This is a genomic window from Kribbella sp. NPDC104740 (genome assembly GCF_055583505.1).
Map to the genome: position 1 here is coordinate 236,551 of NZ_JBVJNV010000009.1, position 56,508 is coordinate 293,058.

General features: G+C 69.4%; 52 protein-coding genes (2 of these 52 cut by a window edge). 30 read left to right on the forward strand and 22 right to left on the reverse strand.

Annotated features, from left to right (window positions below; translation table 11 throughout):
- Positions 1–494, forward strand: the 3' portion of a protein-coding gene (gene pdxY, locus ACZ6Z4_RS35210) for a pyridoxal kinase PdxY (protein ID WP_465575163.1). The gene continues 358 nt to the left of window position 1, outside the view; the window shows 494 of its 852 coding nt (coding positions 359–852); its start codon lies off the left edge, out of view; it ends in the stop codon at positions 492–494.
- On the opposite strand, the gene ACZ6Z4_RS35215 is transcribed toward pdxY, so the two are convergent.
- Entirely contained in the window at positions 491–1,585 is a 1,095-nt protein-coding gene (locus ACZ6Z4_RS35215) for an LOG family protein (RefSeq protein WP_465575166.1), read from the reverse strand. The two genes, pdxY and ACZ6Z4_RS35215, sit on opposite strands and share 4 nt — an antisense overlap.
- 54 nt (positions 1,586–1,639) lie before the next feature.
- Here ACZ6Z4_RS35215 and ACZ6Z4_RS35220 point away from each other — a divergent pair, with 54 nt between their 5' ends.
- A complete protein-coding gene (locus tag ACZ6Z4_RS35220; RefSeq protein WP_465575169.1) occupies positions 1,640–2,929 on the forward strand; it encodes an aspartate aminotransferase family protein in 1,290 nt (429 codons plus the stop codon).
- Here ACZ6Z4_RS35220 and ACZ6Z4_RS35225 read toward each other — a convergent pair.
- Positions 2,926–3,810, reverse strand: coding sequence for an aminoglycoside phosphotransferase family protein (locus ACZ6Z4_RS35225; protein WP_465575172.1), 885 nt, complete (start codon positions 3,808–3,810; stop codon positions 2,926–2,928). The two genes, ACZ6Z4_RS35220 and ACZ6Z4_RS35225, sit on opposite strands and share 4 nt — an antisense overlap.
- Before the next feature lie 42 nt (positions 3,811–3,852).
- On the reverse strand, positions 3,853–5,634 hold the full coding sequence (locus tag ACZ6Z4_RS35230; protein ID WP_465575175.1) for a sigma-54-dependent Fis family transcriptional regulator: 1,782 nt from the start codon (positions 5,632–5,634) through the stop codon (positions 3,853–3,855).
- Positions 5,635–5,793: 159 nt separating this feature from the next.
- Here ACZ6Z4_RS35230 and ACZ6Z4_RS35235 point away from each other — a divergent pair, with 159 nt between their 5' ends.
- From ACZ6Z4_RS35235 to groL, 6 genes are all read left to right on the forward strand, one after another.
- Entirely contained in the window at positions 5,794–7,440 is a 1,647-nt protein-coding gene (locus ACZ6Z4_RS35235) for a ferritin family protein (protein WP_465575178.1), read from the forward strand.
- A gap of 84 nt (positions 7,441–7,524) precedes the next feature.
- Positions 7,525–8,547 (forward strand): 2Fe-2S iron-sulfur cluster-binding protein, encoded by a 1,023-nt coding sequence (locus tag ACZ6Z4_RS35240; RefSeq protein ID WP_465575181.1) that lies wholly within the window; start codon positions 7,525–7,527, stop codon positions 8,545–8,547.
- Positions 8,548–8,555: 8 nt separating this feature from the next.
- Positions 8,556–9,653 carry an aromatic/alkene monooxygenase hydroxylase subunit beta gene (locus ACZ6Z4_RS35245; protein WP_465575183.1) on the forward strand — a complete coding sequence of 366 codons (1,098 nt, stop codon included), beginning with the start codon at positions 8,556–8,558 and terminating at the stop codon, positions 9,651–9,653.
- Positions 9,650–10,006 (forward strand): propane 2-monooxygenase effector subunit MimD, encoded by a 357-nt coding sequence (mimD, locus tag ACZ6Z4_RS35250; protein ID WP_465575185.1) that lies wholly within the window; start codon positions 9,650–9,652, stop codon positions 10,004–10,006. The genes ACZ6Z4_RS35245 and mimD overlap by 4 nt, the downstream gene beginning before the upstream one ends.
- Positions 10,007–10,063: 57 nt before the next feature.
- Complete coding sequence (locus ACZ6Z4_RS35255; RefSeq protein ID WP_465575187.1) at positions 10,064–11,098, forward strand: amidohydrolase family protein; 1,035 nt, start codon at positions 10,064–10,066, stop codon at positions 11,096–11,098.
- Positions 11,099–11,113: 15 nt separating this feature from the next.
- The gene (groL, locus tag ACZ6Z4_RS35260; protein WP_465575191.1) at positions 11,114–12,763 is read left to right on the forward strand and encodes a chaperonin GroEL; all 1,650 of its coding nucleotides are present in this window, start codon (positions 11,114–11,116) and stop codon (positions 12,761–12,763) included.
- 90 nt (positions 12,764–12,853) lie between these two features.
- Here groL and ACZ6Z4_RS35265 read toward each other — a convergent pair whose 3' ends face one another.
- The 3 genes from ACZ6Z4_RS35265 to ACZ6Z4_RS35275 all read right to left on the reverse strand — a co-directional run bounded on the left by ACZ6Z4_RS35265 (position 12,854) and on the right by ACZ6Z4_RS35275 (position 13,909).
- Complete coding sequence (locus ACZ6Z4_RS35265) at positions 12,854–13,273, reverse strand: hypothetical protein (RefSeq protein ID WP_465575194.1); 420 nt, start codon at positions 13,271–13,273, stop codon at positions 12,854–12,856.
- Between the two features lie 18 nt (positions 13,274–13,291).
- Positions 13,292–13,672 (reverse strand): hypothetical protein, encoded by a 381-nt coding sequence (locus ACZ6Z4_RS35270; RefSeq protein ID WP_465575199.1) that lies wholly within the window; start codon positions 13,670–13,672, stop codon positions 13,292–13,294.
- A gap of 105 nt (positions 13,673–13,777) precedes the next feature.
- Positions 13,778–13,909, reverse strand: coding sequence for a hypothetical protein (locus tag ACZ6Z4_RS35275; RefSeq protein WP_465575202.1), 132 nt, complete (start codon positions 13,907–13,909; stop codon positions 13,778–13,780).
- 44 nt (positions 13,910–13,953) lie between these two features.
- Here ACZ6Z4_RS35275 and ACZ6Z4_RS35280 point away from each other — a divergent pair, with 44 nt between their 5' ends.
- Complete coding sequence (locus ACZ6Z4_RS35280) at positions 13,954–14,253, forward strand: hypothetical protein (RefSeq protein WP_465575205.1); 300 nt, start codon at positions 13,954–13,956, stop codon at positions 14,251–14,253.
- A gap of 62 nt (positions 14,254–14,315) precedes the next feature.
- Here the strand turns inward: ACZ6Z4_RS35280 and ACZ6Z4_RS35285 are convergent, their stop codons facing one another.
- The 5 genes from ACZ6Z4_RS35285 to ACZ6Z4_RS35305 form a co-directional block, all read right to left on the reverse strand.
- A complete protein-coding gene (locus ACZ6Z4_RS35285) occupies positions 14,316–15,173 on the reverse strand; it encodes an amino acid ABC transporter permease (RefSeq protein WP_465575211.1) in 858 nt (285 codons plus the stop codon).
- Positions 15,173–15,820: an amino acid ABC transporter permease gene (locus ACZ6Z4_RS35290; RefSeq protein ID WP_465575214.1), complete on the reverse strand. Its 648-nt coding sequence runs from the start codon at positions 15,818–15,820 to the stop codon at positions 15,173–15,175. The genes ACZ6Z4_RS35285 and ACZ6Z4_RS35290 overlap by 1 nt, the downstream gene beginning before the upstream one ends.
- A 78-nt stretch (positions 15,821–15,898) precedes the next feature.
- Positions 15,899–16,822, reverse strand: coding sequence for a glutamate ABC transporter substrate-binding protein (locus ACZ6Z4_RS35295; RefSeq protein ID WP_465575220.1), 924 nt, complete (start codon positions 16,820–16,822; stop codon positions 15,899–15,901).
- A 57-nt stretch (positions 16,823–16,879) separates the two neighbouring features.
- On the reverse strand, positions 16,880–17,656 hold the full coding sequence (locus ACZ6Z4_RS35300) for an amino acid ABC transporter ATP-binding protein (RefSeq protein WP_363677333.1): 777 nt from the start codon (positions 17,654–17,656) through the stop codon (positions 16,880–16,882).
- A gap of 112 nt (positions 17,657–17,768) precedes the next feature.
- A complete protein-coding gene (locus ACZ6Z4_RS35305) occupies positions 17,769–19,292 on the reverse strand; it encodes an amidohydrolase family protein (RefSeq protein ID WP_465575229.1) in 1,524 nt (507 codons plus the stop codon).
- 100 nt (positions 19,293–19,392) lie between these two features.
- Here ACZ6Z4_RS35305 and miaB point away from each other — a divergent pair, with 100 nt between their 5' ends.
- The gene (miaB, locus tag ACZ6Z4_RS35310) at positions 19,393–20,868 is read left to right on the forward strand and encodes a tRNA (N6-isopentenyl adenosine(37)-C2)-methylthiotransferase MiaB (RefSeq protein WP_465575233.1); all 1,476 of its coding nucleotides are present in this window, start codon (positions 19,393–19,395) and stop codon (positions 20,866–20,868) included.
- 81 nt (positions 20,869–20,949) lie between these two features.
- A complete protein-coding gene (locus ACZ6Z4_RS35315; RefSeq protein ID WP_465575238.1) occupies positions 20,950–21,609 on the forward strand; it encodes a phosphotransferase in 660 nt (219 codons plus the stop codon).
- A gap of 84 nt (positions 21,610–21,693) precedes the next feature.
- On the opposite strand, the gene ACZ6Z4_RS35320 is transcribed toward ACZ6Z4_RS35315, so the two are convergent.
- The 4 genes from ACZ6Z4_RS35320 to ACZ6Z4_RS35335 form a co-directional block, all read right to left on the reverse strand.
- Positions 21,694–23,502, reverse strand: a complete 1,809-nt coding sequence (locus tag ACZ6Z4_RS35320; RefSeq protein WP_465575241.1) for a LamG-like jellyroll fold domain-containing protein — start codon at positions 23,500–23,502, stop codon at positions 21,694–21,696.
- A gap of 65 nt (positions 23,503–23,567) precedes the next feature.
- Complete coding sequence (locus ACZ6Z4_RS35325; RefSeq protein WP_465575245.1) at positions 23,568–24,023, reverse strand: NUDIX hydrolase; 456 nt, start codon at positions 24,021–24,023, stop codon at positions 23,568–23,570.
- Positions 24,024–24,106: 83 nt separating this feature from the next.
- On the reverse strand, positions 24,107–24,349 hold the full coding sequence (locus ACZ6Z4_RS35330; protein ID WP_363677322.1) for an antitoxin: 243 nt from the start codon (positions 24,347–24,349) through the stop codon (positions 24,107–24,109).
- An 88-nt stretch (positions 24,350–24,437) separates the two neighbouring features.
- A complete protein-coding gene (locus tag ACZ6Z4_RS35335; protein ID WP_465575250.1) occupies positions 24,438–24,644 on the reverse strand; it encodes a hypothetical protein in 207 nt (68 codons plus the stop codon).
- A gap of 139 nt (positions 24,645–24,783) precedes the next feature.
- Here ACZ6Z4_RS35335 and miaA point away from each other — a divergent pair, with 139 nt between their 5' ends.
- The 4 genes from miaA (at position 24,784) to ggt (ending at position 29,063) form a co-directional block, all read left to right on the forward strand.
- The gene (gene miaA, locus ACZ6Z4_RS35340) at positions 24,784–25,746 is read left to right on the forward strand and encodes a tRNA (adenosine(37)-N6)-dimethylallyltransferase MiaA (RefSeq protein ID WP_465575253.1); all 963 of its coding nucleotides are present in this window, start codon (positions 24,784–24,786) and stop codon (positions 25,744–25,746) included.
- Between the two features lie 164 nt (positions 25,747–25,910).
- Positions 25,911–26,432: a SigE family RNA polymerase sigma factor gene (locus ACZ6Z4_RS35345; RefSeq protein WP_465575256.1), complete on the forward strand. Its 522-nt coding sequence runs from the start codon at positions 25,911–25,913 to the stop codon at positions 26,430–26,432.
- Between the two features lies 1 nt (position 26,433).
- Positions 26,434–27,132 carry a hypothetical protein gene (locus tag ACZ6Z4_RS35350; protein WP_465575259.1) on the forward strand — a complete coding sequence of 233 codons (699 nt, stop codon included), beginning with the start codon at positions 26,434–26,436 and terminating at the stop codon, positions 27,130–27,132.
- A gap of 80 nt (positions 27,133–27,212) precedes the next feature.
- Complete coding sequence (gene ggt / locus ACZ6Z4_RS35355; protein WP_465575262.1) at positions 27,213–29,063, forward strand: gamma-glutamyltransferase; 1,851 nt, start codon at positions 27,213–27,215, stop codon at positions 29,061–29,063.
- Here ggt and ACZ6Z4_RS35360 read toward each other — a convergent pair.
- Positions 29,060–29,311: a hypothetical protein gene (locus ACZ6Z4_RS35360; protein WP_465575266.1), complete on the reverse strand. Its 252-nt coding sequence runs from the start codon at positions 29,309–29,311 to the stop codon at positions 29,060–29,062. The two genes, ggt and ACZ6Z4_RS35360, sit on opposite strands and share 4 nt — an antisense overlap.
- A gap of 75 nt (positions 29,312–29,386) precedes the next feature.
- Here ACZ6Z4_RS35360 and ACZ6Z4_RS35365 point away from each other — a divergent pair, with 75 nt between their 5' ends.
- From ACZ6Z4_RS35365 to hflX, 4 genes are all read left to right on the forward strand, one after another.
- A complete protein-coding gene (locus ACZ6Z4_RS35365) occupies positions 29,387–29,896 on the forward strand; it encodes a SigE family RNA polymerase sigma factor (protein WP_465575269.1) in 510 nt (169 codons plus the stop codon).
- Entirely contained in the window at positions 29,893–30,423 is a 531-nt protein-coding gene (locus ACZ6Z4_RS35370; protein ID WP_465575272.1) for a hypothetical protein, read from the forward strand. The genes ACZ6Z4_RS35365 and ACZ6Z4_RS35370 overlap by 4 nt, the downstream gene beginning before the upstream one ends.
- A gap of 9 nt (positions 30,424–30,432) precedes the next feature.
- A complete protein-coding gene (gene dapF / locus ACZ6Z4_RS35375) occupies positions 30,433–31,272 on the forward strand; it encodes a diaminopimelate epimerase (RefSeq protein ID WP_465575277.1) in 840 nt (279 codons plus the stop codon).
- An 83-nt stretch (positions 31,273–31,355) separates the two neighbouring features.
- On the forward strand, positions 31,356–32,846 hold the full coding sequence (gene hflX / locus ACZ6Z4_RS35380; RefSeq protein WP_465575280.1) for a GTPase HflX: 1,491 nt from the start codon (positions 31,356–31,358) through the stop codon (positions 32,844–32,846).
- A gap of 60 nt (positions 32,847–32,906) precedes the next feature.
- Here the strand turns inward: hflX and ACZ6Z4_RS35385 are convergent, their stop codons facing one another.
- Complete coding sequence (locus ACZ6Z4_RS35385) at positions 32,907–35,282, reverse strand: immune inhibitor A domain-containing protein (protein WP_465575284.1); 2,376 nt, start codon at positions 35,280–35,282, stop codon at positions 32,907–32,909.
- Positions 35,283–35,530: 248 nt separating this feature from the next.
- On the opposite strand from ACZ6Z4_RS35385, the gene macS reads away from it, so the two are divergent.
- Together macS and ACZ6Z4_RS35395 are read left to right on the forward strand one after the other, a co-directional pair.
- Positions 35,531–36,643 (forward strand): MacS family sensor histidine kinase, encoded by a 1,113-nt coding sequence (macS, locus tag ACZ6Z4_RS35390; RefSeq protein WP_465575288.1) that lies wholly within the window; start codon positions 35,531–35,533, stop codon positions 36,641–36,643.
- Positions 36,640–37,275: a response regulator transcription factor gene (locus ACZ6Z4_RS35395; RefSeq protein ID WP_363677309.1), complete on the forward strand. Its 636-nt coding sequence runs from the start codon at positions 36,640–36,642 to the stop codon at positions 37,273–37,275. Before macS ends, ACZ6Z4_RS35395 begins: the two co-directional genes overlap by 4 nt.
- Before the next feature lie 58 nt (positions 37,276–37,333).
- Here ACZ6Z4_RS35395 and ACZ6Z4_RS35400 read toward each other — a convergent pair whose 3' ends face one another.
- Positions 37,334–38,515 (reverse strand): S8 family peptidase, encoded by a 1,182-nt coding sequence (locus ACZ6Z4_RS35400; protein WP_465575292.1) that lies wholly within the window; start codon positions 38,513–38,515, stop codon positions 37,334–37,336.
- A gap of 308 nt (positions 38,516–38,823) precedes the next feature.
- Between ACZ6Z4_RS35400 and secD the strand changes: the two genes are divergently transcribed.
- The 3 genes from secD (at position 38,824) to ligD (ending at position 45,696) form a co-directional block, all read left to right on the forward strand.
- Complete coding sequence (gene secD / locus ACZ6Z4_RS35405) at positions 38,824–41,127, forward strand: protein translocase subunit SecD (RefSeq protein WP_465575296.1); 2,304 nt, start codon at positions 38,824–38,826, stop codon at positions 41,125–41,127.
- A 545-nt stretch (positions 41,128–41,672) separates the two neighbouring features.
- Entirely contained in the window at positions 41,673–43,586 is a 1,914-nt protein-coding gene (locus ACZ6Z4_RS35410; RefSeq protein WP_465575420.1) for an ATP-dependent DNA helicase, read from the forward strand.
- Positions 43,587–44,724: 1,138 nt separating this feature from the next.
- Positions 44,725–45,696 carry a non-homologous end-joining DNA ligase gene (gene ligD, locus ACZ6Z4_RS35415; protein WP_465575300.1) on the forward strand — a complete coding sequence of 324 codons (972 nt, stop codon included), beginning with the start codon at positions 44,725–44,727 and terminating at the stop codon, positions 45,694–45,696.
- A 570-nt stretch (positions 45,697–46,266) separates the two neighbouring features.
- Here the strand turns inward: ligD and ACZ6Z4_RS35420 are convergent.
- Together ACZ6Z4_RS35420 and lexA are read right to left on the reverse strand one after the other, a co-directional pair.
- Positions 46,267–46,782, reverse strand: a complete 516-nt coding sequence (locus ACZ6Z4_RS35420; protein ID WP_363677302.1) for a glutathione peroxidase — start codon at positions 46,780–46,782, stop codon at positions 46,267–46,269.
- Between the two features lie 48 nt (positions 46,783–46,830).
- A complete protein-coding gene (gene lexA / locus ACZ6Z4_RS35425) occupies positions 46,831–47,619 on the reverse strand; it encodes a transcriptional repressor LexA (protein ID WP_465575304.1) in 789 nt (262 codons plus the stop codon).
- Positions 47,620–47,977: 358 nt separating this feature from the next.
- On the opposite strand from lexA, the gene ACZ6Z4_RS35430 reads away from it, so the two are divergent.
- Positions 47,978–48,562, forward strand: a complete 585-nt coding sequence (locus ACZ6Z4_RS35430; RefSeq protein ID WP_465575307.1) for a LysM peptidoglycan-binding domain-containing protein — start codon at positions 47,978–47,980, stop codon at positions 48,560–48,562.
- Between the two features lie 41 nt (positions 48,563–48,603).
- On the opposite strand, the gene ACZ6Z4_RS35435 is transcribed toward ACZ6Z4_RS35430, so the two are convergent.
- The gene (locus tag ACZ6Z4_RS35435; RefSeq protein ID WP_465575310.1) at positions 48,604–49,554 is read right to left on the reverse strand and encodes a nucleoside hydrolase; all 951 of its coding nucleotides are present in this window, start codon (positions 49,552–49,554) and stop codon (positions 48,604–48,606) included.
- A 98-nt stretch (positions 49,555–49,652) separates the two neighbouring features.
- Between ACZ6Z4_RS35435 and ACZ6Z4_RS35440 the strand changes: the two genes are divergently transcribed.
- A complete protein-coding gene (locus ACZ6Z4_RS35440; protein WP_465575313.1) occupies positions 49,653–51,500 on the forward strand; it encodes a glycerophosphodiester phosphodiesterase in 1,848 nt (615 codons plus the stop codon).
- Here the strand turns inward: ACZ6Z4_RS35440 and ACZ6Z4_RS35445 are convergent.
- On the reverse strand, positions 51,497–52,180 hold the full coding sequence (locus tag ACZ6Z4_RS35445; protein WP_465575315.1) for a GntR family transcriptional regulator: 684 nt from the start codon (positions 52,178–52,180) through the stop codon (positions 51,497–51,499). The two genes, ACZ6Z4_RS35440 and ACZ6Z4_RS35445, sit on opposite strands and share 4 nt — an antisense overlap.
- 211 nt (positions 52,181–52,391) lie before the next feature.
- Between ACZ6Z4_RS35445 and ACZ6Z4_RS35450 the strand changes: the two genes are divergently transcribed.
- The 4 genes in view from ACZ6Z4_RS35450 to ACZ6Z4_RS35465 are tightly spaced (at most 1 nt apart) and all read left to right on the forward strand, a layout consistent with a single transcriptional unit that may run on beyond the window.
- Complete coding sequence (locus ACZ6Z4_RS35450) at positions 52,392–53,672, forward strand: ABC transporter substrate-binding protein (RefSeq protein WP_465575318.1); 1,281 nt, start codon at positions 52,392–52,394, stop codon at positions 53,670–53,672.
- Positions 53,669–54,598, forward strand: coding sequence for a carbohydrate ABC transporter permease (locus ACZ6Z4_RS35455; protein ID WP_465575321.1), 930 nt, complete (start codon positions 53,669–53,671; stop codon positions 54,596–54,598). Before ACZ6Z4_RS35450 ends, ACZ6Z4_RS35455 begins: the two co-directional genes overlap by 4 nt.
- Positions 54,591–55,409, forward strand: coding sequence for a carbohydrate ABC transporter permease (locus tag ACZ6Z4_RS35460; RefSeq protein ID WP_465575326.1), 819 nt, complete (start codon positions 54,591–54,593; stop codon positions 55,407–55,409). Before ACZ6Z4_RS35455 ends, ACZ6Z4_RS35460 begins: the two co-directional genes overlap by 8 nt.
- A gap of 1 nt (position 55,410) precedes the next feature.
- On the forward strand, positions 55,411–56,508 hold the 5' portion of the coding sequence (locus ACZ6Z4_RS35465; RefSeq protein WP_465575329.1) for a GH39 family glycosyl hydrolase. 636 nt of this gene lie beyond the right edge of the window; only the first 1,098 of its 1,734 coding nucleotides appear in the window; it begins with the start codon at positions 55,411–55,413; the stop codon falls past the right edge of the window.

Below are 56,508 nucleotides of genomic sequence, written 5' to 3' on the forward strand. Positions count from 1 at the left end.
GCTTCGTCGCGCCGGCGATCCCGGTGCTGCTGCGCGACCGCGTGGTCCCGGCGGCCGACATCATCACGCCCAACCAGTTCGAGCTGGGCTTCCTGACCAACACCGAGCCCGACACGCTCGAGTCCACGCTGGCCTCGGTCGAGCTGGCCCGCGCGACCGGCCCGCGCACGGTGCTCGTCACGAGCGTCGAGCGCCCCGACCGCGAGGACGGCACGATCGAGATGCTGGCCGTCGACGACAGCGGCGCCTGGATCGTCCGTACGCCGTACATCCCGATGAAGGCGAACGGCTCGGGCGACGTCACGGCTGCGCTGTTCACCGCGCACTACCGGCGTACGGGCGACCTCGCGGACGCGCTGGCCCGGACCACGTCGAGCGTGTTCGACCTGCTCACCCGCACCCACGAGTCCGGCGAGCGCGAGCTGCAGCTCGTCGAGTCGCAGGAGGCGTACGCCAACCCGCGGATGCAGTTCACCCCGGAGAAAGTCGCCTAGCTGACCAGCGCCGCGGCCTCCTCGATGGTGTCGACCAGGTGGATGGACGACGCCATCGGGCGGCCGCCGGCCAGCGACTGCAGCAACGGCCAGACCGGTAGCTCAGCTGTCCAGTGAGAGATGCCGACCAGCACCATCGGGATCTGGGTGGACGGGTCGCCGTAGTAGTTCGGCGTGACCGCCTGGAAGATCTCCTGGACGGTGCCGGCCGCTCCGGGCAGGTAGAGGATGCCGCCGCGCGCCCGGCTGAGCAGGACGTCCTCGCGCTGGGCGTTGGAGAAGTACTTCGCGATCGACGACGCGAACACGTTCGGCGGCTCGTGCCCGTAGAACCAGGTCGGGATCGACACACCGCCGTCGCCGGGATACGTACGCCGTACGGCGAGCCCGGCCGCGGCCCAGGCGGCGATGGACGGGCGGAAGGAGGGGACGGCGGCCAGTGCCTCCACAGCTGAATCGACCGCCGAGGAGTCGTACGCCGAGAGCATCGCGCCCAGGTTCGCCGCCTCCATCGCGCCCGGACCGCCGCCGGTGGCGACGGTCAGCCCCGAGCGGGTCAGGCAGCGGCCGAGCTCGACGGCCGACCGGTACGTCGGATCGCCGCGCTTGATCCCGTGGCCGCCCATCACACCGATCCAGGGCCGGCCGTCGGGCAGCTCGTGCAGCGCGTCGGCGATCGAGTGGTCGTGCAGCGCCGCGGCGAGGGTACGGCTGGTGTCGCCCTTCTCGTCGTGCTGCCGGGACCAGGCGTAGATCCGGGCGTCCGGGGTCGCGTCGTAGCCCGCGTCGAGGCCGGCGTACAGCTCGTCGGCGTCGTACAGGGTGCCGCGATAGGGGTCGAACGGGAGCTCGGGGATCGCCGGGAAGAGCAGGCCGCCGCCGTCGCGGATCCAGGCCGCGGCGGGCTCCTCCAGTGCGCAGCCGAGGAACAGCGAGCCGGCCGGGGTCAGCGCGAGCAGCTGCGCGGTGCGCCCGGACAGGTCGACCGACTGGACCCGCCAGCCGGTCATCGCGGTCGCTCCGGCGGCCAGGACCTGGTCGAAGTGGGCCAGGGACTCGATGTCCACGTGCGGGATGCTCGGCTGCGTCACCCGCAGAACCTTAGGACACTGTCGGACAACCCGAAGATGAGGTATTGCTAAGACATGACACATGCGGAGCTCTGGGAGCGTCACAAGGCCGTCATGCCGGACTGGCTGTCGTTGTACTACGAGGAGCCGATCGAGATCGTCCGGGGCGCGGGCCGGCGGGTCACTGACGGGGAAGGCAACGAGTACCTGGACTTCTTCGCCGGCATCCTGACCAACGCGATCGGCTACGACATCGCCGAGATCTCCGACGCCGTCCGCGAGCAGCTCGGCAGCGGGGTCGCGCACACCTCCACGGTGTACCTGATCCGCCGGCAGATTGAGCTGGCCGAGAAGATCGCCGGGCTGTCCGGGATCGAGAACGCCAAGGTGTTCTTCACCAACTCCGGCACCGAGGCGAACGAGGCCGCGCTGCTGTTCGCGACCCAGAAGCGCCGGTCGAACCAGGTGCTGGCGATGCGCAACTCGTACCACGGCCGCGGCTTCGGCACGGTCGCGATCACCGGCAACCGCGGCTGGTCGGCGAGCAGTCTGTCGCCGGTCAACGTGCAGTACCTGCAGGGTGCGTACCGGTACCGCAGCCCGTTCCGCGACCTGCCGGACGCGGAGTACGTGCAGCGTTGCGTCGAGGACCTGCGCGAGGTGATCGCGACCACGACCGCCGGGGACGTGGCGTGCCTGATCGTCGAGCCGATCCAGGGCGTCGGTGGGTTCTCGTCGCCGCCCGACGGCCTGTACGCCGCGTTCAAGGAGGTCCTCGACGAGTACGGGATCCTGCTGATCTCCGACGAGGTGCAGACCGGGTGGGGGCGCACCGGCGAGCACTTCTGGGGGATCCAGGCGCACGACGTGGTCCCGGACGCGATGACGTTCGCGAAGGGGCTCGGCAACGGGTTCGCGATCGGTGGTGTGGTGGCGACGCCGGCGCTGATGGACAGCCTGAGCGCGAACTCGCTGTCGACGTTCGGTGGCAACCCGATCTCGACCAGCGCCGCGAAGGCGACGATCGAGTACCTGCTCGACCACGACCTGCAGGCGAACGCGGCCAAGCGCGGCGCGCAGCTGGCGGACGGGCTGCGCGGGATCGCGGACGAGTTCCCGGAGCTCGGCGAGGTGCGCGGGAAGGGGCTGATGCTCGCGGCCGAGATCGTGAAGCCGGGCGACAACGCGCCGGACGCGGCGACGACCGCGAAGCTCCAGCAGGAGGCGAAGAACCGCGGTCTGCTGGTGGGCAAGGGTGGTCTTTACGGGAATGTGCTGCGGATGGCGCCGCCGATGACGCTGACCGAGCCGGAGACGACCGAAGCCATCGAGATTCTTCGAGAGTCCTTCAACACTCTTCGTTAAAGAGAGAGTTGGTGATCGGCGAGCACCTCGTCGATCACCAACTTGTTGATCTCCACGTCACGCCCGTCGGCGAGCACGATCAGCGCCTTCCACAGCGCCCACCCGCGCGCCCGGGCCCACGTCCCGGCGTCAGCAGCGACCGTACGCCGGAACGCCTCCCTGCTCTCACGCGAGAACATCGTCCACGCGATCACCAGGTCGCACGCCGGATCGCCCACCCCCGACGTCCCGAAGTCGATCACCGCCGACAGCTTCCCGTCCCGTACCAGAAGGTTGCCCGAGGCAATGTCCCCGTGGAACCACACCGGCGGCCCGTCGAAGCGACTGGCCAGCGCGGCCTCCCAGACCGCCGAAGCAGCCTCGACGTCGACCTGACCCTCCAGCGCGACCAGCGCAGCCCGGGTCTCGGAGTCGTAGTACGCCGGCGGCCCGCCCCGGTGGAAGTTGTGCCCACCCGGCACCGGACCACCCGCCGCGTCACATCCCTGCAGCGCGACCAGGAACTCCCCGACCGCCACCGCGAACGCGGTCAGGTCCGAGATCCGTTCCACGGACGAGGTCTCCCCGTCGAGCCACCGCCGCACCGACCAGTGGAAGGCGTACCCCTCACCCGGCACCCCGTTGCCCAGCACCTCCGGCACCGGCACCGGCAAGTACGGCGCGAGCCGCGGGATCCACTCGTTCTCCTTGCCCACAGCATCCGCGTACGCCGCCGCCGAAGGCAGCCGCACGGTCATCGACGACCCGAGCCGGTACGTCCGGTTGTCCCACCCGTCCACCTTCACCGGCTCCACAGCCAGCTCGGCCCACTGCGGGAACTGCGCCTTCACCAGTCGCCGTACCAGCCCCGCATCGATCCCGCCGCGCCCGTCAGTAGCCATCCGGAAAGTCTCCCGGCCGGTCACCAAGCACGCAACGCAGTTTCAGATCGTCAGCACGATGCCGTAGTCGCGGATCTTGCGGTAGATCGTCGCGCGGGACATGCCCAGGTCGCTGGCGGCCTTGTCCTTGTTGCCGCGGTGGATGACCAGCGCCTTGACGACGGCGTCGCGTTCCAGCGACTCCAGCTGCGTGAGCCGGCGCCGTGTCGTGGCACGGCACTCACCGGGGAGGTCGTCGAGCTGGATCGTCCCGGAGCGCCGGTGCTGAGCTACGCGCAGCAGCACTCGCCGGAGCTGCTCCACGTTGCCCAGCCAGGGCAGACGCATCAGCTGCGCCAGTGCGGACGAGGAGATCGTCAGCTGGTTGCCCCGGTTGAGTCGGCCGAGCAGGTGGGGGACCAGCTTGTGCATGTCCTCCAGGTGGTGCCGCAGCGGTGGCACCTCGATGGTGTGCGCGAAGTGTGGCAGCAGTTGCGCGTCGACGGCTGCGTTGCGCGGCTCGCTGCGCATGGTCAGCGCGACCCACACACCGCGCCGCTGGTCGGCGTACTCGAGCAGGAGGTCGGACAGCCCGCCCACTGTCTCCGCGTCGAGCAGGTGCGCACGCCGTACGACGAGAGAACCTGCTCCCGCCGCCAGCTCCTCAGCGATCGTGTCCAGCCAACCAGGACCGACCTCCGACGCGTCCATCACCCGGAAGTGCCCGGAGCCGTTGCGCAGCTGGTTGACCGAGCGGAGCAGCGCGATCTTGCCGACGCCCGCCTCACCCTCCAGCACCACCCACGACCCGCTCTTCCGTGAGGTGTCCACCGCGTGGCAGACCCGCTGCCACGTCGCACTGGTCCCCGCCAGCCCAGGCATCACCGGTACGACGGCCGGAGCCGCCGAGTCGAGCCCTGACTGAACCTGGATCCGCAGCACTCCGCCGGCCAGCTCAGCGCCGCTGAACGCCGGCCGGTAGTCCATCCGGGCGACCAGCCCGCTCGGCAGGTCGGTCACCAGCGTCACCGGCGACGACTCCCCGGCAGCGTCGGCAGAACGCGCCAGCAACGCCGCCTGGTCCGCGGGGTCGAAGCGCTGCTGGGCCTGGGCGTTCATCATCACCAGGTCCTTGCTGAGCGCCAACACCCCGCTCCCCGGATGCTGGCAGGCTGCCAGGTAGTCCCGGAACAGCGCCAGCTCCCGCGCACCAGCCCGGGCCAGCACCTGCTGCTCGATCTTCTGCGCCGTCGAGCGGGCGCAGTACATCAGCAGCGCGTTGGAGTGTGCCACCGACGACGTCAGGTCCAATACGCCGAGCAGCGCACCCGTGATCGGGTGGTGGATCGGCGCGCCCGCGCAGGCGAAGCCGCCGAGGCGGCCGGTGAAGTGCTCGCTGCCGGTGACCATCGTCGGGACGCCGGCCTCCAGCGTCGTACCGATCCCGTTGGTGCCGACCTGCTCCTCGGCGTAGCTGAAACCGGGGGACAGGGACGCGCGATCCAGCTTCCGCACCAGCGATTGGTCGGCGCAGGTGCGCTGCAGCACCAGTCCCTGGGCGTCGGTGAGGATGATGCTCACCGATTCGTTGGCGAGCTCCTCGGCCAGCGCGGTCAGCACCGGCGTCGCGCTGAGCGCGAGCGCGGACGGCTCCTCGATCGGTCCCAGGTACGTCGGGTCGAGGTGGTCGGTGTCGACCCGGAGCCGGGACGACCGCACCCAGGACGCCTGGATCGGCTCCCGGACCAGCGGGTCGAACGCACCGGAGGACAGGAAGCGGTCGCGGGCGCGCTGCAGGACCAGGCTGCCGCCGTGGGCGGTGTGACGGTCGTCCGGTGAGTCCACAGGCGGCGCCTCTCAGCATCGGGGGCTTGCACCCAGGCTACGGGCGGCTGCCACCACCGTCCGTCTCAGATTGAGACAAGCGCAAGGCCTCGGCCGGTGTCTGATCGGTGCACGGCGCCCCGACGCCGCCTGAACGACCCCCGACCGAGGAGGCAGACCGTGAGCAGGCAGAGTCTGAGCAAGGCCCATGCCAAGATCACCGAACTGTCCTGGGAGCCCACCTTCGCCACTCCCGCGACACGCTTCGGCACCGACTACAGCTTCGACAAAGCTCCGAAGAAGGACCCGCTCAAGCAGATCATGCGGTCCTACTTCCCGATGGAGGAGGAGAAGGACAACCGCGTCTTCGGCGCCATGGACGGCGCCATCCGCGGCAACATGTTCCGCCAGGTCCAGCAGCGCTGGATGGAGTGGCAGAAGCTGTTCCTGTCGATCATCCCGTTCCCGGAGATCTCCGCGGCCCGGGCGATGCCGATGGCCATCGACGCCGTCCCGAACCCGGAGATCCACAACGGGCTCGCGGTGCAGATGATCGACGAGGTCCGGCACTCCACGATCCAGATGAACCTGAAGAAGCTGTACATGAACCACTACATCGACCCGGCCGGGTTCGACATCACCGAGAAGGCGTTCGCGAACAACTACGCGGGCACCATCGGCCGGCAGTTCGGCGAGGGCTTCATCACCGGTGACGCGATCACCGCGGCCAACATCTACCTCACGGTGGTGGCCGAGACCGCGTTCACCAACACGCTGTTCGTGGCGATGCCCGACGAGGCGGCGGCCAACGGCGACTACCTGCTGCCGACCGTGTTCCACTCGGTCCAGTCCGACGAGTCGCGGCACATCAGCAACGGGTACTCGATCCTGCTGATGGCACTGGCCGACGAGGACAACCGGCAGCTGCTCGAGCGCGACCTGCGCTACGCCTGGTGGAACAACCACTGCGTCGTCGACGCCGCGATCGGCACCTTCATCGAGTACGGCACGAAGGACCGGCGCAAGGACCGCGACTCGTACGCCGAGATGTGGCGCCGCTGGATCTACGACGACTACTACCGCAGCTACCTGATCCCGCTGGAAAAGTACGGGCTCAAGATCCCGCACGACCTGGTCGAGGAAGCCTGGAACCGGATCTGGAACAAGGGCTACGTGCACGAGGTGGCCCAGTTCTTCGCCACCGGCTGGCCGGTCAACTACTGGCGGATCGACCCGATGACGGACGCCGACTTCGAGTGGTTCGAGCACAAGTACCCGGGCTGGTACAACAAGTACGGCAAGTGGTGGGAGAACTACAACCGCCTGCGCTACCCGGGCCGGAACAAGCCGATCGCCTTCGAGAACGTCGACTACGAGTACCCGCACCGGTGCTGGACCTGCATGGTCCCGGCGCTGATCCGCGAGGACATGGTCACCGAGAAGGTCGACGGCCAGTGGCGCACCTACTGCTCCGAGACCTGCGCCTGGACCGACATCAAGGCGTTCCGGCCGGAGTACGAGGGCCGGCCGACGCCGAACATGGGCCGGCTGACCGGGCACCGGGAGTGGGAGACGCTGCACCACAACCGGGACCTGGCCGACATCATCCAGGACCTGGGCTACGTGCGCGACGACGGCAAGACGCTGATCCCGCAGCCGCACCTCGACCTGGACGACCCCAAGAAGCTCTGGACCCTGGACGACGTCCGCGGGATCAACTTCGCCAGCCCGAACATCCTGCTCAACGAGATGTCGGACGCCGACCGCGAGGCCCACGTCGCGGCGTACAAGGCCGGGGGGCCGGCGGGCCGTCCCGCGAAGGTCTGACCCACCCCCAGGGCAGATCGGTGGCGGCGAACCCTGGCACCACTCGCCGCCACCGGTCGCCCGAGCCCCGGACAGGAGTCGTCGATGGGTGACAAGCACGTCGTACGGTTCGAGCCCGTCGACCTCGAGATGGAGGTCGACGAGGACGAGACCGTCCTGAACGCCGCGTTCCGGCAGGGCATCGCGCTGATGCACGGCTGCAAGGAGGGCCAGTGCGCCGCCTGCAAGTCGTTCCTGCTGGACGGCGACGTGCAGATGGACCGGTACTCGACGTTCGCGCTGGCCGAGTACGAGAGCGACGAGGGCTACATCCTGCTCTGCAAGTCGCACGCGTACTCCGACCTGACCGTCGAGCTGATCAACTACGACGAGGAGGAACTGCGCAACGCCGTACCGCTGCAGCACCTACGGACCACGATCGCCGCGATCGAGCCGGTCACGCACGACATCGTGTCGCTGCGGCTCGACCTGGTCGAGCCCGCCGGCTTCACCTTCAAACCCGGCCAGTACGCCGACATCGCGATCCCCGGGCACGACGCGCACCGGTCGTTCTCGATGGCCAACCTGCCGGACCAGCCGCTGGAGTTCCTGATCAAGAAGTACCCCGGCGGGCACTTCTCCGGCCTGCTCGACGGTCAGCTCCAACCCGGCGACGCGCTGGAGCTGGACGGCCCGTACGGCACCTTCACGCTGAAGAAGTCGTCGGACCGGCCGATCCTGTGCATCGGCGGGGGAGCGGGGATGGCGCCGATCCTGGCGCTGCTGCGGCACGCGGTGCGGGACGGGATCGACCGCCCGGTGCGGTTCTACTACGGCGCCCGGACCGAGACCGACCTGTTCTACCTGGACCGGATCGAGGCGCTCGGCGCGCAGCTGTCCGACTTCGCGTTCGTCGGCTGCCTGTCCGAGAGCTGGCCCGACGACTGGGAGCACACCGGTTTCGTCACCGAGGTGGTGCAGCGGCTGGAGCCGGACCTGGCCGGCTGCGACGCCTACCTGTGCGGCCCCCCGCCGATGGTCGACGCGGCCATCGACCTGCTGGAGATGCAAGGCGTACCGCGCGAGCACATCCACTACGACAAGTTCACCACTTCGGTGGCGGAGTAGGAGACGAGATGGCAGACACGAAGGAACGGAGCTTCCCGCACCCGGAGTTCACCGACTCCGAGGCCGGTGCGCTCACGTTCCCCAGCTCGACCAGCCGCAGCTACAACTACTACAAGCCGGCCAAGGCGCGGGCGACGACGTACGAGGACGTCACGTTCGACGTCCAGCCCGACCCCGAGCGGCACCTGTCGCAGGGCTGGATCTACGGCTTCGCGGACGCGCCTGGTGGCTACCCGCAGGACTGGACCGGCCTCAAGTCGTCGGACTGGCACCGGTTCCGCGACCCCAACGAGGAGTGGGAGAAGACGATCTACCGCAACAACGCGGCGGTCGTCCGGCAGATCTCGCTCAGCCTGGAGAACGCCAAGCGGGCCAAGGCGTACGCGCACTGGAACCCGGCCTGGACGCGCTTCATCGAACGCAACCTCGGCGCCTGGATGCACGCCGAGAACGGGCTCGGCATGCACGTGTTCACCGCCGCCCAGCGCTCGGCGCCGACGAACATGATCAACAACGCGATGGCCGTGAACGCGGCGCACAAGCTGCGCTTCGCCCAGGACCTGGCGCTGTTCAACCTCGACCTGGCCGAGTCCGACATCGACTTCGACGGCTCGGTGCACAAGGAGGTCTGGCACCGCGACCCGGTCTGGCAGGGCGTCCGCGAGAACGCCGAACGGCTGACCGCGATCGGCGACTGGGGCGAAGCGCTGTTCGCCACCAACATCGTCTTCGAGTCGCTGGTCGGCGTGCTGTTCCGGTCCGACCTGCTGATGCAGATCTCGGCCCGCAACGGCGACTACATCACGCCGACCATCGTCGGCGCCGGCGAGAACGACTACAGCCGCGACCTCGGGTACAGCCGGGCGCTGTTCTCGATGCTGACCCGCGACGCCCAGCACGGCGACGCGAACAAGGCGCTGCTCGGCGAGTGGCTGGCCACCTGGGTGCCGCAGAGCCTGCACGCCGCCCACGAGCTGCAGCCGATCTGGTCGCAGCCCAACGAGAAGGTGATCACCTTCGCCGACTCGCTCAGCGCGGCCAAGGACAGCTTCCGCAGCGTGCTGTCCGACCTCGACCTCGAGATCCCGAAGGAGCTGGACCTGTGAGCACGAGCAAGGAGTTCGGCGCGGCCGACCGCAGCTTCTCCAACATGTGCGGCGTGACGCTGATGAACAACCAGAACGGTCACGTGGTCGCCCAGATCATGGGGGCCAAGGCCAACGTCACGATCACCGAGTACCCGTCGATGATCCGGGTCGACGGCGTCGGCAAGCTCACCTTCGACTTCGCCGAGATCTCCGAGGCGCTCGGCGCCGACTTCGACCAGTCCGACTTCGAGGAGATCATGTCCACCCACTACGGGCGGATGGTGCACTTCGACGACCGGACGATGCTCTTCTCCAGCCCGGAGGAAGCCGCCGAGTACATCGACTTCGACCTGGTCGAGGTCCCCAGCTGATCCCCCTGGGCCCCGGTCCGCCGGGGCCCAGGCTGTTGCCTGCCAGGGAGGCGAGCCATGTACGAGCACAACGGCGAGAAGTACTACGTGGTCGACAGCCACGTGCACTTCTGGAACGGCCGGCCGGAGAACAACCGCAACCGCTACGGCGAGGGGTTCACGGCCTGCTTCTACGACTACCACCGCAACCTGTCGCCGGCCGAGTACGTCTGGACGACCGAGAAGTTCGGGGCGTACTCCGAGGACGACCTTGTCCACGACCTGTTCGAGATCGGGTACGTCGACAAGGCGATCTTCCAGCCGACGTACCTGACCGACTTCTACGTCGACGGGTTCAACACCACCGAGCGCGACGGCGCCGTGATGGAGAACCACCCGGGCAAGTTCATCACCAACGGCGCCTGGGACCCGCGCGACGGCGCCGAGGGCCTGGACAAGCTCGAGGAGCTGCACGCCCGCTGGAACCTGCAGGGGGTCAAGCTCTACACCGCCGAGTGGAAGGGCGACTCCAAGGGCTGGAAGCTGTCCGACCCGTCCGCCGAGCCGTACCTGCGCAAGTGCGTCGAGCTCGGCATCACCAACATCCACGTCCACAAGGGCCCGACCATCTACCCGCTGAACCGGGACGCCTTCGACGTACAGGACATCGACTACGCCGCCTCGATGTTCCCCGAGCTGAACTTCATCGTGGAGCACGTCGGGCTGCCGCGGCTGGAGGACTTCTGCTGGATCGCGACCCAGGAGCCCAACGTGTACGGCGGTCTGGCGGTCGCGATGCCGTTCATCCACAGCCGGCCGAAGTACTTCGCGCAGATCATCGGCGAGCTGTTGTACTGGATCGGCGAGGACCGGATCACCTTCGCCAGCGACTACGCGATCTGGCAGCCCAAGTGGCTGGTCGAGAAGTTCGTCGACTTCCAGATCCCCGAGGACATGCAGTCCGAGTACGGCGTCCTCACGCCGGATGTGAAGCGCAAGATCCTCGGGCTGAACGCCGCCAAGCTGTACGACCTCGACGTCCCCGCCGAGCTGCGGATCGTTGCCGACGACACCGACAGGCCGATCGGCGCCGCGCCGGTCCAGGTCGCCTGAGGAAAGGGATCCGCCATGGCCAAGGACCTCCGCTTCGCCACCGACGCCCGGCAGCTGCTCGAGCAGGGCGTGAACGCGCTCGCCGACGCCGTCAAGGTGACACTGGGCCCGAAGGGGCGCAACGCCGTCCTGGAGAAGCTCACCGGACCGCCGACCATCACCAACGACGGCGTCACCATCGCCCGCGAGATCCAGCTCCGCGACCCGTTCGCCAACATGGGCGCGCAGCTGGTCAAGGAAGTCGCGATGAAGACCAACGGCGTCGCCGGCGACGGCACCACCACCGCCACCGTGCTCGCCCAGGCGCTGGTCCGCGAAGGACTGCGCGCCGTCGACGAGGGTGCCAACCCGATGCAGCTGCGCCGCGGCATCGAGGAGGCCGTCGCGGTCGTCGTGAAGACGCTGCACGACCGCACCTGCGAGATCGGCGGCGACACCGACCTGCTGTACGTCGCGACGCTGTCGGCCAACGACGACCCGGAGATCGGCGCCGTGATCTCGCAGGCGATGAGCCGGGTCGGCACCAGCGGCGTGGTCACCGTCGAGGAGTCCCCGGCGTACGGGCTGAGCCTGAACGTCGTCGACGGCATCGAGTTCGACCACGGCTTCGTCTCGCCGTACATGGTGACCGACAAGGAGCGGATGGAGACGGTCTTCGAGGACCCGTTCATCCTGCTCACCAACCAGAAGATCAGCCAGCTGCAGGACCTGATGCCGACGCTGGAGGCGGTCACCCGGTCCGGGCGGCCGCTGGTGATCCTGGCCGAGAACGTCGAGGGGCCGGCGCTGCAGATGCTGGTCAGCAACAACGTGCACGACACGTTCCGGTCGGTCGTCGTGCGGGCTCCCGGGTTCGGGCACCGGCGGGTCGCCGAGCTGGAGGACCTGGCCGCCGTACTGGGTGGTCGGGTGGTCAGCGAGGACTCCGGGGTGAACCTGCACTCGGTGACCGCGGCGGATCTCGGCAGCTGCCACCGGATCACGATCACCGAAGCCGGTACGACGCTGGTCGGCGGCGCGGGCGCGTCGGAGCTGGTCGAGGCGCGGTTGCACCAGCTCGAGAAGGAGCTGGAGCGCACCGAGAACGAGCACGACCAGGACAACCTGAAGCTGCGAATCGCGCGGCTCGCCGGCCGGGTCGCCGTGATCCACGTCGGCGCGGCCACCGGTGTCGAGCTGAAGGAGAAGCAGCACCGCGTCGAGGACTCACTGTCCGCGACCCGGGCCGCACTGGAGGAGGGCGTGATCGCCGGCGGCGGCTCGGCCCTCACTCAGGCCCGCGACTCCCTGGACCGGCTCGAACTCACCGGCGACGCCCTGGCCGGCCGCGAGATCGTCCGCCAGTCCCTGGCCGAACCGCTGCGCTGGATCGCGATCAACGCCGGCTACGACGGCGACGAGGTGGTCAAAACGGTCGCCGAGCTCCCGCTCGGCCACGGCTTCAACGCCCTCACCGGCGAGTACGGCGACATGTTCGACTTCGGCGTCATGGACCCGGTCAAGATCACCCGCTCGGCCCTGGAGAGCGCCGCCTCCATCGCCGCGCTCCTGATCACCACCGAGACCGCCGTCGTCGAGGAAACCCTGGTCAATCCCGGCGCCATCATCGCCCCCGGCTTCGGCGACCTCGCCGAGGGCATGGTCCGGCCTTCCAACATCTACTGAGCTTGCTGACCCAACTGGCCCGCCCACCCCCGGCCCCCTCCGCCGGGGGTGGCGCCGTGTCGCGGCGGCCGCCACCCCGGCCCGGAGACCTCAGAACGGATCGAACCCGTACGACGCGATCGGCTGCGTCTCGTCGGTGAAGAACGACTTGACCGAAACCCCGACCTTGGACTTCTTCGTACCGGCCACGACCGCGGCGAGCTGACGGCACGACACGCCGTACTGCGTGTCCTCGTCACTGACGCTGCCGGTGGCCGCGCGCAGCCGCGTGTTCAGACCCCAGAGCGGGCACTTGACCGGCGTGGCGGTGATGAAGTGGGTCCGGCGGTTGCTGATCTGCATGCTGTCGTACTGCGTGTCGCACACGGTGAACTTGTCGAAGCCGCCGGGCGTCAGCGTGACGCACTTCTTGCCGACGTACCGTTCGTCGGCGGCGGCCTGGGGAGCGGCGAGCACGCTGCTCGTCGCCACGAGCGTGAGGGCCAGGGCCGCGATCAGTGATCTGTGCATGAGCTGGTCTCCTTCAGATCAGGGCTGGTAGCCGTAGCGCCAGGCCCAGTTGTCCGAGGCCCGGGTGGGGATCGTGATGGCGTCCGCGGTGAACGCCCTGCACGTCTTCGGCAGCACCACCCACGGTGTGTCGAAGGGGGCGACGCCGAACTTGATCTCGGCGTACACGTTGTGCGGCGTGCCCTCCACACAGAAGATGTGCCCCGTCACCGACACCCGTTGCCCTTTGCACCCCGCGGCCGGCTCGAACCACGCGTTCGCCCAGGAGCCGGTCTGGTCGGAGTCGTACCAGACCTTCAGCACCGGAGCCCCGCACTTGGCCGCCGGCGCCGCGGCGGCCGGCGCGACCGGCACGACGGTGGCGACGGTGACGAGTACGGCTGCGATCAGTGGCTTCATCGGAATGCCCTCCGCTACGCCCAGTGGTTGCTCTCGGCCTCAAGCTAGGCGGTGCCGGCCCGATCGAGATCACAGTCCGTGCACAGCCTCGTCCCAAACCCGCGCTCAGTCCGGCTTGGACTCCACGCCGACGTCACCGGGCGAGACCGTGTAGTCGCCCGGGCAGTAGCCGAAGGCAACAAAGTTCGTTGCAACAAGCTGCAGCCCGGCTGACCGATGATCAATCAAGTGCTTCACTGGTGCGATCCGTAGTTGATCGACCACTGATTGTGAGAATCGGCATGAAGAAGCTCTTCTCCTTGGCCACCGTCGCGGGCTGTGCGGTGGCGATGGCCGGTCTGACCGGCGCGACGGCGTCCGCCGGGCCAGCCGTCTCCGATGTCGACTGTGCCTACCCGACGGTCTTCACGAACCCGCACTCGAAGGTCCGGCTGTCCACGTGGTGCGGTCACGACATCTCGGTGAAGGTGATGTGGAAGAAGGACTGGGACGACTGCGTGAGCGTCAAGCCGGGCATCGACTCCTGGTCGATTCCCGAGACCTTTCCGCACGACACCTACGTGGGTCTCGTCGACTGCTGATGTCGTCGGACAGAGTTCGGCCCGGGTCGCAGTGGCTCCAACCCGGGCCGGGGTTTGGGTGGTCAGGCCTCGCTGGCGTCGAGGGGGGCGATGGGGGGCGGGGCGCCGGTGACCTTGCGGCGGCGGCGTGAGCGGCCTTCCAGCCCCTTCGCCAGCAGGGACAGCAGCGAGCACAGGCCGATGTAGATGATCGCGACCACGATGTACGTCGGGATGAACGGGAAGCCGAACTGCTGCCGGCCGCCCATCTGCTTGCCGACGAACAGGAGCTCGTTGTAGGTGATGATGAAGCCGAGCGCGGTGTCCTTCAGCAGCACGACCAGCTGGCTGACGATCGCCGGGAGCATCGCGCTGATCGCCTGCGGGAGCAGGATCAGGCGGACGACCTGGTTCTTGCGCAGGCCGGTCGCGTACGCCGCCTCGCGCTGTCCCTTCGGAACCGCCGCGATGCCGGCCCGGAAGATCTCGGCCAGCACCGAGCCGTTGTACAGCGTCAGGCCGAACACGACGGCCCAGAACGGCGACAGCCCGAGCTCGAACTGCAGGTTGCCGTAGTAGAAGAAGAACATCAGGATCAGCAGCGGGATGGCCCGGAAGAGCTCGACGACGAAGGTCGCCGGCACCCGGAAGATCGCGTGGTCACTGATCCGCGCGGCGGCGAAGATCGCGCCGAACAGCATCGCCAGCACGGTGGCCAGACCGGCCGCGCGCAGCGTGTTCAGCAGGCCGGTGAGCAGTTCCTTCTGGATCGCCGTGTACTGGAACTGCGCCCAGCGCCGGGCCTGGAACTGGCCGGTCGCGTTCAGCCGGTAGATCACCCAGGCGACCGCGCCGAGCACGGCCAGCGCCACCACCAGATTGAGGATCCGGTTGCGCGCTTTCGCCCGGGGCCCGGGTACGTCGTACAGAACCGCACTCATCAGGCCACCGCCGTCCGTCGCTCGGCCCACCGCTGCAGGAAGACCAGGGGAGTGATCAGGATCAGGAAGCCGATGGTGATCCAGATCAGCGTCAGGATCTGGTTCTCACCGCGCTCGGCCATCACGGCGGGAATCGCGCCCGCCTCGAGGACCGAGAAGCCGGCCGCGATCGTGGTGTTCTTCAGCAGCGCGATCAGCACGCTGGACAGTGGCGGCACGATGGCCCGAAAGGCCTGCGGCAACACCACGATGCTCAGCACCTGGAAGAACGTCATCCCGACCGAGCGGGCCGCCTCGGCCTGACCGGGCGGCACGGTGTTGATGCCGGACCGGACCACCTCGCAGATGAAGGCGGCGGTGTAGATGGTCAGTGCCGCGACCGCGGACCAGAAGTACGTCGGCAGGTTGATCTGCATCTTCGGCACACCGAAGACCAGGAACGCGAACACCAGCGTCAGGGGCGTGTTGCGCAGCGTGTTGACGTAGCCGGTGCCGATCGCCCGGAGCGCGGGAACCGGCGAGACCCGGAACGCGGCCAGCACGGTGCCGAGCACCAGGCTGAGCAGGCCGGCGACCACGAACAGCCGCAGGGTGGTCCAGAAACCATCCCGGAACAGCTCGGCGTTGTCGGTGAGGACCGAGAGCATCGTGACCTTCCAGAAGATCGGGAGAACGCAGTCCGGCCACGGCGCCGGTGGTGCCGAACGCCGTGGCCGGGCGGTGGATCAGTACTTCTCGAGCGACGGCGGCGTCGCGGCGGAGCCGGACTTGCCGAGCGTCTCGTCGTACAGGGCCTTCCAGGTACCGTCGGAGAACGAGGCCTCGAGGCCTGCGTTCACCTTGTCCCGCAGGGCCTTGTCCGCCAGCGGGAGACCGATACCGTACTTCTCGGTGCTGAACGGCTTACCGACCACGCGCAGCTCGTCGGGCGAGTTCGCCGCGTAGCCCTTGAGGATCGCGTCGTCGGTGGTCACCGCGTCGGTCTTGTTGTCGAGCAGCTGCGAGACGCACTCCGAGTAGGTCTTGAACTCCGAGATGTTGGAGGCCTCGGTCAGGCCTTCGTCCTTGACCTTCTGGATCGGCGTCGAACCGGTCGCCGAGCAGACCTTCTTGCCCTTCAGGCCGTCCTTGCCGGCGTCCATCGAGGTGTCGTCCTTGCGGACCAGCAGGTCCTGGCCGGCGACGAAGTACGGGCCCGCGAACGAGACCAGCTTCTTGCGCTTGTCAGTGATCGAGTACGAGCCGACGTAGTAGTCGATCTCGCCACCGCCGATCGAGGTCTCCCGATTCGCCGACGGAATCTCCTTGTACTCGATCTTGTCCGGGTCCAGCCCGAGCTGAGCCGAGACCATCCGGGCGATCTCGATGTCGAAACCGCAGCGCTTGCCGTTGGCGTCCTTGTAGCCGAGGTTCGGCTGGTCGAACTTGACGCCGACGACCGCGTTGCCGCGGGCCTTCATCTTGGCGAACGCCGGGCTGCCGGCGACGTCGATGCCGCTGGCGACATCGAACTTGTGCGGCTCACCGCAGGAGTCGCCGGTGCTGCCGCCGCCACCGCTCGCGGCCGGCGTGCCGTCCTTGCCGCAGGCGCCGACGGTCAGCGCGAGCGCCGCGACGCCTACTGAGGCGACGAGGGTGCGCATCTTCATGTGGGATCCCCTTCGTGTTGTGGAGCGGTTGCGACCGGCCGCTGGGCCGGCGGGCGTCTAGTGCTTGAGGATCTTCCCGAGGAAGTCCTGGGCGCGTCGGGAGGTCGGGCTGGTGAAGAACGTCTCCGGGTCGGCCTCTTCGACGATCTCGCCGTCGGCCATGAACACCACCCGGTTCGCCGCCGAGCGGGCGAAGCCCATCTCGTGGGTCACCACGACCATCGTCATGTCCTGCCGGGCCAGGTCCACCATCACCTCGAGGACCTCCTGGATCATCTCCGGGTCCAGCGCCGAGGTCGGCTCGTCGAACAGGATCACCTTCGGGTCCATCGCCAGCGCGCGGGCGATCGCCACCCGCTGCTGCTGGCCGCCGGACAGCTGGGCCGGGTACTTCTGGGCCTGGTTGGCCACGCCGACCCGCTCGAGCAGCTCCATCGCGCGCTGCTCGGCGACCTTCTGGTCGAGCTTGCGGACCTTGCACGGGCCGAGGGTGACGTTCTGCAGGATCGTCTTGTGGGCGAACAGGTTGAACGACTGGAACACCATGCCGACGTCGGCGCGCAGCCTGGCCAGCGCCTTGCCCTCGCTGGGCAGCGGCTGCCCGTCCAGGGTGATGGTGCCGGTGTCGATCGGCTCCAGCCGGTTGATCGCGCGGCACAGCGTCGACTTGCCGGACCCCGACGGCCCGATCACCACGACGACCTCGCCCTTGCTGATGGACAGGTTGATGTCCTTCAGCACGTGCAGGTCGCCGAAGTGTTTGTTGACGCCCGACAGGGCGACCAGGCCGGTGCTGACCGGAACGGTGTTCGTCGAGGTGACGGAATCGCTCATGGCGTGAACCTAGCCGAGGCGGGGGTTGCCTCGCACGGCCACGGGATTCCGCGGAGGTAACGATCTGCGACGGCTGCTACCAGAAGTGAGAGCGGAACTACCAATTGTAGTTTCAGGCACCGCAACAGCCTCCGGCCGCCAGCGCCGGGCCCGCGGGCGGTCGCGCGACGGCGGCCTCGACATCGGCGAGCATTCGCCGCCGGGCCTGCGGCGAGATCACCCGGCCGCGCGTGATCACGGTGTGGATCCGCCGCGTGTTGCGGATGTCGGCGAGCGGATCGGCGTCCAGTACGACGAGGTCGGCGATCTTGCGTGGCGCGACCGAGCCGAGGTCGTCGCTCATCCCGAGGAACCGGGCCGGCTCGACGGTCGCGGCGTGCAGCGCCTGGCGTGGGGTGGCTCCGGCGCCGACCAGCAGCTCCAGCTCGTGGTGCAGCGCGAAGCCGGGCACCATCCACGGCGTACCGGTGTCGGTTCCGGCCAGGATCGGTACGTCGCGGTCGAGCAGCTCGCGGACGAAGCGCTGGCGGTAGGCCCACATCTGGCGCTGCCGGGCGACCTCCTCGGGCGGGCGGTTCGCGGAGTACAGGTTGGCCAGGACGTACTCGTAGGTGCCGATCGAGTCGGCGCTCAGGTACTTGCTGGTCGCCGGGTCGAGGCCGGTGTGGTCGGGCATGTCGAGCACGTTGTGCATGGTCAGGGTCGGCGTGACGCGGGTCTTGTTGCGGCGCAGCAGTCCGAACACGTCGTCGGCGCGGGCGCTGCTGAACGAGTTCGCGGCGATCCACTCGATCGGGTGCACCTGCCGGAACCAGCTGTTGTAGTCGCCGGTCTCGATCGTGATCGCGCGCTGCATCCGGCGTACTTCGGCCTCCCGGCTCGACACCGACAGCGCGAGCGCGTGGATGTGCTCGATGCTGCGCTGGCCGCGGGTGCTGACCTCCTGCACCGAGACCTGGTCGGGCCCGTGCCCGTGCACGGTCAGGCCCTGCCGGCGCGCCTCGTCGAGGATCGCCCGGTACGCCGTGGGCCCGAGTCGCGAGTAGACCTTCACGAAGTCCGCGCCCTCGGCCTTCACCTGCCGTACGGCGGCCCGCGCGGACGCCTCGTCGTTCACCACCAGGACGTGCAGCAGGTTCGGGTCCCACAGCGTCGGGTCGCCGTCGATGATCTGGCTGGCCACGACCATCCGCGGGCCGAGCAGCGTGCCGGCGTCGATCCGGTCGCGCCAGTCGTACAGCATCGGGTCCGGCGCGGCCATCTCGCGGATCGTGGTCAGGCCGTTGGCCAGGTAGAGCGGCGGCGAGACGTGCTCGTCGCCGAGGCTGTGCACGTGCATGTCGGCCAGGCCCGGGATGACGAACTTCCCGGTCAGGTCGAGCTCGGTCGCGCCGCGCGGGACGGGCAGGTTGCGGCCGACCGCGATGATCCGGTCGCCGCTGATCAGGACGGTCTGGCGCTTGGCACGGTGTCCGGTGGCGACGTCGATCACCGTGACGCCGGTGAGCGCGGTGATCCGGTTGGTCCCCACCGTCGCCAGCGCGGCGACGGGGGAGGAGGCGAAGGTGCCGCCCGCGACGACAGCGGCACCGGCGACGGCGGAACGGGCGAGGAACTGACGGCGAGAACTGTTCATGGCTTCAACTGTGGCGTCGCGGCCGGTTCCGGTCAGGGGTGCGAAGGGCCCGACCCAGGTAGGGAAAACTCCACCTCGCGACGTACTCTTGGTGGCTGTTATGCGTACTTACGAGGTCCGCACCTACGGGTGCCAGATGAACGTCCACGACTCCGAGCGCCTGCGCGGGCTGCTGGAGGACGCGGGCTACGTCCGTGCGCCCGAGGGCGACCAGGCCGACGTCGTCGTCTTCAACACCTGCGCGGTCCGCGAGAACGCCGACAACAAGCTGTACGGCAACCTCGGCCACCTGGCGCCGGTGAAGGCCAAGAAGCCGGGCATGCAGATCGCCGTCGGTGGCTGCCTGGCGCAGAAGGACAAGGCGACCATCACCAAGAAGGCGCCCTGGGTCGACGTCGTGTTCGGCACCCACAACATCGGCTCGCTGCCGGTGCTGCTGGAGCGGGCCCGGATCGCCGAGGAGTCCCAGGTCGAGATCCTGGAGTCGCTCGACGTCTTCCCGTCGACGCTGCCGACGCGGCGCGAGTCGCCGTACTCGGCCTGGGTGTCGGTGAGTGTCGGCTGCAACAACACCTGCACGTTCTGCATCGTGCCGGCGCTGCGCGGGCGCGAGAAGGACCGCCGTCCCGGTGACGTGCTGGCCGAGGTCGAGGCGCTGGTCGCCGAGGGCGTGCTCGAGGTGACGCTGCTCGGCCAGAACGTCAACTCGTACGGCGTGGAGTTCGGCGACCGGTACGCGTTCTCGAAGCTGCTCCGGGCCTGCGGTGCGATCGACGGGCTGGAGCGGGTCCGCTTCACCTCGCCGCACCCGCGCGACTTCACCGCCGACGTGATCGAGGCGATGGCCGAGACGCCGAACGTGATGCACTCGCTGCACATGCCGCTGCAGTCGGGATCGGACCAGATCCTGAAGACGATGCGGCGTTCGTACCGGCGCGACCGGTACCTGAAAATCATCGAAGACGTCCGGGCGGCGATGCCGGACGCGGCGATCACCACCGACATCATCGTCGGCTTCCCCGGTGAGACCGAGGAGGACTTCCAGGGCACGCTCGACGTGGTCCGGCAGGCCCGCTTCGCCGGCGCGTTCACCTTCCAGTACTCCAAGCGTCCCGGGACGCCGGCGGAGTCGATGGAGGACCAGGTCCCGCGCGAGGTCGTCCAGGAGCGCTACGAGCGGCTGGTCGCCCTGCAGGACGAGATGGCCTGGTCGGAGAACAAGGCGCTGGTCGGGAAGTCGCTGGAGGTCCTGGTCGCAGAGGGCGAGGGCCGCAAGGACGCCACCACGCACCGCTTGTCCGGGCGCGCCCGCGACAACCGCCTGGTCCACTTCGCGCTCCCCGAGGGCGTCGAGGCGCCGCGACCGGGTGACATGGCAACGGTCGAGGTCACCTACGGCGCCCCGCATCACCTGGTCGCCGACGTCTTCGGTTCTGTACGCCGTACGCGGGCTGGTGACGCCTGGGAACGCCTCCAGGACGCTCCGGCCGCGACCCCCGGCGTGATGCTCGGCCTGCCGACCATCGGCAAACCGGCCCCGCTGGAGCCGGTGACCGGCGGCTGCCAGGTGGGCTGACGCCCGCCGTGCGCCGCCGGGCTTGCCCGGTCGGCTCCGGGGCGACCCGCTCCTCCCACCCCACCCAGTCACGGAGGGCTGATGCTTCCGGCCGATGCCGAGCCGTTCGCGTCCGGGCGTGACGCCGACGTCTACTTTCTAGACGACCTGTGGGTGCTCCGCCGATACCGCGACGGCCACCCGGTCCGCGACGAGGCCGACTTCATGCGCTGGGTGGGCCAGCACGGCTATCCCGTTCCGGCGGTCGCCCGGGTCGACGGGGCCGACATGGTGATCGAGCGGCTCGACGGCCCGACGCTGGCTGACGCCGCGCGGGCCGGGCAGCTGGATCCGGTCGAGCTGGGGGAGCTGCACGCCGACCTGCATCGGCGGCTGCAGGCGATCCCCGCGCCGAGCGGGACGGCCGGGCAGGTGGTGATGCACGGCGATCTGCATCCGGAGAACGTGATGCTGACCGCCGACGGCCCGGTGGTGATCGACTGGCGCAACGCGACCGAAGGACCGGCGGAGTTCGACGTGGCGATGACGGCGATCATCTTCGCCCAGGTCGCGCTCGATCCGGCATACGCCGAGCTCTCGCCGTTGCTGCGGGAGGCGCTGAGCAGCTACCTGGCGAGCTCGATCGACCCGCGACCGCAGCTGCCGGCCGCACTCGCGTCCCGCGGTCGGAACCGGACGCTGACCGGGGACGAGCTGGCCCTGCTGCCTGACCAGGACCAGCTCATCCGCTCGATGCTCTAACCGCGCACCCCTCCGCCCGCAACTTTGGGCACCGGCCAGCCAATTTTCCGCCGCAAACGTGGCTGAGCGGTGCTCAAAGTGGGATCAGGCGCTGAGGAAGTCGCGGGGAAGTAGCGGGCGGTCGACGATGCGGAGCTCGCCGAGGTGGCCGGCGAAGGCCTGCTCGATCGTGTTGGCGTAGTGGTTGGCGCCGACCAGCCACGGGCGGTTGGCGGTGGCGAGGCCGTTCGAGCGGGTCGACGGGTTGCGCAGCAGCTCGGACGAGTCGACGTACAGGGTGGTGTGGCGGCCGTCGTTGACCACCGCGAGGTGGAACCACTCCCCGGCGCGCTGCTCGTGGCCCCAGTTGGTGAAGGTGTCGTTCCGGTCGAGCGGGTAGACCGCCCACTGGGCCTGGCGGCCGCCGGAGAACGCGAGGTTGACGACCGGCTCGGACGGGTCGCTGCCGGTCTTGCCCGCGTCCGCGCCGGTGCCCATCCGGCTGAGCAGGCCCATCCAGGAGTGGTCGGCGCCGTCGTCGGTGAGCTTCACGAACGCCTCGATCGTGTAGCCGTCGCGGAAGGTGAGCTTGTTCAGCGGTGCGTCGGCCGCGGTGGTCAGGTAGCCGCCGCGGGCCGGTTTCTTGCCGCCGGCAAACACCCAGCTGGCGTGCCCGGGCTGCTCGGGGTGGAACTCGGTCGAGGCGCTCAACCCGCCACCGCCCTGCAGGTACGCCGTCGTCAGGTGGTTCCCACGCCCCGAGTGGTCGACGACCCGCGACGCGACCGGCCCGTCGAAGCGCCAGTACGCGACCGTCCCCGGGATCACCAGCTTCGCCGCCGGCCGCGCCGGCCGCACCGGCACCGGCGCGAACCCGGCGAAGCGCTGGTCGAAGTCGATCGGCACGCTGAACCGGTTGGTGTCGTCGGTGAGCTCGATCTCGCCCTCGGCGAGCAGGCTCCGCCGGGCCGGGTTCTGGCCGAGGATCCACGGCGAGATCGTCTCGACGTCGATCACGTTCCGGGCCAGGTCGAAGTGGTACAGCCGGATCATGCCGCTGCCGCCGTAGTACCGGTCCTGGTAGTTGGTGATGTGAAGGTGCACGTCGTGGCCGGCGGCGTTCTGCTTCACCACCCGGCCGGACGGCCAGTAGTGGCCGTTCAGGGTGAGGAAGATCTGGTCGTTGCCGTCGACAAGCTGTTCCCAGACCCGGCTGCCGTGGTCGGACAGGTGCGCGACCGGGTCGCCCGCGTCGGCGTACACGAGGTCGTGGGTGGTCAGGATGACGGGCAGCCGCGGGTGCGCCGCGATCACCTGACGGGCCCAGGCGAAGCCGGCGTCGGACGGGCGCCAGTCCATCGCGAGCAGCAGCCACTGCCGGCCGGCCGCGCGGAACACGTGGTACGAGTTGTAGCCGTCGGGCGTCGAGCCGCCGTACGTGCTCATCCGGCGGAAGCGTTGCGGCCCGAAGACGTGCAGGTACGGCGAATCGCCGCGCTGGTCGTCCTTCGAGGCGTCGATGTCGTGGTTGCCGGCCAGCACGCTGTACGGCACCCGGGCGCGGTCGAGCAGGCCGAAGACCGGGTCGGCCTGGGCGAACTCCGAGGCCTGCGCGTTCTCGACCACGTCGCCGAGGTGCGCGGTGAACACGAGGTTCTCGGCGCCCCGGTTGTCGATCAGGTACTCGAAGCTCGCGGCCAGCGGTGCGCTGTCGCCCCGGTCGAGATCGAACAGGTACTGCGTGTCCGGTACGACGGCCAGCGTGAACCGCAGGTCCTCGGTGTCGGGCTTGCCGCCGCTGGTGCTCGCGGCCGCGGGAGCTGCCGAAGCCGCCCCGGGAATCACCGCGGCGCCGGCGCCGAGCGCCCCCGCCTGCAGCAGCCGCCGCCGGGTTGTGCCGTCCTGCTGTTCCATCGAAGCCTCCACGAACGTCGCTGACAACGCAGGAACTGTAGAGGTGGCTCGGTGAACAGCAGGCGTCAGTCGGTGAAGCCCTGGGCGATCACCGGAGGGAGATTGCCCTTGCGGACACCCGCCAGCACCCGCGCCTCGTGCGGCACGACCGGATCGGGCAGCTGGTCGAGCGGGTACCACGCGAGCCCGTCGGCCTTGCCGGGCTCCATCGAGCGCGGTTCGCCGGTCCAGCGCGTGGTGGTGAAGAAGAAGTCGACCCGCTCGTCGATCCACTCGCCGTTGCCGCCGGTGCGGTGCATCGCGGTCAGCGGGACGAGGTCCTCGGGCGCGATCTGGACCCCGACCTCCTCCAGCACCTCACGCCGCGCCGCCGCGAGCACGGACTCACCCTGCTCGACGTGCCCGGCGGGGACGGCCCAGAACCCGTCCATGTAGCCGGTGTTGGCCCGCAGCAACATCAGCACCTCGTCGCCCCGCCGCAGGACCACGTACGCCGCCGGCACCACCCTGAATCGCTCCACGCCGGAAACCCTAGACGCCGCTGGGGACAGGCAAACGAAAGGGCCGCGGGAGACCCCGCGGCCCTTCGTCGTACGCCGGAGAATCAGGCCGGGTTCGGCTTGTTCTCGATGTCGTCGTCCTGCCCGTCCAGACCGTCGAGACGGTCCTTGGCGACGTCGACGCCCTGGTCGATCTTGTCGCCGTACTTGCCACCGGTCTTCTCGTCAACGAAGTCGCCGGCCTTGTCGAGTCCGTCGCCCACCTTGTCGCCGTGCTGGTCGACCAGGTCGGTGGCCTTGTCCTTGAGGTCCTCGGCCTTGCCCTTGAACTTGTCGAAGATGCCCATCTTGGGGTTCCCGTTCTTGCGTAGTGAACTGCTTACAGACAGCTAGCGGGATCTTCGCACCTGAACGGCCCCAGATGTGGGAGGTTGTTCAGTTTCCCCCGCCGCTTTCGACGTCGCCACCACTCTCGACGTCCCCACCGCTGTCCACGTCCCCGCCGGACTCGCCCTTGCCACCCTTCCCGCCGCGCTCGACGTCACCGCCGCTCTTCAGCTCCACGTCGCCCCCGCTCAGCTGCGGGCCCTTCTCGACGGCGTCCTTGGCGGCAGCGGTCTCTTCCTCGAACTGACTGGTCACTGCGGGTCCTCCCCGGGTCGTGGTGATTGCTCTCCGTTCCTACCGCCCGGAGGAGTTCTCCACAAGCCCCCACCCGTCCCTCTTGTCCCAACGTTCACGCCTCCGCTACAGCGGGCGCCGGGACTGTCACACTGGACCGATGCCCGCACCACTCGTCGTCGCCGTCGTCGGTCCCACCGCGGCCGGCAAGTCCGACCTGTCCGTTGCTCTGTGCAAGCACCTGGGCGGCGAGGTGGTGAACGCCGACGCCTACCAGGTCTACCGCGGGATGGACATCGGTACGGCGAAGGTCACCGCGGCCGAGCGGGCCGGCGTACCGCACCACCTGCTCGACATCCTCGACATCACCCAGACCGCGACGGTCGCGGAGTTCCAGCAGCTCGCGCGGGCGGCGATCGACGACTGTCTGCGCCGTCAGGTGCTGCCGGTGCTGGCCGGCGGTTCGGCGCTGTACGTCCGGGCGATCCTCGACGTGTTCGAGTTCCCCGGGACGGACCCGGAGGTGCGCGACCGGCTGGAGCAGGAGCTCGCCGAGCACGGCTCCGGCGTACTGCACCAGCGGTTGGCCGAGCTCGACCCAGCCGCGGCCGGGCAGATCCTGCCCAGCAACGGCCGCCGGATCGTGCGCGCCCTGGAGGTCATCCACATCACCGGCAAGCCGTACGCCGCGACGCTGCCCGAGCACACCTCCATCTACCCGGGCGCTGTTCAGCTCGGGCTCGACGTACCGCGCCCGGTCCTCGACGAGCGGATCGGCCGCCGTGTGGACCGGATGTTCGAGCAGGGCTTCGTCGACGAGGTCCGCGGGCTGCTCGACCACGGCCTGCTCGACGGCCGGACGGCGAACCGCGCCCTCGGCTACCCGCAGGTCGTTGCCCTGCTCCGCGGCGAGATCTCCGAGGCCGAGGCCCGCGAGCAGACCGCGCAGCAGACTCGCCGGTTCGCGCGCCGCCAGGACTCCTGGTTCCGCAAGGACCCCCGGATCACTTGGTTGCCGTACGACGCACCCGACCTGGTCGATCGGGCAATTCAGGTCCTCGAAGGCAACCAAAAGGGCAGCGCGGACGTAGGGACAGTGGAAGAGGGCGTACGGCATGTCTGATCACTACATGCGTGCTGCGCGTCACCCGGCACGGCACCTCGCCGCACTGGAGCAAAGGCCACGATGGAAGAGCATCGAGGCCTTCACTCCAGCACGGCGAGCTACCGCACCGGGCAACTGCTCGCGACTGCATGTAGTGATCAGACATGCCGTGGGGGCTGTCGATGCGAGGGGGTGACCGTGAGGCCGAGTTCCGCGAGTACGTGCTCGCGGACCGCACCAGACTGCTGAGAACGGCGATGCTGCTCACCGCGGGGGACGTGCACACCGCCGAGGACCTGGTCCAGACCGCCTGCACCCGGGTCTACGTGCACTGGCACCGGATCCGGCACGAAGGTGCCGGGCCGTACGCGCACCGGATCCTGGTGAACGCCTTCCTCGACGAGCGGCGCCGCGCCGGCCGCCACCCCGAGCTGGTGACGGCGGACCCGCTGGAACCGCGGGAGCCCGACGTCACCGACCATGCCGACCTGATGGCGGTCCGGAGCGCCCTGCTGGACCTGGCACCGCGGCAGCGCGCGGTCCTGGTGCTGCGCTACTTCCAGGACCTCGACGTGGCCACCTGCGCACGGATCCTGGACTGCACCGAGGGCACCGTGAAGAGCCAGACCGCGAAAGCACTGAAAAGACTGAAGGACCTGATGGCCGACGACCAGGCCTCGGGCCCTGCGACCGGGAGTAGTTGACGTGGACGACGTGAAGAGGCTGCTGGAGCAGTTCGCCGACCGAGCGGTCGACGGCCTGCCACCGGCGGACGTGGACGCGGACGTACGCCGCGGGCGCCGGGCGCTGTTCCGGATCCGGGCGCGCCGCCGGGCGACCGGTGTCCTGTGCGTGGCGGCGGCGACCACCGCCGTCCTGGCCGTCGGCCACCAGGTGAAGTGGTGGGGCGGTGGCGAGGCGGAGGTCGCCACCGACGCGACGGCCCCGGCGCAGACCCAGCCGCAGCAGCCGGCGACCGCCGGCTCGGCGGCGCCCTCGGCCGCGGACAGCGACGAGACGATGTCGACGTACTCCGCGGCCGCCGTCGAGCTGGTCGGCAACGCCAAGCCCTGGAACGCGATCGGCTGCAAGCTGACCCCGGCGGGCTGGACGGCCGCGCCGCAGGCCGCGGCCAAGCGCGTCGTGCTGACGCCGCCGAGCGCGCGGACCGCCGACACGGCGATGCAGCTGGAGCTGTTCGCGGCGGCCGAGCCGCAGCCGCTGAGCGGGATCCGTGCGGTCGAGACCGGCGGCAAGGTCTTCCACGTCGGCAGCACCGGCGGCCGCGAGGTCGGTCAGGTCCGGCTCGGTCAGAGCTGGCTGGTCGCCAAGCTGCCGATCGAGCACCAGGACTGGAACGACGACCTGGTCCGCCGTTTCCTGGACTCCTGCACGGTTTCCTGACGCGCCAGAACTGGCGCGGCACTCTCCGTTCGGGTAGGCAGGGCCTGTCCCTGTACGCCGAACCCCTGCGGAGGACCCCGGTGACACCGAAGAAACTGGCCGCGTCGCTGACCGCGGGAGCGCTCGTCCTGACCGGCCTCACCGCCGGCGGCGTCCCCGCCCAGGCGAGCCCCACCGCCCAGAACCAGCACCACGCGCCGAAGCCACCCGTGAAGAACGCGACCGCGATCGGCTTCGGCGGCGCCGTCGCCTCGGTCGACCCTGAGGCCACCAACGTCGGCATCGGCGTCCTGCGCCGCGGCGGCAACGCCGTCGACGCGGCCGTCGCGACCGCCGCCGCGCTCGGCGTCACCGAGCCGTACTCGGCCGGCATCGGTGGTGGCGGCTACTTCGTCTACTACAGCGCCAAGCAGCGCAAGGTGTTCACGATCGACGGCCGCGAGACCGCGCCCGCGGCGATGCCCGGCGACGCGTTCGTCGACAAGGCCACCGGCCAGGCCTACCCCTTCGCCGAGCTCGTCACCGCCGGCGTCTCGGTCGGCGTACCGGGAACGCTGGCGACCTGGGACTCGGCGCTGAAGTCGTGGGGCTCGCTGTCGCTGAAGAAGGCGATCAAGCCGGCCACCGAGCTCGCCGACCGTGGCTTCGTCGTCGACGCGACGTTCCGCAGCCAGACGCTGGACAACAAGGCGCGCTTCGCGCAGGTCACGCCGACCGCCAAGCTGTTCCTGCCCGGCGGCGACGCCCCGCAGGTCGGTTCGGTGTTCCGCAACCGGGAGCTGGCCAGGACGTACGACCTGATCGGACGGGAGGGCCCGTCGGCGTTCTACCGCGGCCCGCTCGCGGCCGAGATCTCGAAGGTGGTGAAGACGCCGCCGAAAGCTGCCGGGGCGACGCTGCCGATGTTCCCGGGGCACCTGACCACCGCCGACCTCGCGAAGTACAAGGTGCTCGAGCAGGACCCGACGAAGGTCAGCTACGACGGGCTCGACGTGTACGGCATGGCGCCGTCCTCGTCCGGCGGTACGACGGTCGGCGAGGCGCTGAACATCCTGGCCCCGAAGAAGCTGTCCAGGCTGTCGACACCGGACGCCCTGCACAACTACCTCGAGGCGTCGGCGCTGTCGTTCGCCGACCGCGGCGCGTACGTCGGGGACCCGAAGTTCGTCGACGTCCCGACCAAGCAGCTGCTCTCGAAGGGCTTCGGCGCCGAGCGCTCCTGCCAGATCGACCCGAAGAAAGCGGCCGTGAAACCGGTCAAGCCGGGATCGCCGGACGGCTCGTACGCCGCGTGCGCGCCCGGTGTCAGCAAGGCCGAGCACCCCGACACCGAGGGCCTGTCGACCACGCACCTGGTCGCTTCCGACAAGTGGGGCAATGTCGTCTCGTACACGCTGACCATCGAGCAGACCGGTGGCTCGGGCATCACCGTTCCCGGCCGCGGCTTCCTGCTCAACAACGAGCTGACCGACTTCAGCGCCGTCCCGGACCCGGCCGACCCGAACCGGATCGAGCCGAACAAGCGGCCGCGCTCGTCGATGTCGCCGACCATCGTGCTCAAGCACGGCAAGCCGTTCCTGGCGCTCGGTTCGCCGGGTGGTTCGACGATCATCACCACGGTCCTGCAGACGCTGACCAACCGGCTCGATCGCGGCATGACGCTGCCGGAGGCGGTCGCCGCACCGCGGGCCTCGCAGCGCAACACCGCGAACGTGACCGCGGAGCCGGCGTTCATCGACGCCTACGAGGACCAGCTCACGCCGTACGGGCACAAGCTGGTACTGGCCGGTGACGCGCTCACCTCGGCCGCCGAGATCGGCGCGGTCGCGGCACTGGAGTTCCTCCCCGGCGGTGGCTACCTGGCCGCGGCCGAACCGAAACGCCGCGGCGGCGGATCAGCCGCGACGGTTCACCAACTCTGGCCCCGTTAACCCTTCTTCAACCGCTTCGGTGCCGTAGGCAACGGCGGTGGCTCCGGAGCCGGCTGCTCGTCGGCCGGCTCCAGCCAGCCGTCGTGCGCCTCGACCAGCTCGGTGTCTGCGTCGGCCGGCAGCAGCACGACCCACGGGTGGTCCTCGTCGTCGTCCTCGCCGTGGAACCGCTCCCGCCGCACCTCGCCGCCGAGTTGCCCGGCGACGGCCTCGGCGTCGTCCCGCTCCCAGAAGTACGCGATCTGCACGCACCGAAATCTACGCGCAACCGATCCGTCGCCCGGCCTGTAGTTCAGGGTGAGATCACGACGGAGTGGAGTTCGATGAACCGGGACGACGAGTACGCGGACTACCTGCGCGGCCACTACGGCCGGATGCTGCGGACCGCGCGGCTGCTGGCCGGGGGAGACGTGCACTGGGCCGAGGACCTGGTCCAGACCGCGTGCACCAAGCTCTACGTGCACTGGGGCAAGGTCCGGCAGGAGGACGGCGCGGCGTCGTACGCCGACCGGATCCTGATCAACGTCTTCGTCGACGAACGGCGCCGGTTCTGGCGACGCCGGGAGACCTCGGTGGAGGAGTTCCTGGACGCCGTACCGGCTTCCGGGCCGGATCCCGCGGTGCGGCTCACCCTGCTCGACGCGCTCGGACGGCTGCCCCGACGGCAACGGGCGGTCGTCATCCTGCGCTACTTCCGGGACCTGGACGTGGCGACCGTCGCCCTGCTGATGGACTGCAGCGAGGGCACGGTCAAGAGCCAGACCGCCCGGGCGCTCGGCAAGCTCCGCGATCTCATCGACGAACCGCTGGACGAACTGGAGCGTGTGCGATGACCGATCTGAAGACGTTGCTCGACGAAGCCGCCGGACCTGAGCAGTCGCCGACCGAGGAGCAGCTGGCCGGGGCGATCGCCCGCGGACGGCGGAGCCGGCGCCGGCGCGGCGCGACCCTGGTGGCGGCGACGGCCACGCTGGCTGTCGGCGCCGGCGGCTGGATCCTGGCGCTGCCACCGGCCGGCGACGCCCAGGTGGCCACCACCGGCTCGGGACCGGGCGCAGGGCCGACGACCTGTGCTCAGGTCGTCCTGGAGTACAGCATCGAACGAACCGTGCTCGAGCCAGGTCCGGGCACGATCAACGCGGACGTGCGCAAGTTCCGGCTGGGACAGTTTCCCCGGCAGACCGAGCCGGTGACGAACGACGACGATCCGCTCCCCTCGCTGACGGTCGGATGGCCGTTGTCGGCCGCGATGGAGTTCCAGCCGGGCGCCACCATCGACGTACCGCCGCCGGCCGGCAAGGGCTGGCCGCACGCGATCTGGATCGAGTTCATCAAGACCTGCTACGAGCCCACTGAGTAAGCTCTGCGCATGAGCACTTTTCCCTGGCTGAAGGGTCACGGCACCGAGAACGACTTCGTGCTGCTGCCGGACCCGGACGGCTCGGTGCACGGCGACCTGGAGCCGGAGCTGGTCCGGTTCCTCTGCGACCGGTACGCCGGGATCGGCGCCGACGGCGTCTTGCGGGTGATCGAGGGCTCGAAGCAGTCGTACGTCGAGGACGGCGGCGAGTGGTTCATGGACTACCGCAACGCCGACGGCTCGACCGCGGAGATGTGCGGCAACGGGATCCGCGTCTTCGTCCGGTACCTGGTCGACGAGGGTCTGACGGCGGGCAAGCCGGTCCGGATCGGGACCCGGGCCGGCGTCAAGGAGGTCGTCGTCCACGACGACGGCACGATCACCGCCGACATGGGGGAGCCGGTCGTCGGACCGGCCGGCGTCGTCGTCGAGGCGAACGGGCACCAGTGGCCGGCCGTCGCCGTCGACATGGGCAACCCGCACGCGGTCGCCTTCGTCGACGACCTGCGCGAGCCGGGGCACCTGGTCGACCAGCCCGCCTGGTCGCCGGAAGAGGCTTTCCCGGCCGGTGTGAACGTCGAGTTCGTGGTCCGCCAGGGCCCGTACGACGTGCAGATGCGCGTCCACGAGCGTGGGGCGGGGGAGACCCGCTCCTGCGGGACCGGGACCTGCGCGGTCACCGTGGCCGCCACGCTGGCGGCAAGGCAGCAGCGGCCGGTCACGTACCGGGTCGGCGTACCGGGTGGTGAGGTGGCGGTGACGTGGCGTGCCGACAACCACCTGGAGCTGCGCGGGCCGGCCGTCGTGCACGCGCGTGGTGAGTTCGACCGGGGCTGGCTTCCTGCCTGAACGGGAATTCACCGGGTGACGGGGTCGTTGAGAGTAGTAATCGGGTCGCCCGTACGGGTGAGCCGTGCCACGATGGAAGGTATATGACGACCCATTCGAACGCATACGAAGAGATCAACGACGTCGACCTCGACCTGAGCCAGGACGACGTGCTCGACGACGAGGAGACTTCGTCGACGGGTTACGACGACGAGGGCCCGGGCCTGGACGGCCTGGAGCTCGAGGAACGCCACTCGCTGCGGCGCGTGGTCGGGATGTCGACCGAGCTGACCGACATCAGCGAGGTCGAGTACCGCAAGCTGCTGCTGGAGCGCGTCCTGCTGGTCGGGGTGTGGACCGAGGGCAGCGCCGAGGACGCCGACAACTCGCTGGCCGAGCTGAAGCTGCTCGCCGAGACCGCCGGTTCCGAGGTGCTGGACGGCGTGATCCAGCGCCGCAAGAAGCCCGACCCGGCGACGTTCATCGGCTCCGGCAAGGTGGCCGACCTGCGCAACCTGGTCGCCGCGCTCGGCGCCGACACGGTGATCGCCGACGGTGAGCTGGCTCCTGCGCAGCTGCGCAACCTGGAGGACCGGCTCAAGGTCAAGGTGGTCGACCGGACCGCGCTGATCCTGGACATCTTCGCGCAGCACGCGAAGAGCAAGGAAGGCAAGGCCCAGGTCGAGCTGGCCCAGCTGCAGTACATGAAGCAGCGCTTGCGTGGTTGGGGTGGAAACCTGTCCCGCCAGGCCGGTGGCCGCGTCGGTGCGGCCGGTGGCGGTATCGGTGGTCGTGGTCCGGGTGAGACCAAGATCGAGACCGACCGGCGCCGGATCAACACCAAGATCTCCAAGCTCCGCCGCGAGCTGAAGGAGATGAAGGGCACCCGCTCGACGATGCGTCAGGAGCGCCGCCGGCACTCGGTGCCGTCGGTGGCGATCGCCGGCTACACCAACGCCGGCAAGTCCTCGCTGCTGAACGCGATCACCGGCGCCGGTGTCCTGGTCGAGAACGCGCTGTTCGCGACCCTGGACCCGACCACCCGGCGGACGACGACGTCCGACGGCCGGGTCTACACGTTCACCGACACCGTCGGGTTCGTCCGGCACCTGCCGCACGACATCGTCGAGGCGTTCCGCTCGACGCTGGAGGAGGTCGCCGACGCCGACCTGCTGCTGCACGTGGTCGACGGGTCGCACCCCGACCCGGTGGCCCAGATCCAGGCCGTCCGCGAGGTGCTCGCGGAGATCGGGGCGGTCGACGTCCCGGAGATCATCGTGATCAACAAGGGCGACCTGGCCGACCCGCTGACGCTGGCCCCGATCCTGCACCGCGAGACCGGTGCGATCGTGGTCTCGGCCCGGACCGGTGAGGGCATCGACAAGCTGAAGGCGCTGGTCGAGGCGTCGCTGCCGCAGCCGCACATCACCGTCGACGCGCTGCTCCCGTACGACCGGGGCGACCTGGTCTCCCGGGTGCACTCCGAGGGAGCTGTCGACACCCTCGAGCACACCGGCGACGGGACCAGGCTGACCGCGCGGGTGCACCCGCAGCTCGCGGGCGAGCTGGCGCCGTACCAGGTCGCGTCGATCTAGCACTGCCGCAAACGAAAGGGCCCCCGGGTTTCCCCGGGGGCCCTTCGTGGTCTCAGCGCATCAGTTGCGCGCCGACACCTTGACCTTCATCGTCGTCCCGGTCCGCGACACCACGGTGATGTTCACCTTGTTGTTCGGCACCTTGACACTGTTCTGCGGCTGCGCCGCGTCCCAGTAGGACTTGCTGTCGTTGAACGTCTTCACGCCGTCCTGGCCGCGGATGTAGCTCGGCGAGCCGTTCACGTGCAGCGAGAACGAGTCCGCCTTCTCCAGCCCGAACGGAGCGTCGTAGCCGCTGATCCGCGGACGCCACACCTGACCGTCGAGACGGTTGATCGGAGCCGGGTGCGAGTCGATCGGCAGGATCAGACCCTCGCCCGGGTGCTGGTTGGTGTTGTTGTCGCCCTGCGAGGCGTCCCAGTACGAGATCAGCAGGCCGTCCTGGTACGGGAAGTGCTCCACCTTGTCGGGCAGCGCGGCACCGAACCCGAAGTTGTACGGGCCGGTCTTGAGGTGCGCGTCGTACGACACGTAGTTCAGGTGCGACGCCAGGTAGTAGTTGTCGTACTGCGTGGTGATCGTCGAACCGACCGAGCTGAAGCCGTTCAGCGTCCAGCCCTCCGGCGAGGCCTCGGCACCCGAGTCGAGCACCGTGGTGGCGCCGTTGGTCACCTTGATCTCGTCGGCGAAGAAGCCGTAGCCACCGGTGTTGGCGTCGGTGGTGTAGCGGAACTGCAGGCCGACCGTCTTACCGGCGTAGGCCGACAGGTCGAAGGTGGCCGGAACCCAGCCGCCGCTCTCGCCGTCGATGCCGTTGCCCTCGGCCGCCTTGGTGATGTTGCCGGCGATCGGCTTGTAGCCGGTGCCGTCGTTGACCTCGACGTAGGCGTAGTCGCACGCCGTGGTGTCGCAGTCCTCGATCTGCCAGTTCGCCTTGAAGGTCAGCGAGGTGCTGCCGGCCGGGATCGCGACCTGGCGGTTCATGGTGTGGGTGAACTCGTCGCCCTCACCGCTCCACCACGACTTGCTGCCCGCCGTCGGCGGCTGCAGCGGCGTGGTGACCGACTTCTTCGGCAGCGTGACGACCAGGCCCTGGGCCTTGGCCGAGTTGTACTCGTGCGGGCCGAGGTCGACGGTCTTGTTCTGGCCGGCCTTCACGATCTCGTAGTCCAGCCAGCCCAGCTGCAGCTTCTCCCAGGCGCCGAAGTCGGCCGCCTGCTCGCCGATGCCGCCGTCGCTCGGCTTGCCGACCCGGCTCTGCGCCATGATCGACCACCAGTTGACGCCGTTCTCGACCGCCGCACCGGAGGTGTCGTACAGGTCCGGCAGACCGAGGTCGTGGCCGTACTCGTGGGCGAAGACGCTGATCCCGCCGTTCTCCGGCTGGATCGTGTAGTCGCCGACCCACAGGCCGGTGTCGCCGACCTGCGCGCCGCCGGCCGGGTTGTTGGCCGGGCCGCCGTTGACGCCGACGTACCAGCGGTGCGACCAGATCGCGTCCTCACCCTGGTGCGGGTCACCGTCGGCCTGGTCGCCGCCGGAGTGGACGATCTGGAAGTGGTCGATGTAGCCGTCGGGCTCGTTGAAGTTGCCGTCACCGTCGAAGTCGTAACGGTCCCACTGGTCGAACGTCGCCAGGTCGGCCTTGATCTGGGCCGTGGTCCGGCCGGCCGCCTTCTGGTCGACGACCCACTGGTTGACGGCGTCCTGGACCAGCGCCCAGGTGTTGTTGCAGACGTTGCCGGTGCACGGGAAGCCGTTCGAGCGGCCGTAGCGCGCCTCGTTGTACTTCACCTTGACCCAGTCGGTGACCGTGCCGGACACCGAGTAGCGGCCCGAGGACTGCTTCTCGTAGTACTTCTTCACCGAGTTGCCGGAGCCGAAGTACATGTCCTGGAAGTGCTTGCGGTTGTAGTCGGGCTGCCAGACGGTCGAGTTGTCGACCGCGCGGTCCGGCTCCGGGATCGCGTTGTGCAGCGGGCCCTCGAACGTCGTCGGACCGGGCACGTTCGGTGCGGTGTCCTGGTCGGGGTAGCTCGGGTGCCGCTCGTTGCCGAACTCGGCGAGCACGACGAAGATCCGGTCGGTCTTCTCCCGGCCCAGCTCGACGTACTGGTCGACCTTGGCCTTGGAGCCCTTGGCCCGCTGACCCTCGATGCCCTTCGCGGCGGCGGTCTTCTGGCCCAGCTTGACGACGGTGCTGCCACCGCGCTTCTCGGTCTTGGCAGAGCCGTTCAGCACCTTGGTCAGTGCTTCCTGGCGCAGCTCGCGGCGCTTGTCCTCGAGCGGGCTGGGCAGTTCGTCGGACGTCGCCTGCTCGTTGGCGGTGACGGCCGGGCCCTCCTGGGGCGATGCGGCGGTCCCGGACTGAGCGAAGCTCAGCCCGATCGTCGCCGCCAGGGCCAGGCTGAACAGCCCGGCAGATACTTTGCGCACGATTCCCCTCCTGCGTGTGAAAGGTCCGCTACGCGTGGTTTGTGACTTGACGCAGCGTGACCACGTGCTCCCCCGAGCGTGGAACTTCTGCGCGAGAGTACGGGGAAAACGGGCGATGCTGAAGTGGTTCTGATCAAATTTCCGGATTAGTGCGGGGAATCCTGCACCTGGGCACCGGGTAATACCACTCAGATCACTGGAGTACGACGACGCAGCGTCGCGGCCCGGTGCCTTGGCAGACTGTGACGGTGAACTCCGACCGGGCCGACCTGCTGCAGCCACTGTGGCGGGCCTTGGTGGTGTTCCGGGTGATCACCTTCGGCTTCGCCTGCTTCGGCGTCTGGGTGCGCTGGACGGGCATCGCACGGCCGTCGGGAGCGCTGCTGCAGCTGGCGGTGATGGGCGTGTGGACGGCGATCGTCTGCGTGGGCTACAGCCGGTTCCGGACCACCCGGCTGGCGGTCGTCGACCTGGTGGTCACGATCGGCTGCATGTACGCGACGTTGCTCGCGCAACCATTGCTCGACATCCGCGCGGGAGCGTCGGTGCTGACCTCGGTCTGGGCCGCCGGCCCGGTGCTCGCGCTGGCGATCGCGCGCGGTCGCGACGGGGGACTGGTCGGCGCGGTCACGGTGAGTCTCGCTCTGCTTTCGCTGCGTGGTGTGGAGAACGTGTCGAAGATCCTCGCCAACGTGCAGCTCTTGCTGGTCGCCGGCCTGGTCGTCGGGTACGCCGCGACGACGATGCGGCGCGCGAACATCCGGTTGCGCGAGGCAATCGCCGCCGAGAGCGCGGCGGCGGAGCGCCTGCGGCTCAGCCGGTCGATCCACGACGGCGTCCTGCAGGTGCTCGCCCAGGTCCAGCGGCGCGGTACGGCGATCGGCGGCGAGGCCGTCGAGCTGGCGGCGCTGGCGGCCGAGCAGGAGGTCGCGCTGCGCTCGCTGATGGCGTCCCGGCCGGCGCCGGCCGGGACGGGCCAGATCGACCTGTGCGGCGCGTTGTTGCCGCTGGCCACGACGCGCGTCGACGTCGTCGTACCGGCCGGGCCGGTGGTGCTGCCGGTCGGGGTGGTCGGTGAACTGGTTGCCGCGGTCAAGGAGGCGCTGAGCAACGTCGTGAAGCATGCTGGTCCTGATGCGCGGTCGTGGGTCGTCGTCGAGGATCTCGGCAGCGAGGTGATGGTGTCGGTGCGCGACGACGGCGCGGGGACCACACCGGACCGGCTCGAGGCGGCGCACGGTGACGGGCGCCTCGGGGTGAGTCAGTCGATCCGTGGCCGGATCACCGACTTGGGCGGCAGCGTCTTCGTCCGGACAGCGCCGGGCGAAGGAACCGAGTGGGAGATGACGGTGTCGAGATGACCCGAGTGATGATCGTTGACGACCACCCGATGTGGCGTGAAGGTGTTGCGCGCGACCTGGGGACCCGTGGGTACGACGTGTGCGCGACCGCGTCCGACGTCGCGTCGGCGGTGAAGATCGCGCTGGCGACCCGGCCGGACGTGGTGGTGATGGACCTGCAGCTCGGCGACGGGTCGGGGGTGGACGCGACCCGGGAGATCACGCAGGCGCTGCCGGACACGCGGGTGCTGGTGCTGTCGGCGAGCGCGGAGCAGAGCGACGTACTGGCTGCTGTGAAGAACGGCGCCTCGGGGTACCTGGTGAAGTCGGCGTCGCTGGAGGAGTTCGACGACGCCGTACGGCGTACTGCTGAGGGGGACGCGGTCTTCTCGGCCGGGCTGGCCGGGCTGCTGCTGGGGGAGTACCGGCGGCTCGGGGCCGGGCCGGAGGTGCCGCAGCTGACCGAGCGGGAGACCGAGGTGCTGCGGCTGGTCGCCCGGGGGCTCACCGCGAAGCAGATCGCGTTGCGGCTGGTGCTGTCGCACCGGACGGTGGAGAACCACGTGCAGAACACGCTGCGCAAGCTGCAGCTGCACAACCGGGCGGAGCTGGTCCGGTACGCGATCGAGAACGGTCTGGACGCTCCCGAGTGACAGCTGCGCCGCCGTACCGGCTGTGGTGGCAGCACGGTACGGCGGCTGACTCAGACGATCAGAGTCCGTTGCTGAAGAGCAGGCGGTTGACCGTGCCGCCGGTGGAGCCGCCGCTGACCACGTTCGGGGTCGCGTTGGCCTCGATGTAGGACTTGACCGTCGCCGGCGTGGCCGACGGGCTGGTCTGCAGGTAGAGCGCCGCGACGCCCGCGACGTGCGGGGTGGCCATCGAGGTGCCGTTGTAGGAGCCGGTGGTGTTGCCCGGCAGCGTCGACACGATCGCCGAGCCCGGCGCGTACACGTCCACGCAGGAACCGGTGCTCGAGTACGACGCGCGCGCGTCGGTGTTGGTGCTGGCCGCGGTGACCAGGGCGGTCTCGATCTTGCGCGGCAGCAGGTTGCAGGAGTTCGCGCCGGTGTTGCCGGCCGAGGTGGCCAGGAAGACGCCGGAGCTGATCATCCGGCGCAGTGAGTTCTCCAGGGTGGTGTTCGCGCTGAAGTTCCAGGAGGTGTTCGCGACGGCGGGCTTCACCGCGTTGCGGGTGACCCAGTCGACCGCGGCGATCGCGGCCGACGCCGTACCGCCGCCGCTGCAGTTCAGCCACTTCACACCGTGCAGCCGGACGTTCTTGGCGACGCCGTACGACGTGGAGCCGATCGTGCCGGCGACGTGGGTGCCGTGGCCGTTGCAGTCGGTGTTGTTGCTGTCCAGGCCGTTGAAGTCGAAGCTGGCCCGGCCGCCGAAGTTCGGGTGGCTCGGGTCGACGCCGGAGTCGATGATGTAGGCGTGCACGCCGGTGCCGGTCCGGGTGTAGGTGTAGGAGCGCGACAGCGGCAGGTTGCGCTGGTCGATCCGGTCGATGCCCCACGACGGCGGGTTGTTCTGGGTGGTGTCGAGGGCGTTCGCGACGTACACGTCCTCGGAGATGGCGACCACCTCGGGGCTCTTCTGCAGTGTCGCCAGCTGGGTCGGCGTGAGCTTGGCGGTGAAGCCGTTGACCGCGCTGCTGTACGTGCGCTGCGGCGCGATGCCGAGCGAGCTCTTCAGCTTCGCGCCCTGCTTCAGCTCGACGATGTAGGTGTCCTTGACGGCGCTGGTGCCGGGTTCGGCGGGCGCCTTCTGGACCAGGATGATCCGGCCACCCGGTTCGGGGGCGGGAGCGGCACCGGCGGTGCCGGCGGTGGTCAGGGCGATCGCCGGTACGACGACGGCGGCGAGGGCAAGGCGGATACGACGCACGGTTCCTCCTCGGGGAACTCGGTCACCCACCGGGGCGGAGGGGTGATCACACTCGGTCCTGGAGCGGTTACGGAGCGAGCGATGTGACGAGAAGTTAGGGCGTGCTCACCTGACGCGTCAATCAGTTCTGCTGCCCGCTGATGCCATGGCACGAGTGGGCCGTTTCCCTGCTCTGCAACGTTGAATCGGCCGCAAATGCTTTCTGGCCGGTGACTTGGTCGGCTCCGTACACTGTGCGTTCCACGCACCGTGGTCTGCTCTGCGTCACGACACCCGTACCCAGGGTGCCCATCTCCCGGAGGCTCGTAGTGAACCGGTCGTCCCTGGTCCGCGCGTTGTTCGCGTTCCTTGTCCTCGCGGCGTCGACGTACACCGTCCTGACCGCGAAGCCGGAGCTCGGCCTGGACCTGCGGGGTGGCACCCAGATCGTCCTGGAGACCAGCGACTCCCCGACGGCCAAGGCGAACGCGGAGAACACCGACAAGGCGCTCGAGGTGCTGCGCCGCCGGATCGACGCGCTCGGCGTCGCCGAGCCGAGCGTCACCCGGCAGGGCGACAAGCGGATCATCGTCGAGCTGCCCGGTGTCCAGGACCCGCGCGAGGCCGCGGAGGTGATCGGCAAGACCGCGCAGCTGAGCTTCCACGAGGTGCTCGACCAGGTCGCTTCCAAGCCGCCGAACGCGGCCGCCGGTGACCTCTACCTGCCGAACGAGGGCGGTGGCGGCGGCGTACTGAAGCTGGCCAAGCCGGCGATGACCGGTGACAAGGTCGGTGGCGCCGAGGCCGTGCTCGACCCGCAGCAGGTCGCCGCGGGCTGGATCGTGCAGCTGAACTTCAAGGACGACGGCGGCAAGGTCTGGTCCCAGATCACCGGCAAGGCCGCCTGCCAGCCGGCCGGTACGCCGGGCCGCCTGATCGCGATCGTGCTCGACAACGAGGTGCTCACCGCGCCGCAGGTCGACCCCAACGGCGGCACCACCCTGTGCAACATCGGTCTGCCCGGCAACGGCTCCACCATCACCGGCAACTTCGCCGAGGCCGAGGCCAAGGACCTGTCCGCGCTGATCTCCGGCGGCGCGCTGCCGCTGCCGGTCGAGGTCATCGACCAGCGCGTGGTCGGCCCGTCGCTGGGCAAGGACGCGATCCAGGCCAGCGCGCTGGCCGGCATCATCGGCGTCGCGCTGACCGCTCTGTTCATCGTCATGGTCTACCGGCTGGTCGGCCTGATGGCCGTGATCGGCCTGGTCACCTACGCCGGCATGTCGTACGCCGCGCTGACCGCGATCGGGGCGACCCTCACCTTGCCCGGCCTGGCGGGCTTCGTGCTCGCGATCGGTATGGCGGTGGACGCGAACGTCCTGGTCTTCGAGAGAGCCCGGGAAGACTTCATCGGCGGCCGCACCGACGGCCTGCGCCGCTCGCTGCGCAGCGGTTTCCAGAACGCGCTGTCCGCGATCGCCGACTCCAACGTCACGACGCTGCTCGCGGCCGGTCTGCTGTTCTTCCTGGCCGCCGGGCCGGTACGAGGCTTCGGAGTCACGCTGTCGATCGGTGTGATCGCGTCGATGCTGTCGGCGCTGGTCGTCACCCGGGTGTTCGCCGAGTTCGCGGTGTCGCGCAAGTTCGTGCTGAACCGCCCGGCCCTGAGCGGCATCGCCGGCCACGGCCGCGTCCGCACCTGGCTGGAGGCGAAGAGCCCCGCCCTGATGAAGCACAGCCGCCGCTGGCTGGTGATCACGATGATCGCCATCGTGGTCAGCGTCGCCGGCGTCGCGATCCGCGGCCTCAACCTCGGTATCGAGTTCACCGGCGGGCGCCTGCTGGAGGTCAGCACCGCGCAGCCGATCACGCCCGACCAGGCCCGCGCGGCGGTCTCCGAAGCGGGCTACCCGAACGCCGTCGTCCAGTCCTCCGGCACCGACGACATCACCGTCCGTACCGCCACCATCAGCAACGACGAGGCGGAGAAGATCCGCGAGTCCATCTCCCGCATCGGCGGCGGCACCGAACTGATCCGCAACGAAAGCATCGGCCCGTCCCTGGGCAACGAGCTCCGCAACAAGGCCCTCATCGCCCTGGGCGTGGCTCTCCTCGCCCAGCTCATCTACCTGGCCATCCGCTTCCGCTGGACCTTCGGCGCCGGCGCCGTACTGGCCCTGCTCCAGAACGTGGCCGTGGTCGTCGGCGTCTTCGCCTGGACCGGCAAACCGATCGACGGCATCTTCCTGGCCGCCATGCTCACCATCATCGGCTACACGGTCAACGACTCGGTCGTCGTCTTCGACCGAATCCGGGAAACCCGCAACGCCCGCTCGACGGAGGCACTGGGCCCAGTCATCGACACCGCCATCATCAACGTCCTCCCCAGAACCATCAACACAGGCATCTCCACCCTCTTCATCCTCACCGCCCTCCTGTTCCTGGGCGGCGACTCCCTGGGCGACTTCGCCCTCGCCCTCCTCCTGGGAATCCTGGTAGGCACCTACTCCTCCAACCTCACCGCAGCTCCGTTGCTGGTCGAGCTGGAAAAGCGCTACCCGGCCCCGCCGCCCCGCCCCAAACGAGTCCAACGAGACCGAGACAGCGAGCCCGACCGAGGCGCCGTCGTCTGACCCCGAAGGCCCCCGATGCCCAGCATCGGGGGCTTTCGCACTCCGCCCCGCACTCCGCCCCGCACTCCGCCCCGCACTCCGCCCCGCACTCCGCGCCGCGCTCCGCCCCGCACTCCGCGCCGCGCTCCGCCCCGCGCTCCGCGCCGCGCTCCGCCCCGCACTCCGCCTTCGCGCACCGCGCCGCACACCGCACACCGCACATCGCACACCGCCCCGCACGTCACCTCCCGCGGCTCGAACAACTCCCAATCTTTCTCCGGCCGCCGCGGCCTCAGCCCCCGCCGACCTCCTCGGCCGCATCCCCACCGTCCTCAAGGGGCACCCAGCTGGAGCGACTCCAGCCTCTCTCCAGCTGCGGCAGCCTCACCCCGTGCCAACCTCCCCGCCAACCCAGCAGGCACCGACCTTCTCCACAGCCCCCACCACAACTGGCAAAACTTGTCCGCCCGCCCAGCTAGGGTGTTGCGGTGGGTGTTGATGTGCACGAGTTGCTGGAAGCCGCGGTCTCCGGGGTCAACGGACAGACCCGACCAGGCCAGGTCGCGATGGTCGAGGCGGTGGACGCCGCCATGCACGACGGCTCGCACCTCCTCATCCAAGCCGGGACAGGCACCGGCAAGTCCCTCGGCTACTTGGTCCCCGCCCTCGTCCACGCCGCGGAGAACCGCCGCGTAGTCGTTTCGACGGCGACTCTCGCGCTCCAGTCGCAGCTCGTCGACCGCGACGTCCCCGCGCTCCTCGACGCGACCGAGAAGCTCCTCCCGCGCCGCCCGGCGTACGCGATCCAGAAGGGCCGCAACAACTACGCCTGCCTGCACCGCATCCGCGAAGGCGCCCCGGACGACGAGGGCATGCTCGTCGACGTACCGCCCGCGGGCCCGATCGGCCAGCAGGTCGTCGAGCTGCGCGACTGGGCCGAGCAGCAGCTGCTCGACGGCGAGGCCGGGGACCGCGACCACGCGCCCTCCCACCAGTACCAGGCCTGGCAGCAGGTCGCGATCGCCGCCCGCGAGTGCCTGGGCGCGCAGAAGTGCCCGTACGGCGAGGAGTGCTTCGCCGAGAAGGCCAAGGAGCAGGCCCGCAAGGCCGACATCGTCATCACCAACCACGCACTTCTCTCCATCGACGCCTTCGAGAACCGCACGGTCCTCCCCGAGCACGACGTCGTGATCGTCGACGAGGCCCACGAGCTCCCGGCCCGCGTGACCGGCGCCGCCGGCGACGAGCTGTCCCCGCAGATGGTCGAGCGCGCCGCCAAACGCGCCCGCCGGTTCGTCGACGACGACCACGCCGACGACCTGATCGACGCCTCGGACGCCCTGCGCGCCGCCCTCGACCAGACCCGCGAGGGCCGCATCGAGGCCGCGAACGGCGCCGTACTGGAAGCGGCCGCGATGGTCCGTGACACGGCCCGCGCGGTGTACTCCGACCTGAACAAGAAGTCCGATGACAAGGACGACGACCCGGACGGCGCGAAGCGGCAGTCGAAGGGCGCGGTGAAGGAGATCTTCGACGTCGCCGAACGCGTCGCCGCGCTGAACGACCTCGATGTCGTCTGGCTGATCGACCGCGACCGCTTCGGCAAGGAGCTGCGGATCGCGCCGTTGACCGTCGCGGGCCTGCTCCGCGAGCTCGTCCTCAAGGACCGTACGGCGGTGCTGACGTCGGCGACGCTGACCCTCGGCGGCGACTTCGACGCGATCGCGCGCCAGGTCGGCCTGCGTCCGGCCGACAAGCTGGCCGGCGACGACGAGATGCCCGAGCTGGACGACTCGTCGGAGACCGGCCCGCTGCCGTGGCGCGGTCTCGACGTCGGTTCGCCGTTCGAGTACGAGAAGCAGGCGATCCTGTACGTCGCCAAGCACCTCCCGCCGCCGCACCGCGACGGCCTCGGCTCGAAGCAGTTCGAGGAGATCGTCGACCTGGTCACCGCCGCCGGCGGCCGGACGCTCGGCCTGTTCTCCTCCCGCCGAGCCGCGGAAGCCGCGACGGCCGCCGTCCGCGACGCCACCGACCTGAAGATCCTCTGCCAAGGCGACGCCCACCTGAACGAACTCTCCAAGGAGTTCATCGAGGACCCCGAAACCTCCCTCTTCGGCACCCTTTCTCTCTGGCAGGGCCTCGACGTCCCCGGCTCCACCTGCAACCTGGTCATCATCGACCGCATCCCGTTCCCCCGCCCCGACGAGCCCTTGATGGCCGCCCGCCAACGCGCCGTCGACGAGGCCGGCGGCAACGGCTTCATGTCCGTCGCCGCCACCCACGCCGCCCTCCTGCTGGCCCAAGGCACCGGCCGCCTCATCCGCCGAACCACCGACCGCGGCGTAGTAGCAGTCCTCGACCCCCGCATCGTCACCGCCCGCTACGGCTCCTTCCTGCGCGCCTCCTTGCCCCCCATGTGGCCCACCGCCGATCGTGAGAAAGTCCTAGGCGCCCTGAAACGACTCCAAGAGGAGTAACCGTGCCCCTCCCGGCCACCCCCCTCGCCCCGCCCGGCGCCCCCACCCGCACCACGCCCGCGGCCGTGCCGCGGGGGAGTGCAAGCCGTTGGGGTCGTGGGCGGCTAGAGGAGGAGTTGCCGGGGAGCACCCACACGACACCGCCCCCAACCGAGCCCGGCCCGCGAGGCAACGCCGACCGGCTCCCAGCTCCCCACAAGCCCGCCCCGCCCGGCGCCCTCACCCGCCGTGCCGCGGCGGCCGCGCCGCGGGGGAGTGCCGGCCGCCGGCTCCCGACCCCAGACGGAACCGAGCCATGGCAGCGCGCCGGCCGCAGCGCCCCGCATCCGCCCGCAACCGGGCCGCTGAGGAGCACCACCACCCCCAGCACACCACCCCACAGCGAGACCAGCCCGCCAGGCAGCGCCAACCACCGCCGCCCAGCTCCCCACAAGCCCGCCCCGCCCGGCGGCCCCACTCACAGCACCGCGGCGACGCGGGGGAGCGCCGGTTGCCGGCTCCCGGCCCCAGACCGAGCCGAGCCACGGGTGCGCACTGACTGCAGCACCCAGTGCCCGCCCGCAAGCGATCCGCTAGGGCGTCACAGCGCCAGCCGGAGCGAGGCTGAGTTGCTGCAGGTCGCCGCCTGCTGTGCTCCGCAGCGGCTCCGGGCAGGGCTGGTGGCCAGCGCCGGCTGCGGCACTCCGGGTTCGCGCGCAGCAGGCCCCAACCGTTGCCAGCCGCAGCAGCTTGCGATGGGCGGGCGACGGTGCTGTGCTGGCCGCTGGATCGCGGTCCGGCGTGAGCATGAGCTGCTGCGGCGCGTTGGCCGGTGCGTGTCGCGGGCCCGCGAGGTCGGGCTGGTGGCCAGCGCAGGCTTCGGTACTCCGGGTTTGCGCCCGGCCGGCCCCAGCCGTTGCCAGCCGCAACAGCTTGCGCCGGGCCGACTGCGCTGGAGCGCGGGCGGTTGGAGCCTGGCGTCACGCGAGGCCAGGGCGCGGGGGAGTGCGGACCGTCGGATCCCCGTCCGGTCTGAGGCGGAGCTGCTGGGGAGTACGGACCGCACAGGCACTCGGCGGCGCGAGGCGGGGCTGCTGGGGAGTACGGACCGCACAGGCACTCGGCGGCGCGGGGCGGAGCCGGTGGGGAGCGTCGGCCGGTGAGTCCGTCTGGAGGGCCGCCTGTGCTGCCGATGATGGCGGCGTTGGGGAAGATGCCGTCCGGTGCCGAGTGGGCGTACGAGTTGAAGTGGGACGGGATCCGTGTGATCGCGGAGGTCGACGCCGGGGTTTGCCGGCTCTGGTCGCGGAACAGCCGGGATGTGTCTGCGGGGTATCCGGAGCTGCTTGGGCTGGCTGATGATCCTGGGCTGCAGTTGCCCGCCGTACTGGATGGGGAGATCGTCACGCTCGACGAGAACGGGGCTCCCTCGTTCGGGTTGTTGCAGCGGCGGATGCATGTGCGGGATCCGCGGCAGCTCAAGCAGCTGATTCTGCAGGTGCCGGTGTCGGTGCGGGTTTTCGACATCCTGCGGTTCGACGGGAAGTCGTTGCTGGAGGCAACCTACGACGATCGTCGGGCGCTGCTCGAGTCGCTGGAGCTGCAGGATCCGTTCTGGGAGGTGCCGGCGGCGTTCACGGACGGCGAGGAAGCGCTCGACCTGTCAGCTTCGACCGGGCTCGAAGGTGTCGTCGCGAAGCGGCGCCGCTCGCGCTACCTCCCGGGCAGACGCAGCTCCGACTGGATCAAGGTGAAGCCGGTCCAGACCCGCGACGTGATCCTCTGTGGCTGGCACCCGGGGGAGGGGAACCGCGAGGGCCGGATCGGTTCCCTGTACTGCGGGGCGTACGACGCCAGCGGCACCCTCGTCCTGATCGGCAAGGTCGGTTCGGGGCTCGACTTCGCGATGCTCGACCTGCTCGGCGCCGAGCTCGCCGGTCTGGAGATCGACAGCCCGCCGTTCGACGCGTCGAGCATCCCGGGCACCGACCGCCGGGCCGCGCACTGGCTCGACCCGCTCCTGGTCGCCGAGGTCACTTACTCCGGCTGGGCCGCCGACGGCCGCCTTCGGCATCCGGTCTGGCGAGGCCTCCGCCTCGACATCGACCCGGACTCAGTGACCCGCGACTGATCAGCCCATCAACCACAGCAAGTACCGGCCCCCGCCTGCCGGCGCAATCGGCGGTACGGCGCACTCGACGGTACGGCGGCACTGAAGGTCGCCGCGCACCTACCTGCCCTGACCGGCATCGGCAGCATCGGCGACGTCGGCTTGCGGATCTCGACCTCGGGCTGGCGCAGGCCCCATTGCACCGAACCCCGATGCGAGCGAGCGCCTTGACGCGGCTGTTGACCGCGTTGAACCCGACGCTGACGCCGACCGGTGAGTTCATGCGCGGGTTGGAGGACGCGACCCCGGCGCCCGGCGTACCCCATCAGACCAACTGCGCCGGTTCGCCACACGCGGCTGAGTGGACTCATCAGCCAAAGCACCGCGCGGACCAGCTATCGGCGTGCTACTCCAACAAATACCGGCCCTCGCCGCACAGCCCACATCGACTCACCACCCGCCGAACTCCGACTCGCCGCTGGGTCTCGCGGCGCGACCACGCGAGCGTCACCAGGCTCCTCGCACCGAATCCCCTGCGACACTGAGACATTCTCTGTCGTAGGGAATCGATCCCACCGATCAAACAGCTGATCAGTCGCTGGATTCCTGCTGCCGACTCGGCGCCGGCATCGCCAGCGCCGCCTCGACCTTGTCCGCGAGCTTCTCCGGCGTAGCGGTCGGCGCATACCGCGCGATCACCGTGCCGTCCCGCCCGACCAGGAACTTGGTGAAGTTCCACTTGATCCGCCCGCCGAGCAGCCCACCGGCCTCGCGCTTCAGCCAGTTGTACAGCGGCAGGGTTTTCGACCCGTTCACGTCGATCTTGGCGAACATCGGGAACGTCACGTGGTAGATCGTCGAGCAGAAGTTCGCGATCTCGTTCTCGTCGCCGGGCTCCTGGTGGCCGAACTGGTCGCAGGGGAAGCCCAGAACCGAAAAGCCTTGTTTCCGGTAACTCTTGTAGAGCTTCTGCAAACCCGTGTACTGCGGGGTCTGGCTGCACTGCGACGCCGTGTTCACCACCAGGAGCACCTGGTCGCGGAAGTCGGCAAGAGACTGTTCATTGCCTTCGATCCGTTTGGCGCTGAAGTCATAGACAGTCGTCATAGCTCAATGCTGACACGACACGCCCGACTTCGCGCGCCGTCTGAGATGTCAGACACGCCGCAGAACTGTTACGACCTTTCCGAGGATCGTCGCGTTGTGTCCGTCGATCGGCTCGAACGCCGGGTTGTGCGGCAGCAGCCAGACCTCGTTCGCGGTCTTCTTGAACGTCTTCACGGTCGCCTCGCCGTCGATCATGGCAGCGACGATGTCACCGTTCTCCGCGGTCTGCTCCTGACGCACGACGACCCAGTCGCCGTCGCAGATCGCGGCCTCGATCATCGACTCTCCCTTGACCTTCAGCATGAACAAGGTGCCTTCGCCAACCATTGCCTTGGGCAACGGGAAGACCTCCTCGATGTCCTGCTCGGCCAGGATCGGGTTACCGGCGGCGATCTGCCCGACGACCGGGACGTAGACCGCGGCCGGGTGCGCGTCACCGGCGCCGGTCTCGTCGTACGACGTCTGCCGCACCGAGCCCAGCGAGTTGCGACGCGCCGCGTCGGCGACTTCGCCCGGATAGCGGACCTCGATCGCGCGCGGCCGGTTCGGGTCGCGGCGGAGCAGGCCCTTCTGCTCGAGCACGCGGAGCTGGTGGGAGACCGAGGAGGAGCTGGTCAGCCCGACCTTCTCGCCGATCTCGCGCATCGACGGCGGGTACCCGCGGCTGTCGACGGAGTCCCGGATGACGTCCAGCACCCGGCGCTGGCGCGGGGTCAGGCCGGTCGCGTCGGCCGGGCCGTCGGGCAGCTCGGAAACGGTCGGCTCGGTGGCACCGCGCGCGGTGCCGCTGTCCTTGCTCGAACCGCTGCCCTTGCTGGAACCGCTCGTCCTGGCCATCGGTGGTCACTCCTCGGGTCGGGGGCCGGCGCCGGAACGTCGCTCGGCTCGGCCTTGCGTGATCGGCGTGAGCACGACGTTAGACCGAATCCTGAGATTCTTCAAACATCTGTTCGAAGGCGTGTCGGTTCGCACGTTTGTTCGTGTGTCGGGTTATAGGGCGGGAATTTCCTCGGCGTGTCCTGGTTGGAACAGTTGCGGATCGGGTGGCCGGCGGTTAATCATTCGTACAGACGTTCGATCGAACAGGTGTTCGGGAACGGCTTCGAACGAAAACTGTCGGAGCCGCCCGATAGACAGAGATCGACAGCGAAGAACGACAGCACGGCACGGTCTGGCAAAGGGTCTGGAGGATCCGATGAGCACAGCGGCTCTGGCAGCACAAGCCCAGCAGGCAGCCCCCACCACGGGCGCCCAGCTGCAGCCTCCCGCGATGCCCACGCCTGCCCGGCGGTCGGCGGAAGTCTCCGCCCCGACGACGCCTCGGCGTCGCCGCCGGATCGACGGTACGACGTCCGACCCGCTCGGCGTCCGCGCCTGCTCCGGCACCGACCTGGATCCCCGCCCGCGCCTGCAGCTGGTGCCCGCGCCGACCCGCGTCCACCGCCCGGCCGGCCGCCAACAGGTCGCCGAGATCGAACCGTCGGCCCTGCAGCTCACCCGCCGCGGCCGCGCCGTCCTGACCACCCTCTCGATCCTGATCTTCGGCGCCGCCATCGCCGTCCTCGGCCTCCGCATCGCCGGCGCCCTCGACCCCGAGCCCCAGTTCACCCGCACCGTCCAGGTCCAGGTCGGCGCCGGGGACACCCTCTGGTCGATCGCCCAGTCCACCAACCCGTCGGACAACCCCGCGGTCGTCGTCGAACAGATCGCCGACCTCAACAACCTCCGCACGGTTGCCGATGTGGTCCCCGGGCAGACGCTGGACGTCCCCGTCCGCTAGTCAGCACCTATCGGCAGGCGTTCGACCGGGCGTACCAGCTCTTACTTCACCGTCGACAGCCACAGGTCGGCGTACCGGCGGCTGTCCACCGCGGTCGCGACGCGAACGACCGTCGGGGAAGCGCCATGCGGGTCTGAGGTGAGGTCGCCTGTCCAGTCTCGGGTGTCGACGATGGTTCGGCCGCGGGACCAGCTGCCGGAGAGTTCTACGCGGAGTGGGAACTCCTGGGTGGTCAGGCCCTCTGGGTCGATGACTGCGCAGACGGCGCCGCCGTCGCCGATGCTGGCTTGAGGGGCGCGGTAGAGCTCGGCGCGGCGTTCGATCAGGCGGTGGGCCAAGTTGCCCGACGTCGAGCCTGCGAGGGCTGCGGCCTCGGGGAGGGTGATTTGGACGTCGTAGAAGACGTCCAAGCCGTACATCGTCACCGGCACGCCGAGCTCGCCGGATGCTGCGAGGACGACCGCGGCTGCCTCGGGGTCGGTCCAGATGTTGAATTCTGCTGAGGCTGTGGCGTTTCCGATGCCGGCCGCGCCGCCCATGAAGACGATCTCTCGCAGGCCGCGCGCTGCCTCCGGGTAGGTGCGGAGCAGCAGGGCGATGTTCGTCATCGGGGCGAGTGGGATCAGCGTGATCAGCTCGCCCGACGACGCTGCTTCCAGCAGTACGTCGCGCAGGAGTTCGACGGCGTGCCGGGCGTCCGGCGTACGCGGTGACTTCGGCCAGTCCAGGTCGCCGAGGCCGTCCTTGCCGTGGACGTGCGGTGCGGTGTGCACCGGCTGCAGGAAGGGAAGGGCCGCACCGCGAGCCACCGGTACGTCGGGTCGCCCGGCCGCGTCGAGGACGGTGAGGGTGTTGACCACGACCTCGTCCAGGCCGACGTTGCCGCCGACGCAGGTGACGGCTTTCAGGTCGAGCCCGGGGTGGCGGGCGGCGAGGAGCAGGGCGCAGGCGTCGTCGAGCCCGGTGTCGACGTCGAGAATGACCGGCTTCATGCCGCCATCCTCACCTATCGCCCGCTCCACCGCGCGTTGGTGGGCAGTTCATCACCGGCTCTGGCTCCGTTCGCGTGAGTTTTCTACGGTCGGGTGGCATGAAGCTCACCTCCCGCCGCCCCCGGGCTGTCCTCGCCGCCCTGGTCACCAGCGCGACCGTGACCGCCGTCCTCACCGCCCCGACCGCCGTCGCCGAACCGGTCGCCGAGCCGACCGCGCAGCAGACGTCGCCGACCATCGAGCAGCTCACGCCCACGATCGACGAGACCTTCGACGGCACCACCCTCCCCGCCGGCTGGACCGTCGTCGACGGCACCTGGAAGGTCCAGAACGGCCGCCTCACCGGTACGTCGGCCACTGCCAGCCAGCTCAGCCGGATCACCTTCGGCACCCCGCTCACCGACTTCCGCATCGAGAGCCACCTGCGCTTCGAGTCGGCGGTCGACGCCGGCCGCTGGGTCGCCTTCGGCCTCGACCTCGCCCCGACGGGCGCCGTCCCGTGGTCGATCGCGACGATGCGCAACGGCGCGACCGCCGCGAACGGCCTGGAGTTCGCGCAGCGCACCCCGGCGAACACCTGGAACGTCACCGACACCGCGGCCGCGCCGATCACGGTCGGCGTCGGCAAGGAGGTCGCCGTCGCGGTCGAGGTCCGTGGCGCGCGGGCCACCTGGTACGTCGAGGGCCGCGAGGCCCTACGCACCACGATGGTCAACCGCAGCACGACCGGCGTACAGGCGTTGCTGGTGAACGGCGCGACGGTGTCGTTCGACGACCTGAAGGTGACGCCGCTCGCGAAGGAGTCGTTCGTCCGCAAGGCCGGTGACCCGCTGCGGGTGTGGGCGCACCGCGGCGGGTCGAGCGCGGCGCCGGAGAACACGGCCGCGTCCGACGAGATCGCCCGCCGGGCGCGCGCGGAGTGGATCGAGAACGACGTGCAGCCGACGAAGGACGGCGTACCGGTGATCCTGCACGACGACACCGTCGACCGGACGACCGACGGGACCGGCGCCGTACGGAACCTGACCGCGGCGCAGGTCGCCGGGCTCGACGCGGGTTCGTGGTTCGCGCCCGCCTTCGCCGGGCAGCGGGTTCCGACGCTCGGGCAGCAGCTCGACGGCCTCAAGACCCGCGGCGGCAACCTGCTGCTGGAGGTGAAGGGCGCGCACACCCGGGAGTCGGTCGCGCGGATCGTCACCGAGATCCGCAGCCGCTCGATGGCGAGCCGCGTCTTCGTGCAGAGCTTCGAGCCGCAGCACCTGCGCTGGATGCACGAGCTGGCGCCGGAGCTCCCGCTCGGGCTGCTGCGCAGCACGCTCGACCCCGACCCGGTCGCGATCGCGAAGGATCTCGGGCTCGCGGCGTACAACCCGTCGGACGCCGCGTTCCGGACCCGCCCGGGCATCGTCGCCGAGCTGCACGCGCTGGGCGTCGCGGTGAACGTGTGGACGGTCGACGACGCGACTCGGTGGGACGCGCTGGAGAAGGCGGGCGTCGACGGCATCATCACGAATCGCCCGGCGGAGCTGTACGGGTGGAACTCGGCGTTCCTGCAGCGCCGTAAGCCGGTTGTGCTCAGCCCTGCCGCAGGTCAGAAGGTTGATCGCGCACAGCAGCTGCGGATCGCCGTCAGCGGGCCCGCGACGATCACCCTCGACGGCAAGCCGATCGAGAACGGCGCTCTGGTCGACACAACGACCCTCGCCACCGGCGAGCACGTCATCAAGGCCGACAGCGCCGAGTCCCGCTTCCACATCGTCGCCACCCAGACCGGCCTGGCCAACCTCATCCTCACCTCAGGTGCTAGCCAGTCGGCCATCTCCACGATGACGACGCTGTTGGGTCAACGCCAGTACGCCGTACTGGCGGTCTACGCCCGCACTCAGGCCAGCCTCTCCGCTGAGCGTCGCACCCAGATCGTCGCCGAAGCCCAGGCCCTGAGCTAGCTCTCCGGCCGAGCTTCGATCAACCGGTGGTACGACCCCATCAGATGATCCTCGATCACCCCCGCCGCAGCCGCCGGATCACCCCCGACCAACACATCCCGAATCGCTTGATGCTCGGCGTACGCGATCTCATGGAAATCCCGCCGTACGACGTGCCGTGAGTGCAGGAACATCGCCACCTGGCTCCGGATCTGCTGCCACGCGCGGTCCAGCCGCGCGTGGCCGGCCGCGTCGTACAGCACTCCATGAAACGCCAGATCGAGATCCAGCGCCGTCTGCGGCGCATAGTCCGGCCCGAGCGCTCGCATCTGCTCGAGCACCTCGTCCATCGCGGCGAGGTGCTCGGCGCCGAGCCGGGGGAGCGCTCGCTCGATCGCCAGCCGCTCCAGGCTGAGCCGGAGCGTGTAGATCTCCTCCACGTCCTCCGCGGTCAGCGTGATCACCTGCGCGCCGCGATGCCGCCGGAGTACGACGAGCCCTTCGCGCTCGAGCTCGATCAGGGCCTCGCGGATCGGGCCGCGGCTCATCTGCAACGCCTTCGCCAGCTCGCCCTCGGGGAGGTGCTCGCCGGGAGCGAGGGCGCCGGTGACGATCATCTGCCGGATCGCCGGCACGACCGTGGCCCACAGCGCGGGGCTGCGTTCGGTCTGCAGGGCGAGCTGGTCGAGGGGACCGGCCACAACGATTCCTCCATCGGTGCTGAGTACATCGGTGTAAATGGTCGATTGTTAACCATTGACTTTTGACAACGCCGAGATCAGGCTAACTCGTAGAACACGCCACGGGGAGAGGCAGCGGCCGGAGATCCCGGCCCGGTTCCTCACCGCCCGCCGGCCCCGCGCGAGGCCGGCCGATCCGCTCATGACACCGCTCCGTCAGAGGGAGAGCTCCGTGCTGCCCACACTGTCCCGGCGCCGGTTGCTGGCGCTGGCCGCCTCAGGAGCCGCGAGCACAGCGCTCGCGAACTGCTCCTCACCGTTCGACGACACGACCCGCGGGGGCGGTCGCGTGCTCGAGTTCACCACCTTCTACACCGGCGGCGACGGCGGTCTGATGCAGACCATCGTCGACCGGTACAACAAGTCGCAGGACGACGTGACGATCCGGTTCAGCTCACCGGCGTACGGCGGTGACTACCTGACCAAGATCCTGACCGCGTCGCTGGCCGGCGCGCCTCCGGCGATCGTCGCGCTGCACAGCTACGAGATCCCGCCGCTGAAACGCTTCCTGCACTCGATCGACCTCGGCGACCTCGGCCTCAGCACCGACGACTTCATCGACGGCACCTGGCAGCTCGGCCAGATCGACGAGCAGCTGTACGGCGTGACGATGAGCACCGGCCCGCAGGCGCTCGGGTACAACCGCCAGCTGTTCGCCAAGGCCGGGCTCGACCCGGACAAGCCGCCGACCAACGGCGCCGAGTTCCTCGCCGCGGCGCAGGCGCTGAAGAAGATCGGCCCGTGGGGCTTCGTCCGCGAGACCGGGGTCTGGATGCCGTGGCTCAGTCTGAACTGGCAGGCCGGCGGCGACCTGATCGACGAACGCAGCCAGGCGCTGTTCGCCAGCGACGCCGGGATCGAGGCGGCGCACTTCGAACAGGACCTGGTGCACAAGTACAAGGTCGAGCCGCAGCAGCTGATCACCGGCGTACAGGTCGGGCAGCTGTTCAGCGACCAGAAGGTGGGGATGACCTTCACCTTCCCGTGGGGCCTGGCGCAGCTGCTGAAGACGAACAAGGAGCGCGGGACCGAGCTCGACGTCGCGCCGCTGCCGCAGTTCTTCGACGGGCCGCGCGCCGTGGTCGCGACCTCGCACATCTACTGCATCCCGAAGCAGCGCAACAACGACGACTGGATCCGGACCGAGGCGCAGAAGTTCATCGGCTGGCTGGTCAAGAACGGCAGTGTCGACTGGGCCGGTGCGCAGGCCCCGGCCAGCAAGGCCGCCGTCGCACCGGTTGCCGCGAGCAAGGATCCGCTGCTGCAGAAGATGTCGGTGTTCATCGACCAGGCCAAGCACGCGCGCTTCGCGCCGTACGCGTACCGCTGGAACCAGGCCTACCAGTACCTCAACGACGCCATGGACGACGTGGTCTACCAGGGCGCGAAGGTGGAGGACGAGCTGCGCCGGGCCGCGGCCCGCGCCACGGTGACGATGAAGGAGCCGTCATGAGTGTCGCGACCACCAGGATCTCGGCCCGGACGCGGCCGAAGGTCGAGACCGTCAAGGGCCGCACCCGCGGCCGCGCCGCGATCCTCTTCCTGACCCCGTTCGCCATCCTCTACCTGCTGCTCTGGGCCGTCCCGATCGTCAGCGGCCTGTTCCTCAGTACGACGGACGTCAACGTTGCCGACGGCACCGGTGGCTTCGTTGGCCTGGACAACTACCTCGGCCTGGCCCGCGACAGCGACTTCCGGGCCGCCTTCGGGCACACGCTGCTGTTCGTCGTCCTGAACGTGCCGATCCTGATCGCGGTCGGGCTGATCCTGGCGCTGGTGCTGAATCGCGATCTGTCCGGCCGCAACATCCTGCGCGCCGCGTTCGTCTCGCCGTACTTGTTGCCCGGGGCAGCGGTCGCGCTGATCTGGAACCTGGTGCTGAACCCGGTCAACGGATCGCTCAACACCGTGCTGGAGAAGTTCGGGCTGCCGGCCCAGCAGTGGCTCACCGAGCCCGGCCAGGCGATGGGCGCCGTGGTGCTGCTGACGCTCTGGTGGCGCGTCGGCTTCCCGCTGCTGATCCTGCTGGCCGCGCTCCAGGACATCCCGAAACCGCTCTACGAGGCGGCCCGGATCGACGGCGCGAGCGCCTGGCAGCAGTTCCGGTACGTGACGCTGCCGGGGATCGCACCGGTGCTCGGCCTGGTGATCCTGCTCCGGCTGATCGACTCGTTCAAGGTCTTCGAGCAGGTCTACCTGCTGACCGCCGGCGGCCCGAGCGGCAGCACCCGCGTGGTGCTCCAGATGCTCTACGAGACCGGCTTCCGTGACTTCCGGACCGGGTACGCCGCCGCGATCGGCTGGGTCCTCGCGCTGGTGATCCTGCTGGTCGCGATCGTCCAGCAGGTCCTGACCAGGAGGGCTGCCAGCCATGGCTAAGCGCTGGATCGTCACCGGTATCTCGATCGTGATGGCGCTGCTCTGGGCGCTGCCATTGCTCTGGGCCCTCTCCTCGTCGTTCGAGGGATCCACTGCCAACGGCAACCGGATCTGGCCGACCGAGGCAACGACCGCGAACTGGAGCATGCTCGTCGACCCCGGCGGCCGTGCGGTCAACATCTTCGTTGCCTTCTTCAACAGCATGGTCGTTGCCGTGAGCGCCACAGTGCTTGCTCTGATCGTCTGCTCGATGGCCGGCTACGCACTGGCCCGGTTGCCGTTCCGCGGCAACAGCGTCGTACTGGGCCTGTTGCTGGTCACCATGCTGATCCCGAGCGAGGTCGTGCTGGTCCCGCTGTTCCAGCAGTTCAACAAGCTCGGCCTGCTCAACACGTACGGCGCGCTCGCGCTGCCGCACATCGTGTCGCTGCTCGGCGTCGTGCTGATCCGCCAGTTCATCGTCAACCTGCCCGACGACCTCACCGACGCAGCCCGGGTGGACGGCGCGAATGCCTGGCAGACCTACCGGCACGTCGTGCTGCCGCTGATCCGGCCGGCCCTCGCGACGCTCGGGATCCTGGTCTTCCTCGGCGCCTGGAACGACTTCCTCTGGCCGCTGATCTCGACCAGCTCGCCCGGCATGCAGACGTTGCCGCTGGCCCTGGTCACCTTCCGGTCGGCGTACGGCGACATCGACTACGGCGTCGTGATGGCCTCGACGATCCTCGCCGTGACACCGCCTCTGCTCGTCTTCCTCTTCGCCCAGCGCTTCATCATCCAGGGCATCAGCAGCACCGGACTGAAAGGTTGAGATGACCACCGAGACCGATCTGCCTGACCAGAACAGCTCCCGCAGCGGCGTCCAGGAGGTGCCGTACACGCCGTCGGACCCCGGCGCCGCGCACGTCCGCCGGGCCCGCGTCAGCGTCGACGCGACCGCGGACCTCGGGCTGCTCGACCGGCCGTGGGCCAGCCTCGGGTACGACGAGATCAACTGGACCTACACCCCGCAGGGCCGCCGGACCCTGCAGACGATCGGCGGCTTCGCCGAGACGCCGTACCACGTCCGGCCGCACTACGTGTTCAACAGCGGCACCGGCCTCGGCCTGCCGCACTGGGGCAGCGGCAACGTCTACCACGAAGATGCCGACGGCAACCCGTACTACGACTTCACCATTGCCGACCAGACCTACGACACGATCGTTGCCGCGGGCCATCACCCGTTGGTGGAGCTGGCGTTCACACCGCTTGCCCTGGTCCCCGATCACGCGAAGGCCGAGTTCGCCTTCGAGAGCAGCCCGACGCAGTACAGCGAGTACGAGGCCGGGCTGTGGTCGTACCCGCCGAAGGACTACGACAAGTGGGGCGGCCTGGTCGCCGCGCTCGCGCAGCACTGCCTCGATCGGTACGGCGAGGAAGAGGTGTCGAGCTGGCTGTGGGAGCTGTGGAACGAGCCGGACATCTTCTACTGGCGCGGCACGCCCGAAGAGTTCCACGACCTGTACGCCGTGACCGCCGCGGCGATCCGCAGCGTGCTTCCGTCGGGGCGCGTCGGCGGTCCGACGGTGACCGGTGGAGACAAGGGCGTCGCGTTCATGCGGAGCTTCCTGCAGGCGTGCTCGGACCGCTCATTGCCGCTCGACTTCGTCTCGTTCCACACCAAGGGCTCGGCGTTCTCGCCGTGGCGCGTCTACGGCCCGATCGGCGCGGCCGCGCCCGTCAAGCAGTCCCCGTCGACGACCAAGATGCTGCGCGAGATCGACCGGATGCTGGCCGTGATGGAGGAGTTCCCGGCGTACGCCGGGCTGCCGGCGATCGTCGACGAGTGCGACGCCTCGGTGCCCGCGCACTGGGGGATCTACGACAACGCGAACTTCGGCTACCGCAACACCGAGTACTACCCGGTCTTC

Coding starts and splice junctions, on each gene's coding strand:
- ACZ6Z4_RS35290 (WP_465575214.1), bottom strand. CDS start 15,820: ATGCTCTCGGTCCTCACCGACAACGCCGAGCTGTTCCGGGATGGTTTC.
- ACZ6Z4_RS35395 (WP_363677309.1), top strand. CDS start 36,640: ATGACCCGAGTGATGATCGTTGACGACCACCCGATGTGGCGTGAAGGT.
- ACZ6Z4_RS35435 (WP_465575310.1), bottom strand. CDS start 49,554: ATGAAGCCGGTCATTCTCGACGTCGACACCGGGCTCGACGACGCCTGC.
- hflX (WP_465575280.1), top strand. CDS start 31,356: ATGACGACCCATTCGAACGCATACGAAGAGATCAACGACGTCGACCTC.
- dapF (WP_465575277.1), top strand. CDS start 30,433: ATGAGCACTTTTCCCTGGCTGAAGGGTCACGGCACCGAGAACGACTTC.
- ACZ6Z4_RS35305 (WP_465575229.1), bottom strand. CDS start 19,292: ATGAACAGTTCTCGCCGTCAGTTCCTCGCCCGTTCCGCCGTCGCCGGT.
- ACZ6Z4_RS35315 (WP_465575238.1), top strand. CDS start 20,950: ATGCTTCCGGCCGATGCCGAGCCGTTCGCGTCCGGGCGTGACGCCGAC.
- ACZ6Z4_RS35300 (WP_363677333.1), bottom strand. CDS start 17,656: ATGAGCGATTCCGTCACCTCGACGAACACCGTTCCGGTCAGCACCGGC.
- miaB (WP_465575233.1), top strand. CDS start 19,393: ATGCGTACTTACGAGGTCCGCACCTACGGGTGCCAGATGAACGTCCAC.
- lexA (WP_465575304.1), bottom strand. CDS start 47,619: ATGGCCAGGACGAGCGGTTCCAGCAAGGGCAGCGGTTCGAGCAAGGAC.
- ACZ6Z4_RS35455 (WP_465575321.1), top strand. CDS start 53,669: ATGAGTGTCGCGACCACCAGGATCTCGGCCCGGACGCGGCCGAAGGTC.
- ACZ6Z4_RS35320 (WP_465575241.1), bottom strand. CDS start 23,502: ATGGAACAGCAGGACGGCACAACCCGGCGGCGGCTGCTGCAGGCGGGG.
- ACZ6Z4_RS35220 (WP_465575169.1), top strand. CDS start 1,640: ATGACACATGCGGAGCTCTGGGAGCGTCACAAGGCCGTCATGCCGGAC.
- ACZ6Z4_RS35430 (WP_465575307.1), top strand. CDS start 47,978: ATGAGCACAGCGGCTCTGGCAGCACAAGCCCAGCAGGCAGCCCCCACC.
- ACZ6Z4_RS35240 (WP_465575181.1), top strand. CDS start 7,525: ATGGGTGACAAGCACGTCGTACGGTTCGAGCCCGTCGACCTCGAGATG.
- ACZ6Z4_RS35420 (WP_363677302.1), bottom strand. CDS start 46,782: ATGACGACTGTCTATGACTTCAGCGCCAAACGGATCGAAGGCAATGAA.
- ACZ6Z4_RS35285 (WP_465575211.1), bottom strand. CDS start 15,173: ATGAGTGCGGTTCTGTACGACGTACCCGGGCCCCGGGCGAAAGCGCGC.
- ACZ6Z4_RS35440 (WP_465575313.1), top strand. CDS start 49,653: ATGAAGCTCACCTCCCGCCGCCCCCGGGCTGTCCTCGCCGCCCTGGTC.
- ACZ6Z4_RS35225 (WP_465575172.1), bottom strand. CDS start 3,810: ATGGCTACTGACGGGCGCGGCGGGATCGATGCGGGGCTGGTACGGCGA.
- ACZ6Z4_RS35330 (WP_363677322.1), bottom strand. CDS start 24,349: ATGGGCATCTTCGACAAGTTCAAGGGCAAGGCCGAGGACCTCAAGGAC.
- ACZ6Z4_RS35460 (WP_465575326.1), top strand. CDS start 54,591: ATGGCTAAGCGCTGGATCGTCACCGGTATCTCGATCGTGATGGCGCTG.
- ACZ6Z4_RS35410 (WP_465575420.1), top strand. CDS start 41,673: ATGGTCGAGGCGGTGGACGCCGCCATGCACGACGGCTCGCACCTCCTC.
- ACZ6Z4_RS35345 (WP_465575256.1), top strand. CDS start 25,911: ATGCGAGGGGGTGACCGTGAGGCCGAGTTCCGCGAGTACGTGCTCGCG.
- ACZ6Z4_RS35265 (WP_465575194.1), bottom strand. CDS start 13,273: ATGCACAGATCACTGATCGCGGCCCTGGCCCTCACGCTCGTGGCGACG.
- ACZ6Z4_RS35280 (WP_465575205.1), top strand. CDS start 13,954: ATGAAGAAGCTCTTCTCCTTGGCCACCGTCGCGGGCTGTGCGGTGGCG.
- ACZ6Z4_RS35245 (WP_465575183.1), top strand. CDS start 8,556: ATGGCAGACACGAAGGAACGGAGCTTCCCGCACCCGGAGTTCACCGAC.
- ACZ6Z4_RS35255 (WP_465575187.1), top strand. CDS start 10,064: ATGTACGAGCACAACGGCGAGAAGTACTACGTGGTCGACAGCCACGTG.
- miaA (WP_465575253.1), top strand. CDS start 24,784: ATGCCCGCACCACTCGTCGTCGCCGTCGTCGGTCCCACCGCGGCCGGC.
- groL (WP_465575191.1), top strand. CDS start 11,114: ATGGCCAAGGACCTCCGCTTCGCCACCGACGCCCGGCAGCTGCTCGAG.
- ACZ6Z4_RS35295 (WP_465575220.1), bottom strand. CDS start 16,822: ATGAAGATGCGCACCCTCGTCGCCTCAGTAGGCGTCGCGGCGCTCGCG.
- ACZ6Z4_RS35365 (WP_465575269.1), top strand. CDS start 29,387: ATGAACCGGGACGACGAGTACGCGGACTACCTGCGCGGCCACTACGGC.
- ACZ6Z4_RS35270 (WP_465575199.1), bottom strand. CDS start 13,672: ATGAAGCCACTGATCGCAGCCGTACTCGTCACCGTCGCCACCGTCGTG.
- ACZ6Z4_RS35370 (WP_465575272.1), top strand. CDS start 29,893: ATGACCGATCTGAAGACGTTGCTCGACGAAGCCGCCGGACCTGAGCAG.